Here is a 57,671-nt window from a genome sequence, read left to right as displayed (position 1 = left end):
CGACAAAAGTTAACGCAGCACCGTCCAGAAACGATCGGGCAGGCTTCGCGTATTCAGGGCATCACGCCGGCTGCCATCTCACTGCTCATGGTGCATCTCAAGCGCGGCCTCGGCCGGCGCGGACGCGGCGCAGGCAGCGACCAGGATCAGGCCAGCAGCAACCCGGTGGTTCAATGAAAGACCAAAACGAATCGCTGGCTAACTTGCTCGACCGAGGTACGACTGAACTCGAGCTTGCGCTGACTTCATTGCAGAAACAGCAGCTACTTGATTACGTTGCGCTGCTGGGCAAATGGAACGCCGTCTACAACCTGACGGCGATCCGCGATCCGAAGCAAATGCTCATTCAGCATATTCTCGATTCGCTTGCCATCGTTCCGATGCTCGTGGCGCGCCAACCAAAATCGATCTTGGATGTTGGTTCGGGCGGCGGGCTGCCGGGTATCGTGCTGGCAATCGTCTTCCCCAACGTGAAAGTGACGCTGAACGACATCGTTCAAAAGAAGACCGCCTTTCAGTCGCAAGCGAAGGTTCAGTTGGGGTTGGCGAATCTTTCCGTCGTGACGGGACGCGTCGAGAATTTGCGGCCGGGTTGCGAAGTCCCGGGGAAATTCGACGTAATTGTCTCGCGCGCGTTCGCAGACCTCGCGGATTTCGTTACACTTGCGCGTCATCTGGTTGCGGAGGACGGCCGGATTCTCGCGATGAAGGGCTTGCAACCGGACGACGAAATCGCGCGTCTGCCAGATGGCGCGACGGTGGAGCGCATCGAGCGTCTGAATGTTCCGATGCTCGATGCCGAGCGCCACTTGATCCATGTAGCCGTCGGCGCGCAGTAACACGTCGCGGGCGCTTTCGTCACGGCCGTAAACGGCAGCTGATCTTCTGACAGCGAAGAAACGAGGACATAAAACGATGGCAAAAATCTTCTGCGTCGCAAATCAGAAGGGCGGCGTTGGAAAGACCACCACGGCGGTCAATCTCGCGGCAAGTCTCGCGGGCCTTGATCAACGCGTTCTACTCATCGATCTGGACCCGCAGGGAAACGCGACGATGGGCAGTGGCGTCAATAAAGGCGCATGCGAGAAGACAATCTACGAAGTGTTAGTCGACGGGGTGACACTACGTGAGGCGGTAGTGCGACCGGAGAGCGTGGGATATCACGTTCTGCCTGCGAATCGTGAACTCGCTGGCGCGGAAGTCGAGCTTGTGGATATGGACGACCGCGAGCACATTCTTCGCTCGGCCATCGCGAAGATAGTCGATGACTATGATTTCATCTTGATCGATTGTCCGCCTGCATTGTCGCTGTTGACATTGAACGCGTTGTGCGCAGCACATGGCGTCGTCATTCCAATGCAGTGTGAATATTTCGCGTTGGAAGGCTTGTCGGATCTGGTGAGCACCATCAAGCAGATCCACGCGAACCTCAACCGCGATCTGAAAGTGATCGGACTGTTGCGTGTGATGTTCGATCCGCGCATCACCTTGCAGCAGCAAGTGTCCGAACAGTTGAAGGAACACTTTGGCGACAAGGTTTTCGATGTCGTCATTCCACGCAACGTGCGCCTTGCCGAGGCGCCAAGTTACGGCCTGCCAGGCGTGGTGTTCGACAAGTCGTCGCGTGGCGCGCAGGCGTATATCCAGTTCGGCACGGAAATGATCGAGCGCGTACGCGCGCTGTAACGCAAACCCATTCGATCTGGCGGACGACGCCAACGGAGGAATCGAAATGAGCGCTGTGATGAAGAAGAAGGGTTTGGGCCGAGGCCTGGATGCATTGCTCGGCGGCAGCGTCGACATTACCGAAGCCGTACGCGGCGAAGGCACGCCGTCAGTCCTGTCGCTCGACAAGCTGCAGGCGGGCAAGTATCAGCCGCGTACCCGAATGGACGAGGGCGCGTTGCAAGAGCTCGCCGCGAGTATTCGCGCGCAAGGCCTCATGCAGCCGATTCTCGTGCGCTCCGTCGGCCCGGATCAGTACGAAATCATCGCGGGCGAGCGACGTTTTCGCGCGGCGCGTCTGGCTGGGCTCGACGAAGTGCCGGTGCTGGTGAAGAACGTGCCCGATCAGGCTGCCGCCGCGATGGCGCTGATCGAAAACATCCAGCGGGAGGATTTGAATCCGCTGGAAGAGGCGCAGGGTATCCAGCGCCTGCTCGACGAATTCACGTTCACGCACGAGCAGGCGGCCGAAGCGGTCGGGCGATCGCGTAGCGCGGTATCGAATCTGCTGCGTCTCTTGAACCTCGCCACGCCCGTTCAGACGATGCTGCTCGCAGGCGATCTCGACATGGGCCACGCACGCGCGCTGCTCGCCGTCGATGCCGCCACGCAGATTCAGTTGGCTAATCACGTGGTGAATCGCCGCTTGTCGGTGCGTGAAACGGAGCGCCTCGTCGCCGCGACGACGAAGGAAGCGCCGGCAGTCAAGGCGCGTCCCGCGAACGATGGCGGCCGTGACACGCGCAGGCTCGAAGAAGAGTTGTCGGATCTGCTCGCGGCGAGCGTGAAGATCAAGCTGGGCGGACGAGGACGCGGCAAGGTGATGATCGATTTCGGTAACCTCGACGCGCTCGAAGGCATTCTGAGCAAACTACGCGGCAGCATTGAAGCGCCTAATTCGGCTGCGTGAGTCTTGTCGGAATACAACGTCAAGCAATCGCGGTCCGACCTCCTGACGCGCGTCTGGAGGACTGTCAGTAAAGAGCCGGTCCTCGCCATTCTCGTGCTCGCGCTCGGCGTGTTGCAAGTGGTTCATCCGCGCTCGTGGGCTTCGCTGCCAGGTCTTGTGGATTGGCAGACCGTGCTCACGCTCGCCGGCCTGCTCATCCTGACCAAAGCGATCGAATTGTCAGGATTCCTGATGTGGGCCGCGCATCGGCTGGTGCATCACATCCACGGCGAACGCGGCCTGGCGCTGCTGCTCGTCGCGCTGGCGGCGGCGCTGTCCACGGTGCTAACCAACGATGTCGCGTTGTTCGCGGTCGTGCCGCTCGCGCTATCGCTGCATCGGCTCGCGCCCTTGCCCATCAAGCGTCTCGTTATCGTGATTGCGTTGTCGGTGAACGCGGGATCGATCCTCACGCCGCTCGGCAATCCACAAAACCTTTTCCTCTGGCAGACGAGCGGCGTCTCCTTCGGCGCGTTCGTCTGGGCGTTGCTGCCGCTTTGCGCGGTCCTCATGCTCATGCTCGGCGCCGTGACTTGCGCAATGTTTCGCAACGCGCCGCTCGACCTTTCTGGCGATGCCGAAGAGCACGGCGTCGACCGTGTGTTATGCGGTGTGAGCGTGCTTGCGTTCGCTGGCTTCGTCGCACTGGCCGACGCGCATCATGCCGGGCCCGGCCTCGCCGTCCTTGCTGTCGCGTTCCTGCTTTGGCGCCGCGAAGTCGTCTTGAAGATCGACTGGCTGCTTCTGCTCATCTTCATGCTGATGTTCATTGTGCTGCGCAGCGCAGCCGCGTTGCCGGCCATCCACGGCTTCATCGCGCAGTTGGGTATCGGCACGCCGATGCGTGCGTATGCTGCGGGCGCGGTGCTGTCGCAGGCCATCAGTAACGTGCCGGCGGCCATCGTGCTCGCTGAGTTTTCGAAGGACTGGCGCGCGCTTGCGTTCGGCGTGAGCGTCGGTGGCTTTGGGGTGGCAATCGGCTCGCTCGCCAATCTCATCGCCGTGCGTCTGTCGGGCGAGAAGGGCATGTGGGGTCCGTTTCACCTCGTTTCGATCCCTTTCTGGTTTGTTGCAGCGCTTGTTGGATGGGCGCTCATCTGAGTTTCGCGACGCAATCTCACGTCGTCTGAAAATCTGCTTGCAACCGCAAGAAAAGTCTCGCTTTCGAGACCATTTTTTAAGCTTTGTCCGCTTGGCTTTTGACGCACCTAAACTATTGAATCCCCGAGGACAATCGCTTACAATCCCCCGGATTTATCAGCTAGGCCACCTAGAAAGCGCGGCGAAAGCGCAGGGTGGTTTCCGAACTGTCGGTTGATGTGTTGAAGGGGTTTGAAGACGGTGCGAGAGCAGAATCGAGCGCCGGTGGGCGGGCAAGACAGCGCTCAAAACAAACGCGGAGACATTCACGCTTCAGGAAATCAGCCCCGCAGTTCGTCTGACGACTCGTGGGACGCCGAGGCGCAAGATAACAATATCGTTCCGCTCACGCGGGGCCAGGCAGAGAAGCTGTTCGGTCCTGATGTGAGTCGTCCATCGCGGGTCACGCCTTTCAAGGTAGTGGCCGCGCAAATGGTTTTGTCCCTGGGTGCGACGCTGTTGTGGTGGCTGTTCTACAAGCCGCCGGGCGATGCTGCGCTGTCCGCCTTCCTCGGAGGCGCGATCTGCTGGCTGCCCAGTGCACTGTTCGCGGCGCGCCTGAAGGCGAAGAGCGGAGCCGAGACCATCATGAGTTGGATGATCGGCGAAGCGATGAAAATGGGAGCGACGATTGCTATGTTCGTAGCGGTCGCCTTCTGGTACAAGAGCGCGCTGTGGTTGCCTTTGCTCGTTACGTACATCGTCGCGTTGAAGACTTACTGGCTGGCCATGGCTTTGCGTTGACCTCCAGGGTAATCGCCAGCCCGAAGTCAAGTATGTAGCATCACACATGAAAGCGCGGTTATGAACGCCGCGCTCGGGCCGGACGCCCGGAGCCGCAACGCGAAGCGGTGGCTCGGATAAGCGTCTGGCGACGAAAGATTTTTGACAATTTGGGTGGCTTTAACGATATGGCAGCTAGCGAAGGAACGCACGCTCTGGACCCGTCCGAGTACATTGCGCACCACTTGCAGAATCTTTCCACGCACACACAGACGTCGATTTTCGACATCCACGTCTGGAATCTGGACACGCTGTTCTGGTCCATCGTGTGCGGTCTCCTGACCATCGTCATTCTCGGTATCGCGGCGCGCCGCGCGACGTCCGGTGTTCCCGGCCGTTTCCAGTGCGCGATCGAGATGCTCGTCGAAATGGTCGAAGATCAGTCGAAGTCGATGATCCACGGCAGCCGCCGCTTCATCGCTCCGCTCGCGCTGACCGTGTTCGTCTGGGTCGCCCTGATGAACTCGCTCGACTTCATCCCCGTGGATCTGCCAGGCCGCGTGATTGGCTGGCTGGGCCTCGAACAAGTGCTGCCGCATCATCGCATCGTGCCCACGGCCGATTTGAACGGCACGCTCGGCATCGCGCTCGGCGTGTTCGTGCTAATGATCTACTACAACCTCAAGATCAAGGGCGCAGGCGGCTTCGTGCACGAGCTGCTGTCCGCTCCGTTTGGCGCGCATCCGCTTCTGTGGATTCCGAATCTTGCGCTGAACATCATCGAGTTCGTCGCCAAGACGGTTTCGCTCGGCATGCGGCTTTTCGGCAACATGTACGCGGGTGAGCTGCTGTTCCTGCTGATCGCGCTGCTCGGCAGCATGTGGCACTTCGGCGCGGACGCCTCTGTACTTGGCTTTATCGGCCATGTGGTCGCGGGTACGGTCTGGGCGATCTTCCACATTCTGATCGTGCTGCTGCAAGCGTTCATCTTCATGATGCTGACGCTCGTGTACATCGGTCAGGCGCACGACTCTCACTAAAGAGCGTTCGCGGCAGGTCCAGAATCGCTTAGTTTTTAGTTTTCAATTTTTATAAATCCAGTTCCAAAGTCTTTAATCAAAGGAGTGAACATGAACGCTTTCATCGCCAACATCCAGGGTCTGACCGCCATCGGTATCGGCATCATCATCGGCCTGGGTGCAATCGGCGCCTGTATCGGTATCGGCCTGATGGGCGGCAAGTACATTGAAGCATGCGCCCGCCAGCCGGAACTGATGAACCCGCTCCAGACCAAGATGTTCCTGCTGGCTGGTCTGATCGACGCGGCGTTCCTGATCGGCGTTGGTGTGGCAATGCTGTTTGCGTTCGCGAACCCGCTGCTCTCGAAGCTCGCAGGCTGAGGTTCCTCGGAAGTGTGCGTCTCTTCTTGCGATGAGACGCAAGACGGAACGGGTGAGGCGCTGATCGAGCACAACGGGCCGATGAGCGCCTTTTAACCGTTTCACTCTCCGACTAAGCAACGTTTAAGGAAACACCGTGAATCTCAACGCAACCCTGTTTGCGCAAATGGTCGTGTTTCTGATCCTCGCGTGGTTCACGATGAAGTTCGTGTGGCCGCCGTTGATCAATGCCCTCGACGAGCGCTCAAAGAAGATTGCCGACGGCCTCGCCGCCGCCGACAAGGGCAAGGCGGAACTCGAAGCCGCGCACAAGCGCGTCGACCAGGAACTCGCGCAGGCTCGCACGGACGGTCAGCAACGCATCGCTGACGCCGAAAAGCGCGCCGCAGCCGTCGCCGAAGAAATCAAGGCCAACGCTCAGGCTGAAGCCGCGCGCATCGTCGCGCAAGCCAAGGCGGACGCCGAACAGCAAGTCGTCAAGGCGCGCGAGTCGCTGCGCGCCGAAGTCGCGGCCCTGGCCGTGAAGGGCGCCGAGCAAATTCTGAAGCGCGAAGTCGATCAGAAGGCTCACGCCGATCTGCTGAATCAACTCAAAACCGAGCTCTGATCATGGCCGAACTTGCAACCATCGCTCGTCCTTACGCAGAAGCGCTGTTCCGCGTAGCCGAGAGCGGCGATCTCGCGGGCTGGTCCACTTTCGTCGAGGAACTGGCTCAGGTTGCGCGTCTGCCCGAAGTGCAGTCGGTCGCCTCGAGCCCGAAGGTGAGCCGCGATCAAGTAGCGGATCTGCTGCTGTCCGCAGTGAAGTCGCCTTTGGCTCAAGGCAATGTACAGGCGAAGAATTTCGTCGGCATGCTGGTGGACAATCATCGTCTGTCGCTGCTGCCTGAAATCGCCGTGCAGTTCGACGAGCTGAAGAACGCCCGCGAAGGTGCGGCCGATGCGCTGATCGTAAGCGCGTTCCCCTTCGAAGGCGAACAATTGAACGACCTAGTCGCAAGCCTCGAACGCAAGTTCGAGCGCAAGCTGAAACCGACCGTCGAAGTCGATCAGTCGCTGATCGGCGGCGTTCGCGTGACGGTTGGCGACGAAGTGCTCGATACCTCGGTCCGCGCGCGCCTCGCCAGCATGCAGACGGCTCTGACCGCCTGACGCTTCGTTAGAAGCGAATCGCTGGCACGCAACAGAATTGACTATCAGGAGCGAATAATGCAACTCAATCCCTCTGAGATCAGCGAGCTGATCAAGAGCCGGATCCAGGGCCTTGAAGCGAGCGCGGATGTTCGCAACCAGGGCACCGTGATCTCCGTGACCGACGGTATCGTGCGTATTCACGGCCTGTCGGACGTTATGCAGGGTGAAATGCTCGAGTTTCCGGGCAACACCTTCGGCCTCGCGCTGAACCTCGAACGCGACTCCGTCGGCGCCGTTATTCTCGGCCAGTACGAGCACATCTCGGAAGGCGACATCGTCAAGACGACGGGCCGCATTCTCGAAGTGCCGGTCGGTCCGGAACTGATCGGCCGCGTGGTCGACGCGCTGGGTAACCCCATCGACGGCAAGGGTCCGGTCAACGCGAAGATGACCGACGCAATCGAAAAGATTGCTCCGGGTGTGATCTGGCGTAAGTCGGTGTCGCAGCCGGTGCAAACGGGTCTGAAGTCCATCGACTCGATGGTGCCTATCGGCCGTGGTCAGCGCGAGCTGATCATCGGCGACCGTCAGTGCGGCAAGACCGCGGTGGCTGTCGACGCGATCATCAATCAGAAGGGCAAGGACCTTTTCTGTATCTATGTCGCGATCGGCCAGAAGGCTTCGTCGATCATGAACGTGGTGCGCAAGCTCGAAGAAACCGGCGCAATGGCTTACACCATCGTCGTGGCGGCTTCGGCTTCGGAATCGGCCGCGATGCAATACCTCGCGCCGTACGCCGGTTGCACGATGGGCGAATACTTCCGCGATCGCGGCCAGGACGCGCTGATCGTTTATGACGATTTGACCAAGCAAGCATGGGCGTATCGCCAGATTTCGCTGTTGCTGCGCCGTCCGCCGGGTCGTGAAGCGTATCCGGGTGACGTGTTCTACCTGCACTCGCGTCTGCTCGAGCGTGCGGCTCGTGTTTCGGAAGACTACGTCGAGAAGTTCACCAACGGCGAAGTGAAGGGCAAGAGCGGTTCGCTGACGGCACTGCCCGTCATTGAAACGCAAGCCGGCGACGTGACCGCATTCGTTCCGACGAACGTGATCTCGATTACCGACGGCCAGATCTTCCTGGAAACCGACTTGTTCAACGCCGGTATCCGCCCTGCCATCAACGCGGGCGTTTCGGTGTCGCGCGTAGGTGGTGCGGCTCAGACCAAGGTCATCAAGAAGCTGTCGGGCGGTATTCGTACCGACTTGGCGCAGTATCGTGAACTGGCTGCGTTCGCGCAGTTCGCGTCGGACCTGGACGAAGCCACCCGCAAGCAGTTGGAGCGCGGTCGCCGCGTGACGGAACTGCTGAAGCAGCCGCAGTATCAGCCGCTTCAAGTGTGGGAACTCGCTGTGGCGCTGTTCGCGGCTAACAACGGCTACCTCGACGATCTGGAAGTTGCGCAAGTGCTGCCGTTCGAAAAGGGCCTGCGCGAATACCTGAAGACGAGCCATGCCGATCTGGTTAAGCGCATCGAAGACAATAAAGACTTGTCGAAGGACGACGACGGCGCACTGCATACCGCGCTGAAGGACTTCAAGAAGTCGGGCGCTTATTGATCGGGACTGAGGAGCAACGCGCGGTGCATCGACCGATGAACACCGCGCGGCTTCGATCAAGGAGTAAGCAATGGCTGGAATGAAGGAAATTCGCGGCAAGATCAAGAGCGTGCAGAACACGCGCAAGATCACGAAAGCGATGGAAATGGTCGCCGCATCGAAGATGCGCCGCGCCCAGGAGCGCATGCGTTCCGCCCGTCCGTATGCCGACAAGGTCCGTGCAATCGCGGCGCACATGAGCGCGGCGAACCCTGAGTATCGTCACCCGTTCATGGTGAAGAACGAAGGCGCGAAGACGGCCGGCCTGATCCTCGTCACGACCGACAAGGGTTTGTGCGGCGGCATGAACACGAACGTGCTGCGTGCGTCGTTGCAGCGCATTAAGGAGCTGGAGCAGACCGGCGTGTCCATCGAAGCGTCGGCTATCGGCGCCAAGGGTCTCGGCTTCCTGAACCGGCTGCGCGCCAAGGTCGTGTCGCAAGTCACACATCTGGGCGACACGCCGCATCTGGAAAAGCTGATCGGCGCGGTGAAGGTGCAGCTCGACTTGTATTCGGAAGGCAAGATCAACGCGGTGTACCTGGGGTACACGCGCTTCGTCAATACGATGAAGCAGGAAGCGGTGATCGAGCAATTGCTGCCGTTGACGGCCGAAGATCTGCAGCAGAAGGCAGACGAAGCCGCGATTGCGAACGACACGCCGAAGACCTCGTGGGACTACATCTACGAGCCGGACGCTCAAACCGTGGTGGACGAATTGCTCGTGCGCTACGTCGAGGCGCTGGTTTATCAGGCGGTGGCGGAAAACATGGCGTCGGAACAATCGGCGCGCATGGTCGCAATGAAGGCCGCGTCGGATAACGCGAAGACCGTGATCAACGAACTGCAGCTCGTCTACAACAAGAGCCGCCAGGCCGCGATTACGAAAGAATTGTCGGAAATCGTCGGCGGCGCCGCTGCGGTCTGATCTTGATGACCGCGTGAAAGAACACAGTATCTAAAGGAAATGCGATGAGTACTACTGCTTTGGTAGAAGGCAAGATCGTACAGTGCATCGGCGCCGTTATCGACGTGGAATTTCCGCGCTCGCACATGCCGAAGATTTACGACGCGCTCATTCTGGAAGGCACCGAGCTGACGCTGGAAGTCCAGCAGCAGTTGGGCGACGGCGTGGTCCGCACCATCTGTCTGGGTGCATCCGACGGCTTGCGCCGCGGCACGATCGTGAAGAACACGGGCAACCCCATCAGCGTGCCGGTCGGCAAGCCGACGCTTGGCCGCATCATGGACGTGCTCGGCCGTCCGATCGACGAAGCCGGTCCTATCGAATCGACCGCCACGCGTTCGATTCACCAGCTCGCGCCGAAGTTCGACGAGCTGTCGCCTTCGACCGAACTGCTCGAAACGGGCATCAAGGTTATCGACCTGATCTGCCCGTTTGCCAAGGGCGGTAAGGTTGGCCTGTTCGGCGGCGCCGGCGTGGGCAAGACCGTGAACATGATGGAACTCATCAACAACATCGCGAAAGAACACGGCGGTTATTCCGTGTTCGCCGGTGTGGGTGAGCGTACCCGCGAAGGGAACGACTTCTATCACGAAATGAAGGACTCGAACGTTCTCGACAAGGTCGCGCTGGTGTACGGCCAGATGAACGAGCCGCCGGGCAACCGTCTGCGCGTGGCGCTGACCGGCCTCACGATGGCCGAGCACTTCCGTGACGAAGGTCTCGACGTGCTGTTCTTCGTCGACAACATCTACCGTTTCACGCTGGCGGGCACGGAAGTGTCGGCACTGCTCGGCCGTATGCCGTCGGCAGTGGGCTATCAGCCGACGCTGGCTGAAGAAATGGGCAAGCTGCAAGAGCGCATCACGTCGACCAAGACTGGTTCGATCACGTCCGTTCAGGCCGTGTACGTCCCTGCGGATGACTTGACCGACCCGTCGCCGGCTACGACTTTCGGCCACTTGGACGCAACGGTCGTGTTGTCGCGTGACATTGCATCGCTGGGTATCTATCCGGCAGTGGACCCGCTCGATTCGACCTCGCGTCAGATCGACCCGAACGTGATCGGCGAAGAGCACTACTCGATCACGCGCGGCGTGCAGCAAACGCTGCAGCGTTACAAGGAATTGCGCGACATCATCGCGATTCTGGGCATGGACGAACTCGCGCCGGAAGACAAGCTCGCCGTGGCGCGCGCTCGTAAGATCCAGCGTTTCCTGTCGCAGCCGTTCCACGTTGCTGAAGTGTTCACGGGCTCGCCGGGCAAGTACGTGCCGCTGAAGGAAACCATTCGCGGCTTCAAGATGATCGTTGAAGGTGAGTGCGATCATCTGCCGGAGCAGGCGTTCTACATGGTTGGCACGATCGACGAAGCCTTCGAAAAGGCCAAGAAGATTCAGTAACGGTCGGGTGTAGACGAAGCGGGCGCGGATCTCAAAACTCCGCGCCTTCGTAATACGCTCAGGAGTCGATATGGCAACCATCAAAGTAGACGTCGTCAGCGCGGAAGAGCAGATCTTCTCGGGCCAGGCGAAGTTCGTCGCGCTGCCGGGCGAAGCAGGTGAACTCGGCATTTTGCCGGGCCACACGCCGCTCATCACGCGCATTCGTCCGGGCGCGGTGCGCATCGAAGCGGAGGACGGTTCGGAAGAGTTCGTTTTCGTCGCAGGCGGAATCCTCGAGATTCAGCCGGGCGTCGTGACCGTTCTTGCCGATACCGCCATTCGCGGCGCCGATCTGGACGAAGCAAAGGCCGAGCAAGCAAAGAAGCGCGCGGAAGAAGCGTTGCAGAACACGGGCTCGAACCTTGAATACGCGACCGCGCAAGCGGAACTCGCGTACGCAACGGCACAGCTCGCCGCCATTCAGCGTTTGCGCAAGCTTGGCTCGAAGCACTAAGCCAGCGCGCTTGTAGAGAATCGAAGAAAGCAGCCTCCGGGCTGCTTTTTTTATGGCGAGTCCGGGTTGCTTCCCGGCAAATCTGCATGACCGTTGTGCACCCCGATTGCGGGTAACACTTGATGCCAGCGCCGCTTGCCACCGTGCAAAATAGCCTTCCAAACAGCCTACGTCCTTGAGGCTGCATATCTTGCACGGTCGATAGCGGAGACCCTTCGATGGCAACTCAACCGACGCAGGCCAGCGCGCAAGTCGAACCGCGTGACGGTCTTTCCTACGTCCGCGGCGTGACCGACACGCCCTTGAGCGACGCCACCGTTTCGCGCTTTCTTCTCGATACCGCGCGCCGCTTTCCCGGGCGTCCCGCTGTCGTGTTTCGTGAGCAGAACATCCGCTGGACCTGGCGTGAGTTCGCCGACGAGATCGACGTGCTTGCGAGCGGCTTGCTTGCGCTTGGCATCGAAGCAGGCGACCGCGTCGGCATCTGGTCGCCGAATCGCGCGGAATGGCTGCTGACGCAATTTGCGACGGCGCGCATCGGCGCGGTGCTGGTGAATATCAATCCGGCTTATCGGCTTGCCGAACTCGAATACGCACTGAACAAGGTCGGCTGCAAGGCGATCGTCGCGGCGGAGCAGTTCAAGTCGTCGAAATATCTGGAGATGTTGCAGACGCTCGCGCCGGAGCTCGCCCATGCGCAACCAAACGCGCTAAACGCGGCGAAGCTGCCGGACCTGCGCGCCATCATCCGAATGGGCGAAGGCAAGACGCCCGGCATGCTCAACTTCGACGCGTTGATGGAAGAAGGCCGCGCGCTCGTCGATACCGCCAAGCTCGATGCGCTCGAAGCCAAACTCGCCGCCGACGAAGCGATCAACGTGCAGTTCACGAGCGGCACGACGGGCAATCCGAAGGGCGCGACGCTTACGCATCGGAACGTGGTGAACAACGCGCGCTATATCGCGATGGCCATGCGCCTCACCGAGAACGACTCGCTGTGCATTCCCGTGCCGCTTTACCACTGCTTCGGCATGGTGCTCGCGGTGCTGGCTTGCGTATCGACCGGCTGCGCGATGGTGTTCCCCGGCGAGGCATTCGATCCCGCCGCGACGCTCGCCGCCGTGCACGAGGAGCGTTGCACGGCGCTACACGGCGTGCCGACGATGTTTATCGCCGAACTCGATCATCCCGAGTTCGCGAATTACGACCTGAGCCGGCTGCGCACGGGCATCATGGCGGGCTCGCCGTGCCCCATCGAAACGATGAAGCGTGTGGTCTCCACCATGCATTTGAGCGAGATCACCATCGCTTACGGCATGACGGAGACAAGTCCGGTTTCGTTTCAAAGCTCGACCACCGACCCGCTCGACAAACGCACGACCACTGTCGGGCGCGTTCAGCCGCATCTGGAGGTGAAGATCATCGACCCGCTCGGCGAAATCGTGCCGGTCGGCCAGACGGGCGAACTGTGCACGCGCGGCTATTCGGTGATGAAAGGCTATTGGGGCGACAACGCAAAGACGCGCGAGGCAATCGTCGATGGCTGGATGCATACCGGCGACCTCGCGACGCTCGACGCCGAAGGGTACTGCAACATCGTCGGACGCCTGAAGGACATGCTGATTCGCGGAGGCGAAAACGTCTATCCGCGCGAGATCGAGGAATTCTTGTTCCGCCATCCGAAGGTGCAGTCGGTGCAGGTGTTCGGCGTCCCGGACGAAAAGTATGGCGAAGAGGTGTGCGCCTGGGTCGTGCTGCGTCCGGGCGAGATGGCCAGCGCCGACGAGATCCGCGACTTTTGCCAAGGACAAATCGCGCACTACAAGATTCCGCGTTACATCCGGTTCGTCGACGAATTGCCGATGACGGTGACAGGCAAGGTCCAGAAGTTTGTGATGCGCGCGCAGATGATCGACGACCTGAAGCTTGCGGAAGCCAAAACGGCGTAATTGAAACGACGAAGGGAGCGCTATTAAGCGCTCCCTTCCTGTCATGGCACGAAACGTTCGGCGGCGAAACTCGCAACTAGCGCAAACGTTTGTGCAGGCGAAAAAAAAGCGGGCCTGGAGCCCGCTAAAAACCACACGCTACGGGGTTAGCGCGAGGAGACCAAAGGTGGGATTCGATTCAACGTCAAATCGAAGAACGATCCCAACACTGATGTCCCTTTCAGAGATTCGCCCAAGGCGACCACCGGAAAACGCCGCATTTGCAACCGCGCGCCCGGACACATCCGTGTTGAAACCGTTTGAACAGATTGTGGGCGAATTGATTCTGACCCGCCGTAACAAAGTGTTTCAGGTTGTAACCCCCGTCCCATAAGGCTCTCGTTAAATTTTCGGTCGCGGATGCGTACAAAGCCGTGCAGATATTGTCAGTTATTAAGCTGATTTATTCGATACGCTAAAACTCCCGGAGTTTTTCCGGTTATATGGGCCGCTGCGTTAATCGGCATTTTCCGGGAAAATCGAACGGGCGCACGTATGAAATCGATACTCATTCGGCCTGAACCGCCAAAACTTCCCGTAAAAGACGCACTTGGAGACTCGTATGACCATTGACGCCGCTCTGCTTCGCTACTACGCCACCGTCGCCGAAGCTTTTCCGCCGCTCGGTCCCGATGCCGACGCGAAGGCAGTGCGCGAGCGCTTCAGCGAAGTGGCGAAAGCCTACGCCCCGGCGCCGGACGAAACCATTTTCGTCGAGGACATCGAGATTCCGCTTGCCGGGCGCACGCTTGCCGCGCGCATCTATAAGCCGAAGTCGGCGAACGGTCCGCTGCCGCTAATCGTCTACTTTCACGGCGGTGGCTGGGTGGTCGGCGATATCGAGACGCATGATGCGCTGGTCGCCCGCCTCGCGCGCGATTCGCAGTGCGCAGTCGCGAGCGTCGATTATCGGCTGGCGCCGGAGCATCCATTTCCCGCGCCTTGCGACGATGCCCTCGACGCGCTGATCTGGCTCGCCGAACATCGTTCTCGGCTTGGCTTCGCGACGGACCGGCTGGCTGTCGGTGGCGATAGCGCGGGTGCGCATCTCTCGGTGGTCGCGGCGCGCGGCGCGAACGAGCGCGTGGCCGGTCTCGTCAGTCTCCAGCTTCTGCTGTATCCGGTGATGCGGCGGCAATTCGAGAGCGCGAGCTGTCTTGCAAACGCGAACGGCCCCGGCCTCACCAACGACGAGATGAAGTGGTACTGGACTCAGTTCCTGTCCGGCGTGATGCCCGACGCCCATGATGTGCGCGCCTTTCCGCTCGCCGAGCCGTTCGAGCGGACGCCTGCGCCCGCGTTGATCGTCGCGGCAGCCTACGACCCGCTTTACGACGATGCCCACGAACTCAAGCGCTTCCTCGAAACCAACGGCGGCCGCGTCGAATTGATCGACGCCGCGGACATGACGCACGGCTTTGGCCGCATGCATCCGCGATCCGAAGCCGCGCTCGCCTGGCTGCGTCGGATCGGCGAGCGCGCGGGCGAGTGGTTGCGCGCCGCGCGCTGATCGTTCATTTGAGCCACTTGTCCACTACAGCCCGAAACTCGCCCGAACCGCGCGCGAGGTGCAACCACTGGTCGACGTACTGCTGCCAGACGACATCGCCGCGCGGCAGCAGATACGCCTTTTCGCCGAACTGGAAAGGTTTGTCCGGATGCACGGTGCATAGGCCTGGATTGAGCTTCTGCTGAAGCAGCGTTTCCGAGGCATCCGTGACCATGACATCTGCCTTGCCGTCCAGAATCTGCTTGAAGATCGTGACGTTGTCCGGGTACTCGATCAACTGCGAATGCGGGAAGAACTGCTTGGCAAAGCGCTCGTTCGTGCCGCCGGGATTCACGATCGTGCGCACGTTCGGCTGATCGATCTGTTCGACGGTCTGATACTTGTCCACGTCATCGCAGCGGACAATTGGCGTTTTGCCGTCCTCCATATATGGCGCGGTGAAGAAGGCGCGCTTCTGCCGGTCGAGTGACGTCGATACGCCGCCGACCGCGATATCGCACTTGTCGATGAAATCGTTCATCAGGTTCGACCACGAAGTCTTCACGTATTCCGCCTTGGCGCCAAGCGACTTCGCGAGGCTTTCCGCCAGGTCGATATCGATGCCTTCGAACTGTCCGTCCGTCCGCAGGAACGTGTACGGCTTGTAGTCGCCGGTCGTGCAGACGCGCAGCGTGTGGCGCCCGAGGATGTCGTCGAGCCGCGTGGGCGGCGTGACGGGCGGCGGAGGCGCGGGCACGGTGCCGACACTTCCCGCCTGCACCGTTTGAGCAAGTGCGGTGGTGGACATCGACCCGGCAAAGACGGCGATTGCGACACTAATGGACGTTAAAAACGCGCGTTTCATCGATTCTCCGTGTTCTATTCGTATTGGTTGCCGCCGTCGATCATAACGAGCGCGCGTGAGTCTGAACATCACTCTCAGCCGCCGATGACGCGCGCATCGTCCGGTAGAATGGACGATTCTTCGCATTCAGCATCGAGCGCCGTGGCCCACACTCTCCTGAACGACACCTTTCTGCGCGCGCTCTTGCGGCAGCCGACCGAATACACGCCGATCTGGCTAATGCGTCAAGCCGGGCGCTATCTGCCCGAGTACAACGCCACGCGCGCACGCGCAGGCAGTTTCCTCGGTCTTGCGAAGAATCCCGATTACGCCACCGAAGTGACGCTTCAGCCGCTCGAACGTTATCCGCTCGACGCGGCGATCCTCTTCTCCGACATCCTCACCATTCCCGACGCAATGGGCCTCGGGCTGAACTTCGTGCAAGGCGAAGGTCCGCGTTTTGAACGCACGGTGCGCACCGAAGACGACGTAAAGCGCTTGGCCGTGCCGGACATCGACGCCACGCTGCGCTATGTCACCGACGCTGTCAGCCAGATTCGCCGCGCGCTCACCGACGCGGAAGGCCGTCAGCGGGTACCGCTCATCGGCTTCTCGGGTAGTCCGTGGACGCTTGCGTGCTACATGGTGGAAGGCGGCGGCTCGGACGATCATCGCACCGTGAAATCGATGGCTTATTCGCGGCCCGATCTCATGCACCGCATTCTCGATGTGAACGCGCAAGCGGTTGTCGCGTATCTCAACGCCCAGATCGAAGCCGGCGCGCAGGCGGTCATGATCTTCGATACCTGGGGCGGCGCACTTGCCGACGGCGCGTATCAACGCTTCTCGCTCGACTACATCGCGAAGGTCGTTGCGGGCCTCAAGCGCGAGCACGACGGCGCGCGGGTCCCGGTTATTACGTTCACGAAGGGCGGCGGGTTGTGGCTTGAGCAGATCGCGTCAATCGGCGTGGATGCTGTCGGGCTGGACTGGACAGTGAACCTCGGCGCGGCGCGCGAGAAAGTGGGCGCTCGCGTGGCGTTGCAGGGCAATATCGATCCGAGCGTGCTGTTTGCGCCGCCCGAGGCGATTCGCGCCGAAGCGCGTGGCGTGCTGGAAAGCTTCGGCAATCATCCGGGGCACGTCTTCAATCTTGGCCACGGCATTTCGCAGTTCACGCCGCCCGAACACGTTGCCGAGCTGGTCGATGAAGTCCATTTGCACAGCCGGGCGATGCGCGCGGCCGCGTTGGTACGCTAAACAGTATGTTGCAGTGCAGCGCGATACCGTCGGGTACAGCGTTTCAGAAATCGTCGGATTTGTCTGAAACGCCCGCCCTTGGTGGAATCGAAAGATGTCAAGACAGCAGTTATACACATTTTGTACGTTGCGGCGCGCCATCAGACATATCGCCATCCGCGATCAATTAAATGTCGCTATTTGTTGCGTAAGTGCCTGTTTGCATTAATGTTTGTTGTGGTCTGCCCGAAATGTGGGCCGACGCACATAAGTGATCGGTGGCACGGTTTGCGGCAGCCCGTAATGCACTTCTCAACAAAGTTATCCACAGGCCTGTGGAAAGCATCGGAAATCTAAAAATAATCTTCGGTTTACCAGCGATTCTGATGTTTTACTTTAAGTTCGTCGCGCGAAGCCTGATGTCATTGTCGGAAAGCCCGCCGTGGCTTGCCGAAAGGCGTCGCGTGGCATGAGCGGCCTCTATGTGCGCGTCGCTATCGATCAGCCGATGTCTGTGCTGTTCGATTACGTCTATCAACTCGACGTCGAGCCTGTGGTCGGCTCGTTGGTGCAGGTGCCGTTCGGGCGGCGCGACGTCGTTGGGCTCATCTGCGAGATCGCGACCTCAACCGACGTCCCCGCCGACAAACTGCGCCACGTAACCGCCATCTGCGATGCCTGCGCGCCGCTTTCCGCCGAATGGATCGGGCTCGCGACGTTCGCGGCGGAATACTATCAACGCGGGCTCGGCGAAGTTGCGCTGCCCGCTTTGCCGCAAGCTCTACGCGACGCATCGCGCTGGAACCGCCTATTCGCGGTCGAGCCGCGTTACCGCATGCTGGCAGCCGGACGAGCCGAACTTCCGGGTGCCTTGCCCGCGCGGGCGAGCGCGTTGCGGCGGCTGGCGGAAGCGCTGGGATCGAGCGAGACGCTGGGTTTGTCCGAAGCGCGCGCCGTACATCCCAAGGCAAGCGCGACTTTCGACGAATGGCTGACGCGCGGCTGGATCGAAAGCGTTGAAGACGCATCGCCGGCGGATCACGCGCCGACGCTCGCGGCGACCGAAGCGCCGCCGCGCCTGACCAACGAGCAACGCGAAGCCGTCGATGCCATCGCGAGCGCGCAAGGCTTCGCGCCTTATCTGCTGCACGGCGTGACGGGCAGCGGCAAGACCGAGGTTTATCTGCACGCGCTTGCCGCGCTGCTCGCCAGACAAGCGGATGCGCAGGCGCTCGTGCTTGTGCCCGAAATCAACCTGACACCGCAGTTCGAGACGGCGTTCCGCAATCGTTTTTCGATGCTTGCGCCCGGTTCCATCGTCACGATGCACAGCGGTCTTGCCGAGGGCGAACGCGCCCGCAACTGGCTCGCGGCACACACGGGAAGCGCGCGCATCGTGCTTGGCACGCGCCTCGCGATCCTCGCACCGCAGCCAAAACTGGCGATGATCGTCGTCGATGAAGAGCACGACCCGGCTTACAAGCAGCAAGAAGGGTTGCGTTATTCCGCGCGCGATCTGGCCATTTATCGGGCGAAGCAGCTTGGTATTCCCGTCGTGCTCGGGTCGGCGACGCCATCGCTCGAAACCTGGTGGCAGGCGGAGCAGGGCCGCTACACGCGCCTGACGCTCAAGCGCCGCGCCGTCGCCGATGCGGCGTTGCCAAGCGTGCGGCTCATCGATCTCGAAGAGGAAAGGCAGCGCGGGCGCGCGTCCGTGGAAGGCTTGTCAGGCCCGCTCATCGCAGCGCTGAAGGCGCGTCTGGAGCGCGGCGAGCAGAGTCTCGTGTTCCTGAATCGGCGCGGCTATGCGCCGATTCTGTCGTGCGACGCCTGCGGCTGGGTCGCGGGCTGTCCGCGATGCAGCGCCTACGCCGTGCTCCACAAGCCCGAGCGCGCGTTGCGCTGTCACCATTGCGGCTGGGAATCGCGCATTCCAAAGGCATGCCCGGAATGCGGCAACATCGATATCGCGCCAATGGGACGCGGCACGCAACGCGTGGAGGAAACGCTCGCGAGCGTAGTTCCCGGCGCACGGGTGTTGCGCATCGACGCGGACAGCACGCGGCGCAAGGGCAGCGCGCAGGCGCTTTTCTCGGATGTCCATGCAGGCGAGGTCGATATTCTCGTCGGCACGCAGATGATCGCGAAGGGCCACGACTTCCGCCGTGTGACGCTCGTGGGTGTCCTGAACGCCGACACCGCGCTTTTTTCTCACGACTTTCGCGCAAGCGAACGGCTTTTCGCGCAACTGACGCAGGTGAGCGGCCGCGCGGGTCGCGCCGGACTTCCCGGCGAAGTGATGATTCAGACGCGATATCCGCGTCACGCGCTGTATCAGGCGTTATCGCGGCAGGACTACGTGGGATTCGCCAACGCGACGCTTGCGGAACGTCGCGACGCGCGTCTGCCGCCATTCGTCTATCAGGCCATGCTGCGCGCGGAAGGCCGCACGCTCGAAGCGGCGCTGGCGTTTCTCGGGCAGGCGGCGGCCGCCTTCGCGCCCTTGCCGGGCGCGGACCGCGTGACGGTCTACGATGCCGTGCCGCTGACCATCGTGAAAGTGTTCAACGTGCACCGCGCGCAATTGCTGCTCGAAAGCAGCTCGCGGGCTGCGCTTCAATTCGCCCTGCGCGCGTGGCAACCGGCGTTGCGCGCGCTGAAGGGCGTACTGCGCTGGAACGTGGAAGTGGATCCGCTGGACGTCTAATACTCGGCGCGCGTGGCGCTTCCAGATGCGGATTCGAGGTCGTCGTGCAGATCGTCCGAACGGCCTACATGCGGCGATGCGCCTCGCACAAACAAGACGACGCACACTGCGAACATCACCCAAACGCTGGCTATCACCATCCAAGTGCTCATGCTCGTTATTCTCCGAGAGCCCCGCGGTGGTCCTCCGCGGAATGTGGCGCCGACGGCGCGCATGGCGTTTATATCGGCTGCACTCGGGCAATTACTTAGGGCATGTCCCAAAATAAAAACGCCTAGGGAAACTACTAGGTGATTTCCGCCAATGTCCGTTCGGCGTTGCATCGCGCAAAGCCTTGTCCCACAAGGGTTCCAACATGGTGCAACCCTCTCGAAATTGTCGGTTGCACCTTTTATTTCAGCGGAGTACGATTCGCCAACTTTTAGGTCTACGGCCGGGTGAGCACGTCCGGCAAACGAAGGAATCATGGCGAGCACAACCCTTGGCGTCAAAGTCGACGATCTGCTGCGTTCACGGCTCAGAGATGCCGCGACCCGGCTCGAGCGCACTCCTCACTGGCTCATCAAGCAGGCGATCTTCGCCTATCTGGAGCGTATCGAGCATGGTCAGCTTCCGCCGGAACTTTCGGGCACGAACGGCTCGGGCGAACCCGGCGAGACCGTAGCCGTCGAGGGCGATGACGACAGCGCGCCGCAACCTTTCCTCGATTTCGCGCAGAACGTGCAACCGCAGTCGGTGTTGCGCGCGGCGATCACGGCGGCGTATCGTCGCCCGGAACCCGAATGCGTGCCGTTCCTGATCGGACAAGCGCGCTTGCCGGCCAGCGTTTCCGCCGATACCGAAAAGCTCGCGACCAGACTCGTCGAAGCCTTGCGCGCGAAGAGCACGGGCGGCGGCGTGGAAGGGTTGATCCACGAGTTCTCGCTGTCGAGTCAGGAAGGCGTTGCGCTGATGTGTCTCGCCGAAGCGCTGCTGCGCATTCCCGACCGCGCGACCCGCGACGCGCTCATCCGCGACAAGATCAGCAAGGGCGACTGGCGTTCGCACATGGGCCAGGCGCCGTCGCTGTTCGTGAATGCGGCGACGTGGGGCTTGATGATCACCGGCAAGCTCGTCACGACGAATAGCGAGGCCGGTTTGTCGTCGGCGTTGACGCGCATGATCGGCAAAGGCGGCGAGCCGCTGATCCGCAAGGGTGTGGACATGGCGATGCGCCTCATGGGCGAGCAGTTCGTCACCGGCGAGACCATCTCCGAAGCGCTCGCGAACAGCCGCAAGTTCGAGGCGCGCGGTTTCCGCTATTCCTACGACATGCTGGGCGAAGCAGCGACCACCGAGGAAGACGCGCAGCGTTACTACGCTTCCTACGAGCAGGCGATTCACGCTATCGGCAAGGCGGCGGGCGGGCGCGGCATCTACGAAGGCCCGGGCATCTCGATCAAGCTCTCGGCGCTGCATCCGCGTTATTCGCGTTCGCAGCAGGAACGCACCATGAGCGAACTGCTGCCGCGCGTGCGCGCGCTGGCGCTGCTCGCGCGTCGTTACGACATTGGCCTGAACATCGACGCGGAAGAAGCGGATCGCCTTGAAATCTCGCTCGATCTGCTCGAAGCGCTGTGCTTCGACCCAGCGCTCGCGGGCTGGAACGGCATCGGCTTCGTGGTGCAGGGTTATCAGAAACGCTGCCCGTTCGTGATCGATTACTTGATCGACCTGGCGCGCCGCAGCCGGCATCGGCTGATGATTCGTCTCGTGAAGGGCGCGTATTGGGATACCGAAATCAAGCGCGCGCAAGTGGACGGCCTCGAAGGCTATCCGGTTTATACGCGCAAGATTTATACGGACATCTCGTATCTTGCTTGCGCGAAAAAACTGCTGGGCGCGCCGGATGCCGTCTATCCGCAGTTCGCGACGCACAACGCGTTCACGCTGTCGGCTATCTATCACCTCGCGGGACAGAATTACTATCCCGGCCAGTACGAGTTTCAGTGCCTGCACGGCATGGGCGAACCGCTCTATGAAGAAGTCACGGGCCGCGACAAGCTGAACCGGCCATGCCGCGTGTATGCGCCGGTCGGCACGCACGAAACGCTGCTCGCGTATCTCGTGCGGCGTCTACTCGAAAACGGCGCGAACACATCGTTCGTGAATCGTATTGCCGATGAATCCATCCCCGTGAAGGAGCTCGTCGAAGACCCGATCGACGAAGCGCAGAAGATCGTGCCGCTCGGCGCGCCGCACGCGAAGATTCCGCTGCCGCGTCAGTTGTACGGGGACGAGCGGCCCAATTCGATGGGTCTGGACTTGTCGAACGAGCATCGCCTGGCGTCGCTGTCGTCGGCGTTGCTCGCGAGCGCGAATCATCAGTGGCGCGCCGAGCCGATGCTCGAAGGCGACGATCCGCACAACGGCGTCGCACGCGACATTCGCAATCCCGCCGATCTGCGCGATCTCGTCGGCACGGTGGTGGAAGCGTCGAAGGAACAAGTCGGCGCCGCGATCGCCAACGCGGTGGCCGCCGCGCCGATCTGGCAAGCGACGCCCGTCGATGACCGCGCCGACTGCCTCACGCGCGCCGCCGACTTGCTCGAAGCGCAGATGCACACGTTGATGGGCCTCGTCGTGCGCGAAGCAGGCAAGTCGCTCGCGAACGCGGTATCGGAGATTCGCGAGGCTATCGACTTCCTGCGCTATTACTCCGCACAGATTCGCGAGGAATTTTCGAACGACACGCATCGTCCGCTCGGACCGGTGGTCTGCATCAGCCCGTGGAACTTCCCGCTTGCGATTTTCATGGGTCAGGTCGCGGCGGCGCTCGCGGCTGGCAATCCGGTGCTCGCGAAGCCAGCCGAGCAAACGCCGCTGATCGCCGCGCAAGCCGTGCGCATTCTGCGCGAAGCGGGCGTGCCGCCGGGCGCCGTGCAACTGTTGCCGGGCAACGGTGAAACCGTGGGCGCAGCGCTCGTCGCCGACCCGCGCACGCGCGCCGTGATGTTCACCGGCTCGACCGAAGTCGCGCGCCTCATCAACAAGACGCTGTCCGAACGGCTCGATCCGGACGGCCGCCCGATTCCGCTCATCGCCGAAACCGGCGGCCAGAACGCGATGATCGTCGATTCCTCGGCGCTTGCGGAACAGGTCGTCGCGGACGTGATGCAGTCGTCGTTCGACTCGGCGGGTCAACGCTGCTCGGCGCTACGCGTTCTTTGTCTGCAAGACGATGTCGCGGATCGCACGCTCGAAATGCTGACCGGCGCGATGAAGCAACTCGCGGTGGGCAATCCTGACCGGCTGTCGGCGGATGTCGGTCCCGTGATCGATGCCGACGCGAAACGCGGCATCGACGCGCACGTTGCGCAGATGCGCGAGAAGGGCCGCAAGGTCGTGCAACTGCCGCTGCCGGACGGTTGCGCGCAAGGCACATTCGTGCCGCCGACGCTGATCGAACTCGACGGCATCGACGAACTCAAGCGCGAGGTCTTCGGCCCGGTGCTTCATGTGGTGCGTTACCGCCGTTCGTCTCTTGATAAACTCCTCGACCAAATTCGGTCGACCGGTTATGGACTGACGCTCGGCATCCATACGCGGATCGACGAAACCATCGCGCATGTCATCTCGCGCGCGCACGTGGGCAACATCTACGTGAACCGCAATGTGATCGGCGCGGTGGTCGGCGTGCAGCCGTTCGGCGGGGAAGGTTTGTCGGGCACGGGTCCGAAAGCGGGCGGCGCGTTGTACTTGCAGCGCTTGCTGGCCAAGCGTCCCACTGGATTGCCGAAGTCGCTGGCAAGCGCGCTCGTGGTGGACAAGGCGGCATCCGCCGATGCCCCGACCGCCGCTCTCACGGCGCTGCGCGACTGGTCCATCGGCGAACGCGATCCGCAGACCGCGGCGCGTTGCGACGGTTATCTGCAACACGTGCTCGCGGGCGCGACGGCCGTGCTGTCCGGTCCGACCGGCGAGCGCAACACGTACACGCTCGGCGCGCGCGGCACGGTGCTGTGCGTGGCGGCAACCCCGAGCGGCGCGCGGGCGCAGTTTGCCGCCGTGCTGGCAACGGGCAACAAGGCGCTGTTCGCCGGTTCGGCGGGCGAGCAGTTGGCGGCGTCGCTGCCGGCATCGCTCAAGCCGTATGCCGCGGTCAGGAAAGACGCGGCGGCGGAGTTCGACGCCGTGCTGTTCGAAGGCGACAGCGATGAACTGTTGTCGCTCGTGAAGGAAGTCGCGAAGCGCCCGGGACCGATCGTATCGGTGCAGGGCGTGGCGGCGGGAACATTCGCCGATGCTGATCATGACGGCGAAGACTATGCGCTCGAACGTCTGCTGACGGAACGCTCGGTGAGCGTGAACACGGCGGCGGCGGGCGGCAATGCGAATTTGATGACGATCGGTTGAGAAGTATCCTCTCGCGCTCGATTCAAACAAACGGCAGCAGGCACGGCGATCCCGGCGACGAGCTGCCATTCACACTGGTACTAGGAGAAGCTATGAAGCACACGATGAACAAGCTGGCAGCCGCCCTGACGCTCGCCGGCCTGTCGCTCGCGGGGACTGCGTTCGCGCAAACAGCAGAAGATGTGAAGGTCGGCTTCGCCGGGCCGATGACCGGTGCGCAGGCGCACTACGGCAAGGATTTCCAGAACGGCATCACGCTCGCGGTCGAGGACTTCAACGCCACGAAGCCGGTGATCGGCGGCAAGCCGGTTCGCATCGTGCTCGATTCGGCGGACGATCAGGCCGACCCGCGCACGGGCACGACCGTCGCGCAGAAGCTCGTCGACGACGGCATCAAGGGCATGCTCGGCCACTTCAACTCGGGCACGACCATTCCGGCATCGCGCATTTATGCGAATGCCGGCATCCCCGAAATCGCGATGGCAACCGCGCCGGAGTACACCACGCAAGGCTTCAAGACGGCCTTCCGCATGATGACGTCCGACACGCAGCAAGGCTCGGTCGCGGGCGAGTTCGCGGTGAAGACGCTGAAAGTGAAGAAGATCGCCATCGTCGATGACCGCACGGCTTACGGCCAGGGTCTCGCCGACCAGTTCGAGAAGGCAGCGAAGGCGTCGGGCGGCAACATCGTCGTGCGCGAATTCACGAACGACAAGGCTGTCGACTTCAAGGCGATTCTGACCAAGATCAAGTCGTCGAATCCTGACCTCGTGTACTACGGCGGCGCGGATTCGCAAGCCGCGCCGATGGCCAAGCAAATGAAGACGCTTGGCTTTCGTGCACCGCTGATGGCGGGCGAGATGGTCAAGACCGACACGTTCATCAAGATCGCGGGCGACGCGGCCGATGGCACGGTGGCATCGCTCGCCGGCCTGCCGATGGACCAGATGCCTGGCGGCGCGGACTACACGGCGAAGTACAAGAAGCGCTTCAACGAAGACGTAGAGACGTACTCGCCGTACGCCTACGACGGCGCAATGGCCATGTTCAACGCAATGAAGGCGGCCAACTCGACGGACCCGGCAAAGTATCTGCCGCTGCTTGCCAAGACCGACATGCAAGGCGTGACCACGAAGCATCTGGCGTACGACTCGAAGGGCGATCTGAAAAACGGCGGTATCACGCTGTATAAGGTCGTTGGCGGGAAGTGGACGACGCTGCAGAGCGTGGGTGGGAAGTAAGGTTTAGTGGCTGTTTTGGATGGCCCGGTCGTGTGCGACCGGGCCGTTTTCGTTTGGGCGGGCTAACCGGCTGAACCAGCCCTCAGCGCTTCCCCTGCTCCCGAATCTGTTCGAGCGTCGCGCCCGGCGTGCTCTGATCCGCCGGAATCCGAATCTCGATCACCGCGGGCAATCCGGAACTCACAGCGCGCTCGAACGCCGGCATGAACTGCTCCGTCGATTCGACCCGCTCGCCGTGCGCCCCGAACGCGCGCGCATAAGCCGCGAAGTCGGGGTTCGTCAGCCCCGTGCCATGGACCCGATGCGGATAGTGCCGCTCCTGATGCATGCGGATCGTGCCGAACTGCCCGTTGTTCACGACCACGAAAATCACCGGCAGCTGGTACTGCATCGCCGTGGCGAGTTCGTGGCTCGACATCATGAAGCAGCCATCGCCCGCGAACGCGATCACCGTGCGCTGCGGATACAGCGACTTCGCCGCGATGGCCGCAGGCACGCCGTAACCCATCGCACCGCTCGTCGGCGCAACTTGCGAGCGGAAGTGCCGATACGAATAATGCCGATGCAGCCAGGTCGCGTAATTGCCCGCGCCGTTGGTGAGAATCGCGTCTTCGGGCAGGCGCTCCGAAAGCGTGCGCATGATCTCGCCGAGCTGGACATCGCCGAGCATGGGGCGCGGCTTGCGCCATTCGAGATACACGGCGTGCGCCGTCTCGGCGCTGCCCGACCACGCGATCTGCGCGGGCGGTTCGAGCGCGGCGAGCATCGACGCAATCTCGGGCATGCCGGAGACGATCGGCAGATCGGCGCTATACACGCGGCCCAGTTCCTCCGCGCCCTGATGCACGTGAATCAGCGTCTGCTTCGTCTTAGGGATGTCGAGCAGCGTGTAGCCGCCCGTCGTCGATTCACCCATGCGCGGGCCGAGAACGAAGAGCACGTCCGCTTCGCGCACGCGCGCGGCCAGCGCCGGATTGATGCCGAGCCCGACATCGCCCGCGTAATTCGGATGCTCGTTATGCAGCGTGTCCTGATAGCGGAACGCGCATCCCGCCGGCAACTGCCAGCGCTCGATGAAGCGCGCGAAGTCCTGCGTCGCCTCGGCGGTCCAGCCGCTGCCGCCCGCGATCACGAATGGTGTCTTCGCGTTGGCGAGCAGTTCGCGCACGCGCTCGATCTGCGCCTGCGAGGGCGCCGCCGCGACGCGCTGATAGCGCGGCACGGGCGGCGCCGCGTCGCACGCTTCGGTCAGCATGTCTTCGGGCAACGCCAGCACGACCGGGCCGGGTCGTCCCGCCGTCGCGACATGGAACGCGTGGCTCAGATACTCCGGCACGCGGCGCGGATCGTCGATTTGCGCGACCCACTTCGCCATCTGCCCGAACATGCGCCGATAGTCGATTTCCTGAAACGCCTCGCGATCCATGTGATCCCGCGCGCATTGGCCGATCAGCAGGATCATCGGCGTCGAGTCCTGGAAAGCGGTGTGCACGCCGATGGACGCGTGCGTCGCGCCCGGCCCGCGCGTGACGATAGCCACGCCCGGACGCCCCGTCAGCTTGCCGACCGCCTCGGCCATGTTCGCCGCGCCGGCTTCGTGGCGGCAGACGATCGTCTGTATCTGGCTGGTTTCGTCGTGCAGCGAGTCCAGGACGGCGAGAAAGCTCTCGCCCGGCACGCAGAACACGCGTTCGACACCGTGATGAACGAGCGCATCGACAACCAGACGCGCGCCGGTGGTCTGGCCATGAGAAGCGGATGCCATGCGAACAAGTCTCCTTTGTCAGTGAGCATCGGTGAGCCCGGGTTTCGAGCCGCAGACCGTAGCTTACGCCGCTGGATGGGACTCTGGCTGATGCAGTCCGGCCGCCTTGGCGCGCGACGCGCCTGCCGCCGCGCGCCTCACAGCGGACAAACCGCCAAGCGACATCTCTCGTCCCGTCGCGTCGATCGTGCCAGACCGGCATTTTTTCCCGCATGACGCGCGACGCAATCCGCACGGCCGGGTTGTTTCCATCAGTCGAAATACCCCTCTTTCACGCCCTTTATCCAGCGATAGGCCCGAAGTGATCTTCGCAATAATGGCTTCACTGAAAAGCGGGCGCGGAAATAACCAAAGGGTGCTCGCCTCGCAAATATCGCTGCATCTATCCTCATCGGGGGCCAGTTTGAACATTCGTAAATTCATCGGCGCGAACAGTCGTGACGCTCTGCGCCAGGTCCGTGAAGCGCTCGGACCCGATGCCGTGGTGTTGTCCAACCGCACGCTCGACGATGGATCGGTGGAAATCGTCGGTGTCGCGGATAGCGATCTCGCTTCGATCTCGCCCGCGAAGGCCGCACGCGAACAAGCCGCCGCCGCGCCGTTCGCCAGCGCCACGCCGCGCGCCGCGCTTGCACAAGCCGCAGCCGCCGCGATGAAGCAGCAGGCCGCCGCTCCCAGCTCTCCGATGAACCCCTACGCCAGCGGCGATGTTTTCTCCTCCGTCTTCGGCAACACCGCCGACGCCGACGATTTCGACGAGCAAGCCGACGAAGAGCGCATGGAAGCACCGCGCACGATGGCCGATTCCAATCCGTGGTTGATCGAACATGCGCGCCGTATCGCGCAACAGGCTTCGGTGCCGTCGAACCGGCCGCTGACGCCGTCCGCCGCAATTGCACGCGGCATGGGCGTGCCGGTATCGGTCAAGGCAGCCGACGCACCGCGCCAGCAAGCGCCGCGTGCACAAGCCGCCGCGCAGCCGGTTGCCGCCGCGCCTGCCGCACCCGCCGCGCAAGCGCACGCAAAGATCGAAACGCCCGACTGGGCGCGTGAAGCCGCGCAAGTCGCCGCACGCCGCGCCGCACAGAAGATCAACGCAGCACCGCAACCCGCCGACGAAGCGCCGGCCGCATCGGGCAATTTCGAAGGCTTGCCGGCCAATGCCGCAGCCGTCGTGACCGAAGCCATCCGCACGCGCATGGAGCAAGTCGTCAACGAAACGGTGATGAACGAACTCTCGTCGATGCGCGAGATGATGGAAGAGCACTTCTCGGGTTTGCTGTGGGGCGACCGCCAGCGCCGCAACCCGACCAACTCGGCCTTGACCAAGCGCCTCTTCGCCGCCGGTTTCTCCGCGCAACTCGTGCGCATGGTGATCGACAACATGCCGTCGATGGAGAACGTGGAAAACGCGCTCGAATGGGTGCAGCAAGTTCTCGAATCGAATCTGCCGGTGATGCCGAGCGAAGACGCGTTGATGGAACGCGGCGGCGTGTTCGCGCTGATGGGCCCGACGGGCGTCGGCAAGACGACGACCACGGCAAAGCTCGCGGCGCGCTGCGTGATGCGCTTCGGCGCCAGCAAGGTCGCGCTCCTGACGACGGACAGCTACCGGATCGGCGCGCATGAACAACTGCGCATCTTCGGCAAGATTCTCGGCGTCTCGGTGCACGCGGTAAAGGACGGCGCCGACCTGCAACTCGCGCTCTCCGAACTGCGCAACAAACATATCGTGCTGATCGACACGATCGGCATGAGCCAGCGCGATCGCACGGTCTCCGACCAGATCGCGATGCTGTGCGGCACGGGTCAGCCGGTGCAACGCTTGTTGCTGCTGAACGCCACGAGCCACGGCGACACGCTCAACGAAGTCGTGCAGGCCTACAAGAGTGCGCCGGACCAGCCGCCGCTCGCGGGCTGCATTCTGACCAAGCTCGACGAGGCGACCAACCTCGGCAGCGTGCTCGATACGGTCATCCGCTACAAGCTGCCGGTGCATTACGTATCGACCGGTCAGAAGGTGCCGGAGAACTTGTACGTCGCAACCAAGCGTTTCCTCATCAAGAGCGCGTTCTGCATTCCGCGCGATGGCTCGCCTTTCGTGCCGCAAGACGACGATGTGCCGGCGCTTCTGTCCGCACTGTCCGCACGCGCCACGACCGAACTGCATGGAGTCCATTTTGGATAAGTTCGTGCTCGATCAGGCTGAAGGCCTGAGAAGGCTGCTGACGCGCGCCAGTTCTCGCGTGGTGGCTGTAGTGGGCGGACCGGCGGGCATCGGTTGCACGTCGGCGGTAGTGAACCTCGGCGCGGCGTTGTCCGTGCATGGCAAGGATGTGCTCGTCATCGACGAGCGGCATAACGCGGGCTCGGTCAGCCGCATGGCGGGTGTGGATGGCGCGGGCGCGCTCTCGGCGGTGATGTCCGGCCGTCGCGAACTGCAGGATGTCGCGGTGCGCACGCCGATGGGTTTTTCGCTGATCGCCGCACCGCGCGATGAACGTATCAGCCACGACGCGGCGCAAGCACGCGCGCTGCTCGACGGCCCCGCGGATATCGTGCTGATCGATGCGCAACTCGATCGTAATGGCGCGCTCTCGTCGCTCGCGGCGCAGGCGCATGACTTTCTGATAGTGACGCGGGTAGCCGCGTCGGCGATCACCGAGGCGTATGCGTGCATGAAGCGCTTGCACTACGCCCACGCGATCGGCCAGTTCCGCGTGCTGATGAATCACGTGCAGGACGCAGCCGATGCAGCGATCGCGTTCGACAACCTCTCGGGTGTCGCGAGCCGTTATCTGGCCGTTTCGCTCGTGCAGGCAGGGTATGTGTCCGAGGATGCGCGCGTCGCTCGGGCGAGGGAGCTCTCTCGGTGTGCGGTGGAAGCGTTTCCGGCTACGGCCGCGGCGCGCGACTACCGCTACATCGCAGCCGAGCTGCTGCACTGGCCGATGCGTCCCGCGCCGTTTTCGCGCGGCGACGAAGCGAGCCAGTACGACGCGCACATTCCGGTTGGCGAGTCTGGTGAAAGCGGACGGAAAGCGGCGCACCGAGCGGCGGCGTTTTCTGATCATGCAATGAGCAGCACGGCGTCGATGTGATATTGAAAGGTGAACAGGATGTATAACGCCCAAGGCAAACTCTCGCAGTCCGACGTGCTTACGAAATATGCGCCGCTCGTTCGCCGCCTCGGACTCCAGCTCGTCGCCAAGATGCCGGCGAGCGTCGATCTCGACGATCTGATCCAGGCCGGCATGATTGGCCTCCTCGATGCGGCTAGCCGCTACAAGGAAGATCAGGGCGCCCAGTTCGAAACCTACGCAAGTCAGCGTATTCGCGGCGCCATGCTCGACGAGTTGCGCGCCAATGACTGGTTGCCACGCAGCATGCGCAAGACATCGCGCGAAGTGGAGTCGGCGGTACACAAGGTGGAACAGAACCTTGGCCGTTCGGCCAGCGAGACCGAAGTCGCCGAGCACATGAAGATGCCGCTCGACGAGTATCAGTCGATGCTGCAGGACTTGCACGGCAGCCAGTTGATCTATTACGAAGACTTCGACCGCTCGGCGGACGACGAGCCGTTCCTCGACCGTTACTGCGTCGATCGTTCGGACCCGCTGTCGGCGCTTCTGGACGACAGTCTGCGCGGCGCGCTGATCGAAGCCATCGACAAGTTGCCGGAGCGCGAGAAGCTGCTCATGAGCTTGTACTACGAGAAGGGCCTCAACCTGCGCGAAATCGGCGCGGTGATGGAAGTGAGCGAGTCGCGCGTGTGCCAGTTGCATAGCCAGGCCGTGGCGCGTTTGCGTGCGAAGCTGCGGGAACAGTCGTGGACTAGCGTCGAGGCTTGAGTTCCGAGTTGTAGAGGCGCGCGAAGCCCCGAACCGGGGCCGCGCGCTTTTTGCTTTTGCCTTCGCAAAGGCGCTCGAATGCGCGCGGATGGGCTCAATGCATCTCGAAGTCGCGCGCCTCGGCGAACACCGTCTTGCCTTCGCCGAGACTCTTTGCGCGATACATCGCGCGATCCGCGGCTCTCAGCACGGCGGTGATATCGGCGTCATGCGCTTCCGCCGCGCTCGACAGCAAGCAGGCGCCGATACTCGCCGATACGCTCACTGGGCGCTCCTGCACCAGCGTGAGGTCGGCGAGCGCCGAATGGATGCCATCGGTGAGCGTGAGCACCGCGCTGCGATCGCGCATGTTGCGCGCGAGCACGACGAACTCGTCGCCGCCCAGCCGCGCGATGGTGTCGGTCTTGCGCATGCGCCGTGCAAGCAATTGCGCGAACGACTGCAACAGCACGTCGCCGACTGCGTGACCGTAGGTATCGTTCACGCCCTTGAAGCCGTCGAGGTCGATCAGTAGCAGTGCGCTGGTACTCGCGTCGGCGGCTTCGGGCGCGGACATCGCGCGATTCACGGTTTGTTCGAGCGCGTAACGGTTATAGAGGCCCGTGAGCGGGTCTGTCGATGCCTGCCGCGCCAGCACGCGATTCGCGCTGCCAAGCCTGTCGACCAGCACGCTCAGATACACCGACGCGCCCAGCACGCTCAGCGCGAGCCCGAGCGCGGCGGCGCGGTTTGCCACCCACCACGGTTGCCACAACGCCAGCGCGACGATCGCGACGAGCGCCATCGCGCACGAAATGGCGAGCGTGCGCTTGCCGTAGCGGCATCCCGAGCCGATCAGAAACCAGAACACCACCCACAGCAGCGGCAAGGCGAGCGTGCCGCAGAGAAAGAGCATGGCGCCGAGCAACGCCTGATCGAGGATAGTGGTGATGACGAGCCGGACGTTGGACAGCGCCATCATCCGGCTGACGAGCAATAGTGTGATTGCACCGTAGGACACGTAGAGCGCGATCAACCGCGTGATCAGCGACGCGTTGGCCGAAGGGTGCCGCCACGCATACACCGCATAAGCCAGCAGAACTGCCGCTCCCATCCCGATACGCAGCATGGCTTGCTCGCGTTCGGGATTCCGGTTGCCGGACCATGCGAAGGCATAGGCCCGGCGTGCCGGTTGATGCGCCTGCTCCATACTGAACCCCTGGTGGTGATTTCTTGCTGTTATGGTCTTTTGCGCGTGTCTTTGCTGTCGCGCTTTGTCTTATTGCGGCCCCGTCGCGATGTTCGTCTCCGACGACTGGTATTTTGCAACGTTTTGCCAAGCTGCTGTGAATCGTGTAAGAACGCATCTCGGACAGATGATTAACGGCGTTTTCTGCGGATGCTTCAGTGCTATGAGCGACGACTTTTCTCTCGCTGGCGAATGGCTGGCGGTCTGTAATGGCGATGACGTGCCGGCGGGTTCGACGCGAGCGTTCATCGTCGCGGATGAGCGCATCGTCGTCTGGCGCGATGCCGAAGGCGTGGCGCATGTCTGGCGTGACTACTGTCCGCATCGCGGCGCGCAACTATCGCTGGGCACGGTGACGAACGATCAGCTCGCGTGTCCGTATCACGGCTGGCGCTACGACACGCTTGGTCAGTGCGTGCTGATTCCGTCGAATCCGTCGCTTCGGCCTTCGAAACGCGCGTGCGCCACCGCGTTCGTCGCCGGGGAGAAATACGGCGTCGTGTGGATGTGCTTCGGCGAGCCCGCGCATGCGCTCGATTTCTTTCCCGAAGCCGCCATTCCGGGCGGACGGCGCATCAACCTTGCGCCGCAGACGGTGAAGTCGTCCGCGCCGCGTGTCGTCGAAAACTTCCTGGACATGGCGCACTTTTCGTTCGTGCACGTGGGCATTCTCGGCGAGGATGCGCATACCGAAGTGCCGGACTATGAAGTCGTGGAAAGCGCCGACGGACTCGAAGCGCGCCAGTGCCGTTTCTGGCAGCCGGCGGGATTGCCGGGGCAGGGCGGCGCGATGATGGATTACGTTTATCGCGTGAAGCGGCCGCTGGTTGCGAAGCTCACGAAGATGGCGTCGGGGGCAATGGGCGCACTGCATATCATGCTGGTGGCGTCGCCCGTGACGCAGACCGAGACCCGCGCGTGGCTCGTTTCCATTCACGAAGACGAGACTTCGCACAGCGACGAGGAGCTGTACGACTTCAACATGGAGATTCTGCTGCAGGACACGCCGATCGTGGAGTCGCAATGGCCGAAGCTGCTGCCGCTCGCGCTCGATGCGGAGTTGCATCAGAAGTGCGACCGGATGTCGGTGGCGTATCGGAGATGGTTGGCGGGAATGGGGTTTGGGTGGGGGACGACGAGCGCGTGGAAGAAGCGGGAACGTGCGTATTGCGCCACGCTCCCGCCATGAACCTTAGAGCAGCGCGACGCCTGCTTCGGTGACCACCTTCCAGTCAAATTCGTCGTGCCCGCAGATCTGCTCCATGGCGCCGCAGAATTCACTCGCCGTTGCGTGCAGATAACGCAGATCGTCGCCCCATTCGGGCAGAGCGCCTTGCTGTGTAGTCAGCACGACGACCATATGATCCTTGTGCGGGCTGTTCGCATGTAGCTTCAGGCTGTGCTGAACCTTTTGCGCGTCGCCCTGCGCGTCAAGGATCAACACGGCTGGAATCCGTTCCGGCGCGGTGACGGAGGTCTTGCCCGGATTGAGACCCAGGCAGCGCAGAAAAACCTCGTGATAGCGCGACAGTTGGGACTGCACCGAACCGCTCTTGTACACGATAGCCTGCGCGGTGCGGGCCAATCCGCGTCGTTGTGCGGGATTGTCGATGAGACGCGCGATTGCATCGATCCAGCTCTCGGTCGATTCCGCCTCTACGCACAACCCCGAGCAGCGGTTTGTCACCAGTTCGTTGTAGGCGGAATGATCGCTGCCGACCGTCGCCACGCCCGCCGCCGAGTATTCCAGCCACTCCATGCGTGGTGCGCCATCTATAGTTGCCGATGCCGCCAGCGGCATGAGCGCGAGATCGAGTTCGAGCTGCTGTAACGCCACGGCATGCGCGGCGTACGTCGCGGACGTGCCCGTCATGGTGACGTCTTCGTGGCCCATCCAGTCATCGGGCGGCAGCGCGCCGACGAAGACGAACTGCACAACGCCTGCAAAGCGCGCGCGAATCTCATTCAGCGCCGGTTCGATCAAGGCAAAATTGCACGGCTTCATGGCCGAACCCATTAGGCCAATACGTACCTTGCCACCATGCGTACGTACCGGACTGTAGAAGCGGTCGAAGTCGACGCTCGTCGGCAGCACATGAATATTGGCGTTGTACGCCCGCAGCGCATGCGCGAGTGCGGGCGTCGACACGACGAGTGCACTGGCGCGGCGCATGACGTACTCGGTCTTCTGCGCGGTCTGCCGGCTTAGGAAGTGCAAGGGATGATCGGCGGGAAGATCATGCATCAGTTCGTCCGTCTCGTAGACGACCGGCTTGCCCGTCGAGAACAATTGATCTAGCTGTTGCTGCGGAATCGAGATCGGAAAACGTCGCTGCATCAGAAGCATGTTGAAGGGACCGAGCACGCCTGCGTTGTCCTGAACCGGCCAGCTGAGTTCCCACTGATCGGCCAGCAATTCGAACGGTTTGGCGACGCGCACGGTGGTCGCGCGATGCGCAACGGGCTCCATCGTCAGCACGGCGATACGCGGCCTGGGCGGCTGCATTGCCGACGCGTGCGAAGATGGTGCCACGGACGCGGCGTCTCGACGCAGGTTCGCTTTGCGTGCCGCATGCTGAGTCTTCTCCAGGAACACGGGAAGCTGGGCTCGGAACACACGGCTCATGGCAAGCACGGTTGGATAAACCGTGTCCACGGTGGCAACGGCCCGTGCGAAGCCGTTCTTTTCGGTGGCCATCGCAGAGCCATTTGCGCCGAACGCGAACTGATCGGGCACTTCCTTCAGGCCGCCGTCGGGCAGGAAGATGACCGGGCAGCCGCACATCATCGCTTCAGGGCAGACGGACGAAAGCTCGTACGAGTACAACACGCGCCCGCCCTGAAGCTTCTTGGCCAGTTCGGGCAGCGTTACTGGATTCGCCATCGAAAGCAATTCGGTTCCGGCTGGAAGTAGCGAAAAGTCGATCTTGTCCAGCGGATAACGATATTGGAAGACAAAGGTCTTGTCCTTTTTGCGCGTCGGGTCGGGTCTGAACAACTCCGTATCGAGCACCGGGAGAAACAGAAAATCGACGTCGCTTTTCTTCGCGTCGCCGAGAAAATTCTCCGAGTAGTAAAAGAACAGGTCGTCTTTGCCCTCGTTGAGCGGCTTGCCGTTGATGAAGCCGATGCGGTTGAGGATGTAGCGCACGCACACTTCGGCATTGAGCGGATTGCCGGACACGACTTCCGGGTAGATCGCAATGGGCGTGCGACCCTGCGCCCGGTGCAAGGTCTGCACTTCCGGCGTGAGAAGCGGGGTGTCGAATGCTGGGTTCACCACTGGCGTGCCGGCAATATACGCCTCATAACCGTCGCGATTTAGCACGTCGCAAAGCGTGTGCATGACGACGATACCCGCCGAGGTTTCCCGATAAGCCGGGGCCATGATGTAGTACGGATGACCCTTGCGCGAAGGGGGAATGCTGGCCATGTTCATGTGGCGGAACCCTGCGTTTCTTTGTGCTTACACTTGCCCGATTCGGCGGCTTGATGGCGCCGTGGCCGACTTGAATGCCCCGGTTTGCCGAGCATGAAGTTTCGTTTGAAAGCTGCTGGTTCATTCACGCGAACAGGTGGATGTTTGGGCATTACTTCGGCGCTTTAACGGCCGGTCTCGCGCAACATAATTTGCAAACTCGTCTGACCGCGTCGGCATTCGAGACGCCGGCCAACTGGACAGGCGCGCATCCGACACAAGACCACGAGACCACGAATTTACGAGCGCCATCATGAATGCCAGCCTGCCCCACGAAGCCATCCTCGCCCTGCAGCAGCATGAACGCATCTACGTCACCCAGCCGCATCTGCCGCCTCTGGAGCAGTTTCTGCCGTATCTGGAGCAGATCTGGGAAAGCAAGGTGCTGACAAACGGTGGCCCGTTCCATCAGCAACTCGAACAGGCGCTTTGCAAGTACCTCGATGTGCCGCATCTCTCGCTCTTCAGCAACGGCACGCTCGCGCTCGTTACCGCGCTGCAGGCGCTGCGCATCACCGGTGAAGTGATCACGACGCCTTATTCGTTCGTCGCGACTGCGCACTCGTTGCTGTGGAACGGCATCAAGCCTGTTTTCGTGGATGTCGATCCGGTCACGCTGAATCTCGATCCCGCGAAAATCGAAGCGGCCATCACGAAGGAAACCACGGCCATCCTGCCCGTACATTGCTATGGCCATCCGTGCGATGTCGAAGCGATCCAGCGCATCGCCGACATGTACAACCTTAAAGTCATCTACGATGCCGCGCACGCGTTCGGCGTACGCACTGAAGCGGGCAGCATTCTGCGTGCGGGCGACCTGTCCGTGCTCAGCTTCCATGCGACCAAGGTCTTTAACACCTTCGAAGGCGGCGCGGTCATCAGCCCTGATGCGAAGACCAAGCTGCGCATCGACCGGCTGAAGAACTTCGGTTTCGTCGACGAAACCACGGTCGTGGCGCCTGGCATCAACGGCAAGATGAGCGAGGTCAATTCGGCGTTCGGCATGCTGCAGCTCCAGCATATCGACGATGCGCTCGCACGGCGGCGCGCGGTCGCATCACGGTACGCCGAGCGGCTCGAACGCGTGCGCGGCATCCGTTTGTTGCCCGTGTGCGTCGATCAGGAATCGAACAACTCGTACTTTCCGATTCTCGTGGAGAACGAATATCCGCTTTCCCGCGATGAATTGTTTGAAGCGTTCCGCGCGCAGGACATCATGGTGCGCCGCTATTTCTTCCCGCTGATTTCCGATTTTCCGATGTACCGTGGTCTGTCATCGGCGCCGCGCGCCAACCTGCCTGTCGCGGCCGATGCCGCCAGCAAGGTCATGTGCCTGCCGATCTTCCCGACGCTCACGGACGAACAGCAGGCGCGTATCGTCGCGCTTATCGAGGCGAACGCGGGGTAAGTGTCGCGCTTGTTCGAATATGAAGCCTTCCCTAAAAAGCAAACGCGGACCGTTCTTGAGCGGCCCGCGTTTTTTTTCGCATAGCGCTTGCGCGAGTCAGAATGATCACGAGATGCCGCGCCTCCATTCACTGGATAGCGCGACAGCCTACTCAGTCGTTGGCAGCGTCCATGAACGCGCGGATACGTTGCGCGATCTTTTCGGCGACGAGCCCGTGCTTTTCGAGCAGCCAGCGATAATCGCCCGCCTTGTCGAAGCTGTCCGGCAAACCGATGATGAGTTGCGGCGGGGCACGACGCAATGCCGCCTTGTATTCCGCAACCGCGCTACCCAAGCCGCCGATGATGGAATGCTCCTCCACGGTCACGATCAGCCCGGAGCGTGCGCAGGCCGTGTCCACGGCGCCCGTATCGAGTGGTTTGATCGTATGCATGTTGATGACGCCCGCCGCGATGCCCTGTTCTTCGAGCAGCTTCGCCGCTAAAAGCGACTCATGCACCATCGATCCATTCGCGATGATCGTCACGTCGGCGCCCTCGCGCAGCGTGATCGCGCGGCCGATTCTGAACTCGTAGTCTTTCGTGTACACGGGCGGATTGTTCACCGCGCCCGTCAGGCGGATATACATTGGCCCCGTGAATTGCGCGGCGGCTTCCACCGTCTTGACGATCTCCGCGCAATCGGCGGGACACACGACCGTCATGTTGGGAATCGCGCGCATCACGGCGGCGTCCTCGATGCCGTAGTGCGAGTTGCCGAGCAGGCCCATGGAAACGCCGCTGCCTATTGCCACTGCCTTCACGTTCATCTCCATGTAGCCGAGATTCATGCGGATCTGTTCGGCGGCGCGCATCGAGATGAACGGTGCGAACGACGTCGCAAAAACGTTATAGCCCTCCTTGGCGAGTCCGGCCGCCATTCCGACGAGGTTCTGCTCCGCAATGCCGACGTTTAGAAAGCGGTCCGGATAACTCTTTTTAAAGCGATCGAGCCCGGAAGAAGTACCTAGATCCGCCGACATCACCATTACATCGGGATAACGCTCGCCGAGCGCGAGAACGGCCTGACCGAACATCCCGCGCGACCCGAGGCGCGACCACTGGCGCGCGTTACTTGCGTTGATTTCCAGCATGATGCTCCCTTAAACCGCCACGCCAAAGTCCGGCGTGCAAATGGTCTGCGATTGCGGTGCTTCCCGCGCTTCCAGGTCGGCAAGCGCCAGTTCATAGCTCGCTCGCGTGAGGCGATTGTGATGCCACTCGTTGTTATGCTCCATGAACGAGATGCCCTTGCCCTTCACTGTGTTTGCGACCAGCACGCGCGGCTTGGCTCGCACGCGCGGTGCCTCGAACGCGGCGACGAGCTGGGCGATGTCGTGGCCGTCGACTTCGATGACGTCCCAGCCAAAGCTGCGCCAGCGTGCGGCGAGATCGCCGAAGTCGATGATCTGACGCGCGTCGCCGTCGCTTTGCAGCCGGTTATAGTCGACGACCGCGGTGAGGTTGTCGAGACCGAGCTGCGCCGCCGACATCGACGCTTCCCATACCGAGCCTTCGTTGCATTCGCCGTCGCCGAGCAGCACGAAAGTGCCGAACGACTTGCCGCGCTTCTTCGCGGCGAGCGCGATGCCGACCGACATCGACAAGCCTTGCCCGAGACTGCCGTTCGACGATTCGATACCGAGTTTCAGGTTCATCACCGGGTGCGCTATGAGGTCGCTGCCGTTGGTCTGGAACGTCGCGAAGGTGGCCTCGTCGATCAAGCCCGCCGCGAGCAACGCGGGAAAGTAGCCGAGCACGCCATGTCCCTTGCTAAGTATGAAGCGGTCACGCTCCGGCCAGCGCGGATCGCGAGCGTCGTAACACAGCACGCGTGCATAGAGCGTCGCCATGATCTCGACCATCGACAGGCCACCGCCCAGATGCGTACTGAGATTGCATTGGTGGCTAATGTCGAGCATCTTGCGGCGCATCAGGCGCGCCATGTTTTCGATTTCGGGGTAGTGGTTCATGTGATTTCCTGTTCAGACGATGCCGCCGTCCACCCGCAGAATCTGGCCGCTCACGAACGCGGATAACTCCGATGCGAGGAACAACGCGACATTGGCGACGTCCTGCGACTCGCCCGCTCGCTTGAGCGCTGACGATTCGACGATCCGCTCGCGCGCGGCCGGCGTCATCTGTTCAAACATGTCGGTACGGGTCGGGCCGGGCGCGATGGCATTGACGCGAATGCCCGACGCGCCAAGTTCTGTGGCCATGCTTTCGGTCGCGCGCGCGAACGCCGCCTTGCTCGTACCGTACGCGAGCGTCCCGGCATCGGCAATGAGCGCAGCCGTCGATGTCAGGTTGATGATCGAGCCTGACTTATGCCGTGCCATCAAACGCGAAAGGCCTTGGGTCAGCAGTACCTGACCAAAGAAGTTCACATCGAAAACGCGTCGCAACTCGGCCATGGTCGTCATCTGCATCAGCCCGCCGCTCGCGGTGCCGGCGTTGTTCACGAGCACGTCGACGCGCGGCGTGAGCGCCATGATCGCCTTGACGGCCGCTTTCACCGAGGCTTCGTCGGCAAGTTCGAGGGGCACGCTTTGCACCTCTACGTGGCCATCGTCGGCAAGCGACGCAAGCCAAGCGGCATGCGCAGGCGTCTGCGGGTCGCGCACGCACGCGATGACGCGCGCCCCTTGCGCGGCAAACGTGCGCACGATCGCGTCGCCGATGCCACGGTTCGCGCCCGTCACCACCGCAACTTTGTCCTTTAACAGCATGCCTTGTCCTAATGTTTCCAATGGTTCAGATGTCGCGCCAGATGGGTCCGCGCTCATAGACCGGTTCGAGAAGCGTCCAGTCGTCGTCGCCTAGCGGATTTCCCTCGGGAAACGGCGGCGCCGCGCCCGCGCCGATGCAGGCGAGCACCGTGCGATCCGTGTAGTAGGCGCGCAGCGCGTGCGTGACGAACGCCGAGAACGCGCGCACGTCGGCGAGCTTGCAGGCGTTTATCGCGGTTAGGCGCTGCGTCGCGTCGAGCGCTTCGAACGGCGCGCCGACACGTTCACGCGCGACTCGGACGAGCACGGCGAGAAAGGCGTCGGACTGCGCCGTTGCACGATGACGCAGCAAATAGCCTTCAAAATCCACTCGCGAGGCAGGCGGCAGGCCGAGGGCTGCATCGCCGGGCAGCATTGTGTCGAGTACGAGATCGATCATGACGTGATAAGGGATGCGGGTTGTGGCTCGCACGGCTTTGCGGGCGCGCGTGCATGCAACGGCGTTCCGGCAACAGCATCGAGATTCCGCGCAAGCCAGTCGGTCGCCATGAGCGTGATCGCCTGCGCGGTCGCGACCGGATTCACGCCGCCAGATGTGACGAACACGCTGCTGTCGACGACGAACAGATTCCTCACCGCGTGCGCCTGACCATTCCGGTTGACTACCGAGGTCGCCGGGTCGTCGCCCATTCGCGCGGTGCCCATCAAGTGCCAGCCAGTGTGGCGCACCGGTGCAAACGATGAAATTACCTTCGCGCCGGCCGCGGCAAATACCTGCTTGCTCATATCGATGGCATGAGTAAGCATGCGCTTCGTGTTCTCGCCAAGCCGGTAATGAACTTGCACGCCCGGCATGCCGCTCGAATCAAGATGGTCATAGTCGAGTTCGATTCGGTTCTCGACGTCGGGCAGATCTTCGGCGATCGCGGCGATGCCCACGGTGTGGTTGTAAAGCTTCGCAAAGCGCGCGTGATGGCCAGGGCCCAGAGGCAGCTGCCGCATGTAGTGGCCGGACACGGCGGTTTCGGCGGGAGGTGCGCCGCGCAGCACCTGCATGGTATAGCCCCGCGCAAAGTCGCGCTCGCGAGACGTTTCGTAGAATTGCTGGCTCAGAATGCACGCGCCGTGCGGACCGAAACTGGACTGCAAGTCTTGCTCAAATACGCCTTCGGTGTAAGCGAGCGGATGCAACATGAGGTTGCGTCCGACCAGGCCGTTGTCGTTCAAGAGTCCGTCTGGAAACGCGCTCGACTTCGAGTTTAGCAACAAGCGCGGCGTGCCGATTCCGCTTGCCGCGAGTACAACCACGCGCGCATCGATGCGCTGCTCGCGGTTCTGTTCGTCGACATATTCCACACCGTTCGCGAGTCCGCGCGCATCGAGCGTAATTTCGCGCACGCGGCAATGCATCCGCACCTCAACGCCCTGCGCGAGCGCGGCGGGCCAGTATGTGACATCGACACTTGCTTTCGCGCCTTGCGCGCAGCCGGCGTTGCACGGGCCCAGGTTGATACACGCGGCGCGGTTGCCATGCCGATGCGTGTTGATCGCCGCATACGAAGGCCACCAGTGCCAGCCGAGGTGGTTGAATGCCGCACCCATCGCGCGACCGGCGCCGCCGAGGGGAACGGGCGGCAACAGCGTCTCGTAGTCGGGGTTGGCCGGGTCCCCGACAAGTCCCGCCACGCCCATCATGCGTTCGTTTTCGGTGAAGAACGGCTGCAGCGTGGCGTAGTCGAACGGCCAGTCATCGCCGACGCCGTCGAGGCTGCGCGTGCGGAAATCGGACGGATGAAAGCGCGGGAAATGTGCCGAGTACAGGATTGTGCTGCCGCCGAAGCCGTTGTAGTTGGCAATCGCGATCGGCGACGCGGAATCGTCGATCGGATAGTCGGCCACGTTGTTGCGGATGGCCGGATTCGAGCTATACGAGCCCGCGCGCGCGAGTTCCCAATCCGTGCGAGTCGACGGATAGTCGGCAGGCCGCGTGGCACCACCCTGTTCGAGACAGACGATGCGCAGCCCGCGCTCGCGCGACAGCCGCCACGCTGCGGCTGCACCGCTCGCACCCGAGCCAATGATCACGATGTCCGCGATATCGTTCATTGTCAGGCCGGCTTCTTCGGAGTGAACTGCTCGAGGATCTCGGGAATCGCGATCAACATGTCTGCCTCGCAAGCGATGTCTCCGTCCACGCGAGCAATTCCGCGTCCTTTGCAGATTCCGCGCCGCCACGACAGCACTTCTGTTTCAATCTCGAACTTCTTGCCCGGCAGAACTTCCTTCCGATAGCGCACCGTGTGTTGCAGCGCGTGCGTCACCTTGCCCTTGAGGCCCGGCAGCGTCGTGATCGCGACGGTAAGCATCTGCGCGAGCGCTTCGAGTTGCAGCGCGCCGGGCATGTTAGGGCCGGAGGGGAAATGCACGGGGAAGTACCACTCGTTCATCGTCAGATTCTTGTAGCCGCGTGCGGACTTGCCGGGCACGACTTCATCGACGTGATCGATCATCAGGTAGGGATAACGGTTTGGTTGATACGCCTGCAACTCCATGCAGTTCAGGCTAAAGCCGTGCGGTAGGTGGTCGTAAGCGGTGTCCATCTGTTCCTCGAAATTAATGCGGGCTTAGCGCACGTCGATCACGCGCGACAGGCTGGCCACAAGGTCGTAGCCGTCCCATACGATGTTCATGTCTAGCGCACGGCCGACCGGGACGACGCGATCCACGCCGCGCAGGCGTTGAGCCGTGACGAATTCGCGCAGTCGCGCCGGCTCCAGGCCGAAATAGGTGAGCGTCTGATAGCGCTCGTTGATAATCGGCGCGAGCTTGTCAAGGGCATCGAGCGTCACCTCGTGGATCGTGCCGAAGTAACCGCGGCAGGTATCCTGATCGGCGGCGAGTTCAGTGAGCGCGACGCGATATAGCACGTTGCCGTGGCACTCCACGGCCGCGACGCGTGGGTTGCCGAGCGCGTGGCGGCACGCGTCGACGAACTTGTCCATGACCTGCACCGGGCGCGGTGAGTAGCGCGTGCGCGCATGCTCGGCGAGTGCGGGCCAAAGACGCGACTGTGCCGCGGCGGCTTCGTTGGTCGCGCCGATCCAAGCGATCAACTGCGGCGACGAGCACGCTGCCTGGTCCATCAGATACAGGTCGTTGTAGAGTCGCGCGCACAGGTCGAGCAGGCCCCCGTGATCGAGTTCGAGAACAGCGCGCGGTTCGACCGCGCAAAGCGAGTAGCGATCCGAAAACGCGACTTCGCGGGCGCGCGGACGGCCCGGCAGCGTGCGCATATGCGCGACCGTCGCGTCGCCGCCCCAGACGATACGGGCATCCGCCTGCGCCATCCAGAAGCCGTTGATCGCGTCGTCGTGGTCGTAGCGCACCAGAAGCATTGCGGAAGCGAGCGGAGCGTGCTTTTCTTGGGCGAGGCATGCCGAAATCGCGTCGATGAGCAGCCGCGCGATCTCCGTCTCTTTCGACGGCAGGCGCAACACGCAGACGTTGCCCGCGAGCAGCCCGAACGCCAGCGAGAAGGCAAAATTCACCGGCACGTTCGACGGGCAGATATGGAACGAGAGCCCGAGGCCCAGACGGACTGCGCCCTCAAAGCTCTGATCGGCGTTGCGTCGCGCCGTGGCAAGTTGCGTGAGATTCGCGCGGCGGCACCAGTAAGCGAAGCTGACGACATCCGGCATCGCGCGGGCGCGCGGATGCGTGAGCAGCGTCCGCGAGAGATCTGCAAGGAAGTCCATGCGGGGTGCATGAAAGACCGGCGTCGGAGCGTTCGACACCGCGTGCGCTTGGCCGACGATCACCGTCATGCGGCTTAGGATATCAGCGGGTATAGGTATCACTGCAACCTCGTGCTTCAGCATGCTGAATGCGCCCGTGTACCGCAAAGTAAGTGCCTTTGCGTCCGCACGGACAGTCGTCGATCCCCACGATCTCGCCTTCGTCCTCGCTCAAAAGCGAATGTCCCGGATAGCTGTGCGGCAGCGTTGACAAGAGCTGGATCAGGCCACGCCCGCCGCGTTGCAAAGGGCGGAAGTCAATTGGATCGCGTACGCGGATATCCGACCATGCAGACGCGTGCAGATGGCCATGCTCGCATTCGACGAAGATCGATCCGGTCTGCTCGACCATGCCGTAGTAGCTGTGGACTCGTGCCAAGTTCGTGATTGCGCCGACGCGCCGACGGAACGTGGCGCCATCCACGGCTTGCGACTGCAACTGCTTCCAGCCGCCGCCGTGCACCAGCACACCGCGCTCGAGCGGAAGGGTCTCGCCCGCGTCTTCCAGCGCGCGTACCAGATGCAGCCAGACGACGAACGTGAAGCCGAAGACGAGGATGTCTTCGTCGGCGTGCTTGTCGAGCCATGCGCGCACGCGCTCGAGATTCAGCGACATGTCATCGTCGAGAGCGAATTCGACGTCGCGGCCGAACATCGAAAAACCTTGAATGCCAGCGGTGCGCGCTGAAAAACGGTAGCGATTCGCGATGGTCGCACGGCAGTCGATCACGAGCATTGGAAGGCGCTTCGGTCCGATCAGATCGCCGACGATGCGCGACAGCACCTTTACCTGAAGCATCGACGTTTTCCGATCGAGAAATATCTGCGATACGTTCTGCCCGCTCGTGCCGGACGATGTCATCGTCTTCACGACTTCCGCGTGCGGCACGCTCACCAGTTGCTCGTGCTTGAAAAGGCGCACGGGCAGAAACGGCAGGTCGTCAAGCGCGTTGGGAGTGGACTCGCCGTGCGCAGTCCGCACGGAAGCGAGCTTGTCGAGCATCGCGCGATACGGCGGGCACGCTTCATAGTGCAGCGCGGTGAGGCGGCGCAATTCGGCGCCGAGCAGGGCATCCTTCTCCGACTGCGGCATGCCGTACACGGGCCACTGCAGGACGTCGCTCACGACAGGCTCGCCAGACATGCGTGATCCACCTTTCCAGCCGGCAGCCGCGGCAGCGCCGCGAGGGGCTTGACGACGATTGCCGACGCATGGACGCCGATACGCTGTGCCAGTTCCGAGCGCAGCGACTGCGCCCACGCGACGGAAGGTGCGGCCTCGGAATCGGAATGCGAGTCTGGCGCGACGGCATGAATGACGAGGTGCTCATCGGTGCCGTTCGCTGCGCATTCGAAGCCGAGTTCGGCGGCGAGTTGTTCGACGGCATCCAGCGAAACGCGAATGCCAAACACCTTCAGGAAGCGATGCAGCCGCCCTTCAATGAAGAACGCGCCGTCCTCATCGAAATGGGCGAGGTCACCCGTGCGGAGCGTGCCTCGGTTGACATCCGGCAGAGCGAAGTCGGCCGCGCACTCGGCGTATCCCATCGACACGTTCGCGCCTGCATAGATGAGTTCGCCTGTTTCGCCTGCAGTTTCTATTACGCTGCCATCTGCGCGTTCGAGCGAGAGGCGGCCGCCTGGAATCGCTTGGCCAATGCTGGCGGGCTTCAATGCCGCGTCGGCCGGCGTGAGATAAGCGATACGTGCCGTGGCTTCGGTTTGACCGTACATCGCAAAGAAACGGATCCCGCGCTTCTCGCAGATCTGCGCGACATCGCGCAACTTCTCCGGACGCATGCGCCCGCCAGCCTGCGTCAGCGTGCGCACCGACGGCATGTCGATGCGCGCGAGGCGAAGGCGCAGCAGCATGTCATAGCTATACGGCACGCCCGCGAGGCTCGTCGCCCCGTATGCGTTGAGGGTGCGCCAGAATGCGGCGTCCATCAGCGAGCGATTCGTCAGCACGACCGATGCGCCCGCGCGCAGATGGCTGTTAAGAACCGACAAGCCGTAAGAGTAGTTAAGTGGCAGCGACGTTATCGCGCGCTCGTCGGGCGTGAGTCCGAGATACTCGACGATAGACGTCGCGTTCGCGACCAGATTCGTGGCGGTGAGCCGTACGAGTTTGGGCGAGCCGGTCGAACCCGAGGTAGCAAGTAGCATCGCGAGGTCGGCATGCAACGCTGGTGTCGAGCCGTCGGTTTTCGCCTTTGTGTCGTACAGGCCGTAATCCTCCATCTCGCGCACGAGCGTCGCGCCTGGGGGAGCCCATGCGGCGTTGCGCGCGATGAGTACCTGTGCCGGACGGTAAGCGTCGTACAGTGCGCCAAGCGTACTTGCATGAATCGAGCGGCTCAAGAGAAGCGGCACGGCGCCGCGTTCGAGTGCGGCGAGATAGCACAGCACGGTCGGCAGATCATTCTCGCCGACGATAAAAACGAGCTGGCGCGCGGGCAGATCCGCTGCCAACTGTCCGATGGAAGCATGCAAGGCCTCGTAAGTGAGCATGCGACCGTCCTCGGCAATCAGGGCAGTGCGTTGCGAATATTGCCGGCTGACCAGGGGCACGTTCATACCTCGATGCCGTACTTCTTCAGCTTTTCGACGCCGATGGTGTACGAGCCGAATTCGATGATGTCCTCGGTTTCCATCATGATGTCGAACGCGTCCTCGAGCGCGGCGATCATGCCCATGTGGCCGACCGAATCCCAATCAGGCACGCACTGATACACGAACTCCGCGTTGAGCGCGTCGTGAGGGACCGCGAAGCAGTCCATAAATACCTTGTCGTAAGTATCCCTGTTAGTCATGTTCGTTACCGGTTTCACTTGAAGACCTTGCGGTCGGTGTTGGGGCGCGCGACGCGCGCGGGATTACCGAGCGCGATCACGTTGTCGGGAATGTCGCCGTAGACGACAGACCCCATGCCGATGATCGAATTTGAGCCAATGCGCGCGCCTTCCTTCACGAGTGCGCCCATGCCGATGTAGCTTGCCTGGCCAACCGTGCACGCGCCGCCAAGATTGACCATTGAGGAGACGACTGTGTAGTCGCCGATTTCGACGTCATGGCCGACGATAGCCATCGTATTGATGCTTGCGTGCGCGCCGAGTCGCGCGTCGCTCGAAATCGAGCAGAACGGCGTGATGACGACCCCTGCTCCGAGTCGCGCGCTGTCCGCGACGATGGTGCTCGTGTCCACGACAATGCCCGACTGCGTACCCGCGTCGCGGAGCTTGCGCGCCAGGACTTCGCGGCCCGCCGGCTCGCCGACCGCTATCACGAATTCGGCCGAGTCGAATTGCGCGTGCAAAGATGAATCGTCGAAGCGCAGCACCGGGGCGCCATGCCTCGTGCGCGCTTCGCAGATATCGTCGACGAACGCGATCTCGGACCACTGCCCGGTGGACGCGTTCTGGCGGCGGGCGACGTCCATCACTTCTCTGCCGAAGCCGCCTGCGCCGTAAATGAAGAGTTTGCGTGTCACGTGAATGTTTGCCGTGCGTGGCGCGCAGTCCGCAATGTGTTGGGGTGCGCGCGATTTTTCCATGACGAGAGTATCGGCGTGGCGCCGGAAATTCGAACGACTGAAGAAACGCCGAAAAGGGTGCTTATTCGGGTTTTGAGGGAAAGCGAGAGGTCGGCGCGCAGGTCGCGCGGGTTCCTGCTGGGCTTGCAGGCGCGCAACAATTACGACGCTATTGGTGCGCCCGGCTGGGATCGAACCAGCAACCCCTGCCTTCGGAGAGATAAAAACCATGTTTTTGGAGGTTCACGGCGGTTTTGGGAATTCATAAAAATCAACGGCTTAGATAATTGGTGTTCAGGCACGTATATGCTTGTTCGCTGCGCGATCGGCCCTAAATCGGCCCTACGTTATACTTCTGCCCTATTGGCAGGGACTAGGGCATGGGTCAGAGATTCAAAATCGATCGTGATTTTTTGCGCGCTATTTGTCCGAACGGGAAGTACCAAGAATTCGTGGACGCCGATGTTCGCGCTTTCGTTGTGAAGGTCACACCGAGCGGCCGAGTCAGTTACACAATTCGTTGGACTAAGCCCGATGGCTCTCGTGGGCGGCGCGTCCTTGGCTACTGGCCGGACCTGAATCCAGGCGAGGCACGCGAACTGGCGAAGAAAGCCCTTCGCGACGTGGATAAGTCTGGCGACACGACGGCGGACGTACTCGACCGCCGTCGCAGAAAAGTCGAAGCGGAGAAGATCATCGGCACGCCGACCTTGGCCGCGTTCATCAATGATCGTTACGCCGATTGGCTGATGGCAAACACGCGCGCTAGCGCTGCGACTGTCGCCCGCCTCCGACGGTCGTTTTCTGACCATCAGGACCGCCCGCTGAGCGACTTTACCGCTTGGATCATCGAAAAATGGCGTGCGGCCCGGATGAAAGCGGGCGTCGGTGCGTCCACCGTCAATCGCGACCTGTCCGCGCTTCGTGGGCTGTTTTCTCGAGCCGTCGAGTGGGGCGTGCTTGCCGAGCATCCAATGCGCACGGTGAAGGCATTGCAAGCGCCGAGCGGCAAGGTTCGATGGCTGTCAGACGACGAGGAAGCGCGTCTGCGTGCTGCGCTCGCTGCTCGTGAAGAGCGCGAGCGCGCGGAACGCGAGAGCGCTAACGCTTGGCGAACCGCACGCGGCTACGGTCTCATGCAAAACCTTCGCGAGCTTGAGTTTGTCGATTATCTGAAGCCTGCGGTGCTGCTGTCTCTTAATACAGGCCTGCGGCAAGGCGAATTGCTTAAGCTGGACTGGCGCGACGTAAATCTAGATCGCGCGTTGCTGACCGTCGTGGATGCGTCATCGAAATCGGGAAAGCAGCGCCACATTCCACTCAATGAAGAGGCGCTCGCTGTGCTGATCTCGTGGAGAAAGCAACAAACCAAGCACAGTATCGTTTTCGCAGGCGCAACTGGCGGCGTGCGCACCGATGTGAAAACCGCATGGTCGAAGCTTCTTTTAAATGCTGAAATCACAAATTTTCGATGGCACGATATGCGGCATCACTTCGCGTCGCGGTTAGTGATGGCGGGCGTCGATTTGAACACAGTCCGCGAACTTCTCGGACATGCCGACTTGACCATGACCCTGCGCTATGCCCACCTGGCACCTGAACACTTGTCGGCGGCCGTCGCCAAGCTGGATCGACACCCACAGTCTTCTTCAGAAAACAAACATGACAGACAACAAGGTTCTCAGATTCGAAAGGCGTGAAAGCCAAAAATGCACCGATGCTAGAACCGATGATTTGCTCAATGAAATCAACACGTTTGACTACGATGATTATTTCGATCGCGCGTCTGACGGCGAGTTGCATGGCGATGAGAAAAACGAGTGGGTAATGCGGATCCTCGAATTGTTCTGCCGCGATTTTTTCAGAAATGGCGGCAATCCAAGCAAAGTGCCGCCGTGGGTCATGAGCTATATCGCGCGACAGATTTTTAAAGTTCTCGACGGGGAGCAATGGGAACGCGCATTCCCTCTGCCGTGGGCACAGCCAGATCCATACGGGAATTTTACTCGCTGTGGGAAGCGCGCTTTCGACGTCTGGACGTCTGTCAGAAATGCGCTGAAGCAGAATCCTAAGGCCAAGGTAAGTCATTTGCTGCAGGCCGAAAGCGCACGTCATAACCTATCGTACGAAGCGGTTCGGGGAGACTATTACGCCATGAAAAACGGTATTGAACAGGGGATAGGCATTCCCAAGAAATTTCTAAAAATCGACGACGAGACTTAGAATATATTTCTGCTCTAAAAATAAGAAAAGAGATCGAGAATTACAGGAGTATCGGCGCTCTCTAGACTCGCTTCACGGTTGTTCATTTGAGCAACCTAGTATTAACGAAGCGAGGAAATATGGAAGCAAGTTACACAATCCCGCAGTTCTGCGCGGCATATCACTTCAGCCGCGTCTATTACTACACGCTGAAAGCGCAGGGAAACGGCCCAAAAGAATTGCGACTAGGGCGGCGCGTTGTCATCACGCGCAAGAGCGCCGAGGAGTGGGAAGCGCTAATGCTGGCTAAGCAGACTTCAGACTTGGAGGGCCAGCGGCAATGACGACCGAAAAAATGCTGGCCCGAAGGCCAGCAAAAAGCGTTTTTGGAGGATACAGCGCTGTCATCTTAGAGAAGCGTGGCCGTCGGCACCATCAGTCGCGTACGAAAATCACTGGCTTGACGAAGTCGGAATCAGTCGTCTATCCTGTGAAACGCGGGAGGAGACACCTCTCGCTCGGGATTGCAGTCTCGATCAGCAAAAGGCGGACAACCGCCGACCGGCGGTATTTTTTCGTCCGCTGCCATGCGTTCGCCTTCAATGGCCGGGCCTTGGTGGGGGAGCGCTCGCGCTCGCCGGTTTCCTTTTGCACCGGTACTGCAACCCTGCCTTGTGCCTGGCCACCCCAATTGCAGTTGGGGGCCGGGTTCGTTGAACCTGCAAAAGGAGGCCGCACCATGCGACTCGCTCTCCCCGCTCGTTCTGAGCAAACCATCCCCCTCGTCTACATCGACATCCTTCAGTGCGCCCAGCGTGCATTGCGTGAAGCCACGTTGGCCGCTTCCGACCTGGATGCACTCGACATCACCGGAAATGCGCTTCGTCAGCTGGTGGACATCGCCCGTCCGGAGGTGCGTCATGACTAAGATCACAGAAGCGATTGTTCTGCGGCACACGACGGCGGCGGGCTTGATCGACTTCTTCTTCGAGCGCTTCGATACGGCCCATGCGTCGGACAGTGAATTGGAATACCTCGCGGGCTTCACCGGCACAGTCGCTGACATGGCTGATTCGCTGTCTACACTCACTGCGGGCATTGGTATGTTGGTCAGCGCTGATAGTCGGTCGGAGAACAAGCACCTTCGTACCGAAGCACTGCAAGGCAAAGATGAACCTGTTCTGCTCTTCCACGTTGCGGCCGAGATCGAATTGATCGCTCGTATCGCTGAAATAGCGGCGGACTCCAATTGCTACTTGCAGCGACGGTTGACCGACCGTCTCAAAGTCGCACGTTCTAGTCGTAGCTGTTTCGATGAGTACTCCTCACAGGAGGCGAACCATGGCTAATCGTTACGATCTCGCCGCCAAGGCATGGCAGATTCACGATGTCCTGCAAACCCTTTCGGCCGCACTTCCAGAAGATCAAGCGGGATGCATTGTTCCCGTGCGAGGCGTCGTGCACCTGTTGATCGATCAGGCACAAGAGGTTGCCAACAAGCTATCTGACCTGGCGTGTGGGGGAGATGAAGCGCGCGATAAGAACGTAGGCGGTTCGAAGGAGGACGTATGAGTACGGTCGATCAAGACAAGATGGTGATGGAGGTTCAGAAGAACGCGACGCAACGCGTTCGTATCTCGCATCGCTGGTACAAGGGCCGTCAGTACATCGATGTTCGTCTGGTGGTTGTCGATATGGCGGGTGAGTTCGTGCCGACTCGTCAGGGCATTATGCTTCGCCCGGAATTGCTGGGGCAGGTCATTCAAGGGCTGTCGCTGGCCGCGCGGGAGGTTGCATGAGCGATCTCGTGAATGTGGAGGCTGTCTTTGCAGACGCGCTGACAGGCGCTGGCTTCAGCGCCCCTGAAATCGTCGCGGATAGCACGATTCATCGTTTTGCTGGCCCCGAAGATAAGCGGGGCAAAAAGAGCGCTTGGTATGTGCTGCACAGCAGCCGCTTCGGTTTGGGGGCATTCGGCGATTGGAAGACTGGGTACAAAGAGAATTGGTTTGGGAGAGCCGAATCGACTTTAACGGTGGAGGAGCGCAAGCAGTGGAAGCGCGAACAGCAGCAGATCCGCGCAGCCGTCGAGCAAGAGGCGAAAGCCCGTAGGGCGGAAGCCGCAGCGAAGGCCAAGCGCATTTGGGCGAAGACGCGCGAGGCCACCGACGACAACCCCTACTGCGTTGCTAAGGGTATCAAGCCATACGGCCTGAAAGAGTTTAAGGACAAGCGCACGTTGATCGTGCCTCTTCGTGACTCAAGCGGCCAGATCGTGAGCGTGCAGTTCATCCATGCCGACGGCACGAAGCGGTTCTTAACTGGCGGCGCGAAAAAAGGTTGCTACTACTCTTTCGGGCCGAAGCCTGCGGATCGCATCATCATTGCCGAGGGTTTCGCTACGGCGGCGAGCCTGTTCGAGGCGACCGGCTTGCCGGTTGCCGTTGCATTTGACTCCGGCAACCTCAAGCCCGTAGCACTGGCAGTAGAGGCTAATTTGCCGACTGGATGCAAGATCGTAATCGCAGCCGATGACGACGTTGAAACGGCGGGCAACCCAGGCATCACGGCCGCCACCGATGCGGCGAAGTCGGTGAATGGTTTGTTGGCCGTCCCCGACTTTGGTGAAAACCGACCAACGGGCGCCTCAGACTTCAATGATCTCGCACAGCATGAGGGCAATGAGGCGGTCAAATCGCGTATAGCGGGCGCAAGAGAGCTCCGTATGACGAGAAGTGTCGCGAAGCGCTCGACGCCCACGGTGAACCTCTGTTGTGCGGCGGACGTGGTTCCTGAGCCGATTCACTGGCTCTGGCCGGAGTGGCTTGCAGCCGGAAAGCTGTCGATTCTGGCGGGACAACCGGGGTGTGGCAAGACGACGATCGGCATTTCGCTGTCTGCTGCGATTTCGAACGGCGGGCAATGGCCAGACGGCACGCAATGCAAGGAGCCCGGCAACGTGCTGATCTGGACCGGAGAGGATGGGCTCGCAGATACGCTGGTGCCACGTCTTATGGCTGCGGGCGCAAATCGGCAGCGCGTGTTTTTCGTTCAGTCCGTGACCAATGCGGATGGTGAGATACAACCCTTCGATCCGAGCCGCGATGTTCCCATTCTGTCCGCGCGTATCGACTCAATCGGCGGCGCGAGCCTACTTGTCGTCGATCCGGTTATCAGCGTGGTGAGCGGCGATTCGCACAAGTCCGGTGACGTGCGCAAATCGTTGCAGCCTCTGGTTGATCTGGGAGCAACCCACAAGTGTGCAGTTCTCGGCATCACACACTTCAGCAAAGGCTCAAAAGGCTCGGCACCGATTGAGCGAATTCTTGGCTCGCAGGCATTCGGCGCGACAGCCCGGACGATCATGATTGCTGGCAGGGATGAGTCTTCGGGACGGCGCATCTTTGCCAAGTCGAAATGCAACATTGCGGGTGACAGGGGCGGCTTCGAGTATGCGGTCGAGAATCTGGACTCGTCCGAAGGGTTGGCGTCGAGCCGGATTGTCTGGGGTGAGCCCATCGACGGATCGGCCAAGGAAATCTTGCGTGAACTCGAGGCCGATGACCCCGAGGGTGAGCCGCAAGAAGAGCGGGAATCGAAGTTTGAGCGCGCCCGCTGCATGCTCTACGAATGGCTTACACCTTTCATGAGCACCAAAGAAATGAAAGCTGCGGCGCAGGCGGAAGGGATCAGCTGGCGACGGATTGAAGCAGCAAAGGCAGCAGAAGTTTGCGCAGGAAACAAGATTCGAGCCGTAAAGCAGGGTAATGCTTGGGGCTGGATTTGGGACCATTACGCGGTTAAATACGGGAATTCAACTCCGCAATCGGTGCGCTATTCAAGTGCGCAAGAAATTCAAGTCCGCAAAAGCGCTTGCGGAGTTGGGATCGTTACTCAGCAAGGGATTGCGGGCAAGTCCGCAACTCCGCAGTCACTTTCAGTAATTGCGGAGTTACCTGAAAAACAAGGCCAAGATCAAGCCAAGTCCGCACTCCCTCAAACCTTTGCGGTCTTGCGGACTTGCCCGCAAACCCATACGCAGCAAGGGATTCAACTCCGCAATCAAGTCCGCAGCGCCAGAACGATTGCGGAGTTGACCATCAGCATGGAGAAACGCGATGACGCTTTCGAGGGATGGCGAAGAATTGCCCTCGTTGAGGCGGCTTCACTTAAATCGAAGTTTGTATCGAATGACAGGATAGGGCATGAATAGCGAACAGATGTTCAACCTTTCGGAATAGATCGGAGCTTGCTGTCGCTGTAAGGATGCGTTCGAAGATGAGTTAGTCCAGACGGCGGCGCTTGAAGCGGCGTATCGGATCTTTCTACCGAGAGCCGGGAACTGACGAGTCGGGAATCGAAAACGGTATGGAGAAGCTCATTCTGCTTCGCATGCTCAACGAATTTACGAAGCGCGAGCCTACCTCTATCGCGTTGGCTTTCTGACGATGACGTCTATCGCACGCGCTGGACTTCGACATGTAAGGAGTGAGGAATGACTACTGCACGAGGCACAGCTATAAGTGCGTTCGGTCTGTTAGACACTCCAGGGTCGGAGACCCCGCGACCGTGACGCTGTTCCGCTTCAAGGCCTTTCGCCCCCATCTATTCAGTACGGATTGGGGGCGGCCAAAACGGCCCTATTCGTCGGAAGACGACTGAGCCCCAAGCACGGAAGAAACGAATTTCTCAAGATCCTGAGTCGTAAAAAAGAATCGTGCCAGTTCGCCTTTTCCAATTGCTCCGATTAGGGTTCGTTCCACCATTTCGGCGTTTTGTAATAAATTCCCAATGCTTTCACATGGTTCGCAAAATCCGCCGACGTTATCGTGCAATAGGCGGTAACTTGCTCTCCAAGCCTCATAGCCATAGTCGCCAGGCGAAACATGTTTGTGTCGAAACAGGTATGCATTTTGAGGTTCCGATCGCTTGTTGGGTCTTCGATAGCCAACATGAAAACCTCGGTTGACGAATTGGGATGATCAGATGTGTTACGCTGCTCAGCAAAAAGGGCGACAATCCGGCCGGTGAGTATATAGTCGCAACCTAAAAACCCGCGCAAGTCTTCGTGGTGATTCGCGTTCAAAAATATCTCCTTTTCGCAAATAGGATAAAAATCAAAGATCTAAACACAACAAAATCTGAGTTGCGCCGGTATTTCCGCAGAGCACTTCTGATAAGTACCCGTACTGACCATGCAAAATATTTGCACAATAAAAGGTAGGCGGAAATTGTGTGAAACGTAGCGGCAAATTGACATAAAAGAGGATAGACACTTCGTCGGGCGGATCAAAAGCTATTCCACTGGAAGATGGTCCTGAGCCTCGGGCACGCCATCGGGTGTTCGACCAGCTAACATCACTGTCAGGAGAAATCTCGGTTCCTGAAACTATGTCCTCTGATTGAACATATCTTGACGTGATGTAACGTCTATAAATTCCCTCTAGTGCCCCCAAGATATAAAGGTCGTTCGCATAGCCTTGATAAGTCCCGTTCGACAAAAATCGTTCACGGTGGTCCGTCAAGTGCTGTGCTATTGACGCGCCCAGGCTACGAAAATCCGTAGTGCCGTTGACCTGATATACAAAGAACGTTGCGTTATTTTCTCTAGCGAGGGCCCGCGCCAGCATAACTGCCTCGCCATACGTTTTGAGAGCTTCTATAAATCCACTGTCAGGCGCGCCAGTCAAATATGCCGATAAGCTGGGTTGAAAATGAGGCGGACTAATTCTTAACCCGTTGGCGAATGCGTCATCAATAGAAACAGTACTGACGACGTACACGTAGACTCCTCGCTGCAGTAGACTAAATCTCACTTCGACCATCGCTCTCTCCTAATCCGAATAGGTCATTTGTTTGCTGTAACCATTGCTTAGTGCCTCACATTTGTTGGAAATCGCCGCTGACGGTCTCGTCCGTTAAGTCCTTTCGCAAAATATCTGCACGGCAGCCGAGCTCGGCCGGCACTTGCGCTCACGCGGCGGCGAAAAAGTGGCGAAGTGGATCGCGCAAACCCGCGTCATTGCTCGATTGCCACATTCCTGTATGTCATCCGCCTTGCAAGACGACGGCCGACCATCCGCTGAAAGCCAATCAGCAGCTGTAATAATTGGACGTCTTATCGTCTCATACCGTTCTCCATATTCCGCGAGCTTTGACACGCGCTACACCTTTGACGCGAACATGACTATTTATCACTGCAACTACTCTTCCATTTAAACGCTCATGAAACGTAATTGACAAATAGTCCCTAATTGTCACTCCGAGATCGAAATTCAGACTATTTGAGCAAAGTAAAGCTGTCATTCCTTCGCTATTTAAGAGTCGCAGCGGTAAATTTTCAAGCCTGTAACTCTGGATCCTAGGAAACTCGGCAAACGAACCAGTGAATATGTAGTCTTCCAGGATGATCAAAATCCTTCTGGTTTCCGCGTGCCATTCGACACTACATCGGCGCTCGTAGGTTGTACTAATCATTGCTATTTCATAACATTGAAAGGCAAGTGGTCGTGAAGAGCATTTTAAGACGCTGCTGACTAGCCAGACGCTTCGAAGAGCGAGGCTCAAGGACGCGTTCTTACGACCTCTGTAAATGTCTGCATGTCATCGGCCGCCTTGTGTGCGACCGCACTGATAACTCGCATCAGAAATGTCTAAACGACCCATGCGCTTTCTGCGCACATTGATCGGTGTAGCAGCCTGTAACGCTAGATATAGCTACTGGGCGAGTGGCGAGAACGACGCCGGTTAGCGTGTCTTTAGAATAGTTGGGGCCTGACACGTGAATTGCCCTAACAACAAGTGGCGATTCCTCCTCAATGGTGAGAATAGAAGTCGTCTGCCCACTCTTCGGCATATTGGTATATTCCGCAATTCCGGATGCCGTGTAATTCCGGTTCATCGGCGTTATCCCAGACGGCGCTCTTAGGTTTATCAGCACCTGCTCCAAATTGGCCGACGGCCGACGATTCAAATCAGCTTCCGGCACTTGATTTATTTGCATTGCGGTGCCAATCGGATAACCGATGATATCGTCCGGTGTACTTATGCTTTTGACTGCGGCTGGCCTCCCTGACAGATTTGCATCCGGACTAGCGCCCGTCGTGCAGAGCACTGCATCACTGTCTTTCAATGACACGAACACGTCGGCCTCATCGGTCATGTCTTCAGCGCCAAGGTTGGCGCAATACCGCCGATGCAACTCGTTGAGTTCCGGCGGCCGCGAGTGCGGCTTAATCTTAAATGAACCGTCGGCAACACGCTCCATAGGGATTTTTTTCAGAACAGTTTTTGGAAGGTACCCAACCAGTACTCCGTCAATAAGCTTCGTTTTATAGGCGGGAACTTCAGCTTGTGCGGCTGAAGTAACCAATATCGCAACGATGTAAAGGACTTTAATCGCTTGATTTAATCTCATTGCAACTCCCAATGGAAAGTTTTCTCCATAGAACAGGGTCAGATTTGCGGCTGGCACTGCCCTCGAGACAGACGCATTAAACATCAGACGAGTAATGTGGCAAAGTTTACATGCCTAAGCACGGAGTTTTATAGTGGATTTAATTTGCGTAAAACTCGGTAAATTAGAATATTTAAGCGATTTTTACGATTTTCTGTGTACATTGATTTATGTTTTTTGATATATAATGTTTTTTATTGCTTTTTTAGATATATCAGGCGGCGATTGTCATACCCGTGTCACAGATTTCCACAGCGCACACGAGGCAGGAGATGGCTTCGCGTCCGCGCTCGCATCCTAAAGCGTGACCCGATCTGTGTGCGCTGTGCATCGGCAGACAGGGTTAGGGAATCGGTGATCGTTGACCACATCATCCCGTTGGCTCATGGCGGCACGGACGATGAATCGAACCTGCGCGGGTTATGCGCAGTCTGTCACGAGGCAGTGACACGCGAGCAGTTCGGGTATTGGGCTCGCAAGGCGTTCGGCGCGGACGGACTGCCGGTCGATGGAGAGTGGTCGTGACGGGTCATTGGACGAATAACGGGTGGCGGGGGTAGGTCGATTTCTGGCAGTGCTGGGGGCGGACACCGAGCGTTCCCCTTCGCGACCATAAACGTGGACAAAAAAAGTAAAAAATGGCTCAACGGGGAAGGAAATCCGCCGCATCGCTGGCAATCGCGCCAACGGTGCC

At 60.7% G+C, this 57,671-nt stretch carries 52 protein-coding genes (1 of these 52 only partly in view); 34 read left to right on the top strand and 18 right to left on the bottom strand.

The features are described from left to right. From mnmG to QCE79_RS14120, 16 genes are all read left to right on the top strand, one after another. Positions 1 to 177 carry the end of a tRNA uridine-5-carboxymethylaminomethyl(34) synthesis enzyme MnmG gene (mnmG, locus tag QCE79_RS14195; protein WP_309844959.1) on the top strand. The gene continues 1,788 nt to the left of window position 1, outside the view, so the window shows 177 of its 1,965 coding nt (coding positions 1,789–1,965); the start codon falls outside the window, past its left edge; its stop codon occupies positions 175 to 177. Next, the gene (gene rsmG / locus QCE79_RS14190; RefSeq protein ID WP_309844956.1) at positions 174 to 839 is read left to right on the top strand and encodes a 16S rRNA (guanine(527)-N(7))-methyltransferase RsmG; all 666 of its coding nucleotides are present in this window, start codon (positions 174 to 176) and stop codon (positions 837 to 839) included. The genes mnmG and rsmG overlap by 4 nt, the downstream gene beginning before the upstream one ends. 76 nt (positions 840 to 915) lie before the next feature. After that, entirely contained in the window at positions 916 to 1,686 is a 771-nt protein-coding gene (locus QCE79_RS14185; RefSeq protein WP_250526408.1) for a ParA family protein, read from the top strand. A gap of 46 nt (positions 1,687 to 1,732) precedes the next feature. Next, a complete protein-coding gene (locus QCE79_RS14180; protein WP_244826612.1) occupies positions 1,733 to 2,635 on the top strand; it encodes a ParB/RepB/Spo0J family partition protein in 903 nt (300 codons plus the stop codon). Positions 2,636 to 2,638: 3 nt separating this feature from the next. After that, positions 2,639 to 3,775: an SLC13 family permease gene (locus QCE79_RS14175; RefSeq protein ID WP_244826611.1), complete on the top strand. Its 1,137-nt coding sequence runs from the start codon at positions 2,639 to 2,641 to the stop codon at positions 3,773 to 3,775. 303 nt (positions 3,776 to 4,078) lie between these two features. Continuing rightward, positions 4,079 to 4,558, top strand: a complete 480-nt coding sequence (locus QCE79_RS14170) for an ATP synthase subunit I (protein WP_250509722.1) — start codon at positions 4,079 to 4,081, stop codon at positions 4,556 to 4,558. A 167-nt stretch (positions 4,559 to 4,725) separates the two neighbouring features. Further along, entirely contained in the window at positions 4,726 to 5,577 is an 852-nt protein-coding gene (gene atpB, locus QCE79_RS14165; protein WP_244826610.1) for a F0F1 ATP synthase subunit A, read from the top strand. A 90-nt stretch (positions 5,578 to 5,667) separates the two neighbouring features. Further along, a complete protein-coding gene (atpE, locus tag QCE79_RS14160; protein ID WP_244826609.1) occupies positions 5,668 to 5,937 on the top strand; it encodes a F0F1 ATP synthase subunit C in 270 nt (89 codons plus the stop codon). Between the two features lie 136 nt (positions 5,938 to 6,073). After that, positions 6,074 to 6,544, top strand: coding sequence for a F0F1 ATP synthase subunit B (locus QCE79_RS14155; protein ID WP_244826608.1), 471 nt, complete (start codon positions 6,074 to 6,076; stop codon positions 6,542 to 6,544). 2 nt (positions 6,545 to 6,546) lie between these two features. Then, positions 6,547 to 7,089, top strand: a complete 543-nt coding sequence (locus QCE79_RS14150) for a F0F1 ATP synthase subunit delta (protein ID WP_250466184.1) — start codon at positions 6,547 to 6,549, stop codon at positions 7,087 to 7,089. A gap of 57 nt (positions 7,090 to 7,146) precedes the next feature. Further along, complete coding sequence (atpA, locus tag QCE79_RS14145; RefSeq protein ID WP_244826606.1) at positions 7,147 to 8,688, top strand: F0F1 ATP synthase subunit alpha; 1,542 nt, start codon at positions 7,147 to 7,149, stop codon at positions 8,686 to 8,688. A gap of 70 nt (positions 8,689 to 8,758) precedes the next feature. Beyond that, entirely contained in the window at positions 8,759 to 9,655 is an 897-nt protein-coding gene (gene atpG, locus QCE79_RS14140; protein WP_244826605.1) for a F0F1 ATP synthase subunit gamma, read from the top strand. Between the two features lie 44 nt (positions 9,656 to 9,699). Then, positions 9,700 to 11,094 carry a F0F1 ATP synthase subunit beta gene (gene atpD / locus QCE79_RS14135; protein ID WP_244826604.1) on the top strand — a complete coding sequence of 465 codons (1,395 nt, stop codon included), beginning with the start codon at positions 9,700 to 9,702 and terminating at the stop codon, positions 11,092 to 11,094. A 70-nt stretch (positions 11,095 to 11,164) separates the two neighbouring features. Next, positions 11,165 to 11,590 (top strand): F0F1 ATP synthase subunit epsilon, encoded by a 426-nt coding sequence (locus QCE79_RS14130; RefSeq protein ID WP_244826603.1) that lies wholly within the window; start codon positions 11,165 to 11,167, stop codon positions 11,588 to 11,590. Positions 11,591 to 11,808: 218 nt separating this feature from the next. Then, entirely contained in the window at positions 11,809 to 13,539 is a 1,731-nt protein-coding gene (locus QCE79_RS14125; RefSeq protein ID WP_309844945.1) for an AMP-binding protein, read from the top strand. A gap of 601 nt (positions 13,540 to 14,140) precedes the next feature. After that, positions 14,141 to 15,088 carry an alpha/beta hydrolase gene (locus QCE79_RS14120; RefSeq protein WP_309844944.1) on the top strand — a complete coding sequence of 316 codons (948 nt, stop codon included), beginning with the start codon at positions 14,141 to 14,143 and terminating at the stop codon, positions 15,086 to 15,088. Positions 15,089 to 15,092: 4 nt separating this feature from the next. Here QCE79_RS14120 and QCE79_RS14115 read toward each other — a convergent pair whose 3' ends face one another. Beyond that, positions 15,093 to 15,875, bottom strand: a complete 783-nt coding sequence (locus QCE79_RS14115) for a transporter substrate-binding domain-containing protein (protein WP_404989351.1) — start codon at positions 15,873 to 15,875, stop codon at positions 15,093 to 15,095. Positions 15,876 to 16,073: 198 nt separating this feature from the next. Here QCE79_RS14115 and hemE point away from each other — a divergent pair, with 198 nt between their 5' ends. The 4 genes from hemE (at position 16,074) to QCE79_RS14095 (ending at position 25,493) form a co-directional block, all read left to right on the top strand. Continuing rightward, positions 16,074 to 17,171 (top strand): uroporphyrinogen decarboxylase, encoded by a 1,098-nt coding sequence (gene hemE, locus QCE79_RS14110; RefSeq protein WP_309844939.1) that lies wholly within the window; start codon positions 16,074 to 16,076, stop codon positions 17,169 to 17,171. A 448-nt stretch (positions 17,172 to 17,619) separates the two neighbouring features. Then, positions 17,620 to 19,857, top strand: coding sequence for a primosomal protein N' (locus tag QCE79_RS14105; protein WP_309844936.1), 2,238 nt, complete (start codon positions 17,620 to 17,622; stop codon positions 19,855 to 19,857). Between the two features lie 465 nt (positions 19,858 to 20,322). Beyond that, entirely contained in the window at positions 20,323 to 24,252 is a 3,930-nt protein-coding gene (gene putA, locus QCE79_RS14100) for a trifunctional transcriptional regulator/proline dehydrogenase/L-glutamate gamma-semialdehyde dehydrogenase (protein ID WP_250526401.1), read from the top strand. Between the two features lie 92 nt (positions 24,253 to 24,344). Continuing rightward, positions 24,345 to 25,493 carry a branched-chain amino acid ABC transporter substrate-binding protein gene (locus tag QCE79_RS14095; protein WP_244826596.1) on the top strand — a complete coding sequence of 383 codons (1,149 nt, stop codon included), beginning with the start codon at positions 24,345 to 24,347 and terminating at the stop codon, positions 25,491 to 25,493. A gap of 82 nt (positions 25,494 to 25,575) precedes the next feature. On the opposite strand, the gene QCE79_RS14090 is transcribed toward QCE79_RS14095, so the two are convergent. Then, complete coding sequence (locus QCE79_RS14090) at positions 25,576 to 27,258, bottom strand: thiamine pyrophosphate-binding protein (protein WP_309844932.1); 1,683 nt, start codon at positions 27,256 to 27,258, stop codon at positions 25,576 to 25,578. Positions 27,259 to 27,661: 403 nt separating this feature from the next. Here QCE79_RS14090 and flhF point away from each other — a divergent pair, with 403 nt between their 5' ends. The 3 genes from flhF to QCE79_RS14075 are packed head-to-tail and all read left to right on the top strand — an operon-like array spanning position 27,662 to position 31,109. Next, complete coding sequence (flhF, locus tag QCE79_RS14085; RefSeq protein ID WP_244826591.1) at positions 27,662 to 29,446, top strand: flagellar biosynthesis protein FlhF; 1,785 nt, start codon at positions 27,662 to 27,664, stop codon at positions 29,444 to 29,446. Then, positions 29,439 to 30,359 carry a MinD/ParA family protein gene (locus QCE79_RS14080; RefSeq protein WP_309844929.1) on the top strand — a complete coding sequence of 307 codons (921 nt, stop codon included), beginning with the start codon at positions 29,439 to 29,441 and terminating at the stop codon, positions 30,357 to 30,359. The genes flhF and QCE79_RS14080 overlap by 8 nt, the downstream gene beginning before the upstream one ends. An 18-nt stretch (positions 30,360 to 30,377) precedes the next feature. Continuing rightward, positions 30,378 to 31,109 carry an RNA polymerase sigma factor FliA gene (locus QCE79_RS14075; RefSeq protein ID WP_244826590.1) on the top strand — a complete coding sequence of 244 codons (732 nt, stop codon included), beginning with the start codon at positions 30,378 to 30,380 and terminating at the stop codon, positions 31,107 to 31,109. A 94-nt stretch (positions 31,110 to 31,203) separates the two neighbouring features. On the opposite strand, the gene QCE79_RS14070 is transcribed toward QCE79_RS14075, so the two are convergent. Beyond that, positions 31,204 to 32,298: a GGDEF domain-containing protein gene (locus tag QCE79_RS14070; RefSeq protein ID WP_309844925.1), complete on the bottom strand. Its 1,095-nt coding sequence runs from the start codon at positions 32,296 to 32,298 to the stop codon at positions 31,204 to 31,206. A gap of 202 nt (positions 32,299 to 32,500) precedes the next feature. Here QCE79_RS14070 and QCE79_RS14065 point away from each other — a divergent pair, with 202 nt between their 5' ends. Then, complete coding sequence (locus QCE79_RS14065) at positions 32,501 to 33,526, top strand: aromatic ring-hydroxylating dioxygenase subunit alpha (RefSeq protein WP_309844923.1); 1,026 nt, start codon at positions 32,501 to 32,503, stop codon at positions 33,524 to 33,526. A 3-nt stretch (positions 33,527 to 33,529) separates the two neighbouring features. Here QCE79_RS14065 and QCE79_RS14060 read toward each other — a convergent pair whose 3' ends face one another. Beyond that, positions 33,530 to 35,776, bottom strand: coding sequence for a glycosyltransferase (locus tag QCE79_RS14060; protein WP_309844921.1), 2,247 nt, complete (start codon positions 35,774 to 35,776; stop codon positions 33,530 to 33,532). Between the two features lie 292 nt (positions 35,777 to 36,068). Here QCE79_RS14060 and QCE79_RS14055 point away from each other — a divergent pair, with 292 nt between their 5' ends. After that, positions 36,069 to 37,223 (top strand): DegT/DnrJ/EryC1/StrS family aminotransferase, encoded by a 1,155-nt coding sequence (locus QCE79_RS14055; protein WP_309844919.1) that lies wholly within the window; start codon positions 36,069 to 36,071, stop codon positions 37,221 to 37,223. 151 nt (positions 37,224 to 37,374) lie between these two features. Here QCE79_RS14055 and QCE79_RS14050 read toward each other — a convergent pair whose 3' ends face one another. From QCE79_RS14050 to QCE79_RS14000, 11 genes are read right to left on the bottom strand one after another with little or no spacing between them, the layout of a single operon-like run. Next, positions 37,375 to 38,355: a transketolase C-terminal domain-containing protein gene (locus tag QCE79_RS14050; protein ID WP_309844917.1), complete on the bottom strand. Its 981-nt coding sequence runs from the start codon at positions 38,353 to 38,355 to the stop codon at positions 37,375 to 37,377. Between the two features lie 9 nt (positions 38,356 to 38,364). Next, positions 38,365 to 39,234 carry a transketolase gene (locus tag QCE79_RS14045; RefSeq protein ID WP_309844914.1) on the bottom strand — a complete coding sequence of 290 codons (870 nt, stop codon included), beginning with the start codon at positions 39,232 to 39,234 and terminating at the stop codon, positions 38,365 to 38,367. Between the two features lie 12 nt (positions 39,235 to 39,246). Next, positions 39,247 to 39,993, bottom strand: a complete 747-nt coding sequence (locus tag QCE79_RS14040; protein ID WP_309844911.1) for an SDR family oxidoreductase — start codon at positions 39,991 to 39,993, stop codon at positions 39,247 to 39,249. Between the two features lie 25 nt (positions 39,994 to 40,018). Then, positions 40,019 to 40,432 (bottom strand): hypothetical protein, encoded by a 414-nt coding sequence (locus QCE79_RS14035; RefSeq protein ID WP_309844909.1) that lies wholly within the window; start codon positions 40,430 to 40,432, stop codon positions 40,019 to 40,021. Continuing rightward, entirely contained in the window at positions 40,429 to 42,099 is a 1,671-nt protein-coding gene (locus QCE79_RS14030) for a GMC family oxidoreductase (protein WP_309844906.1), read from the bottom strand. Before QCE79_RS14030 ends, QCE79_RS14035 begins: the two co-directional genes overlap by 4 nt. Positions 42,100 to 42,101: 2 nt before the next feature. Continuing rightward, on the bottom strand, positions 42,102 to 42,593 hold the full coding sequence (gene fabZ / locus QCE79_RS14025) for a 3-hydroxyacyl-ACP dehydratase FabZ (RefSeq protein WP_250509661.1): 492 nt from the start codon (positions 42,591 to 42,593) through the stop codon (positions 42,102 to 42,104). A gap of 24 nt (positions 42,594 to 42,617) precedes the next feature. Further along, entirely contained in the window at positions 42,618 to 43,850 is a 1,233-nt protein-coding gene (locus QCE79_RS14020) for an acyl-CoA reductase (protein ID WP_309844902.1), read from the bottom strand. After that, positions 43,831 to 44,931, bottom strand: coding sequence for an acyl-protein synthetase (locus QCE79_RS14015; RefSeq protein ID WP_250509659.1), 1,101 nt, complete (start codon positions 44,929 to 44,931; stop codon positions 43,831 to 43,833). Before QCE79_RS14015 ends, QCE79_RS14020 begins: the two co-directional genes overlap by 20 nt. Then, the gene (locus QCE79_RS14010; RefSeq protein ID WP_309844899.1) at positions 44,910 to 46,364 is read right to left on the bottom strand and encodes an AMP-binding protein; all 1,455 of its coding nucleotides are present in this window, start codon (positions 46,362 to 46,364) and stop codon (positions 44,910 to 44,912) included. Before QCE79_RS14010 ends, QCE79_RS14015 begins: the two co-directional genes overlap by 22 nt. Further along, complete coding sequence (locus tag QCE79_RS14005) at positions 46,361 to 46,600, bottom strand: acyl carrier protein (RefSeq protein WP_309844897.1); 240 nt, start codon at positions 46,598 to 46,600, stop codon at positions 46,361 to 46,363. Before QCE79_RS14005 ends, QCE79_RS14010 begins: the two co-directional genes overlap by 4 nt. Before the next feature lie 14 nt (positions 46,601 to 46,614). Beyond that, a complete protein-coding gene (locus QCE79_RS14000) occupies positions 46,615 to 47,277 on the bottom strand; it encodes an acetyltransferase (protein WP_309844895.1) in 663 nt (220 codons plus the stop codon). Positions 47,278 to 47,699: 422 nt separating this feature from the next. Here QCE79_RS14000 and QCE79_RS13995 point away from each other — a divergent pair, with 422 nt between their 5' ends. The 8 genes from QCE79_RS13995 (at position 47,700) to QCE79_RS13960 (ending at position 53,734) form a co-directional block, all read left to right on the top strand. Further along, a complete protein-coding gene (locus tag QCE79_RS13995) occupies positions 47,700 to 49,019 on the top strand; it encodes a tyrosine-type recombinase/integrase (RefSeq protein WP_309844892.1) in 1,320 nt (439 codons plus the stop codon). Beyond that, a complete protein-coding gene (locus QCE79_RS13990; RefSeq protein ID WP_309844890.1) occupies positions 48,982 to 49,542 on the top strand; it encodes a hypothetical protein in 561 nt (186 codons plus the stop codon). Before QCE79_RS13995 ends, QCE79_RS13990 begins: the two co-directional genes overlap by 38 nt. A 119-nt stretch (positions 49,543 to 49,661) precedes the next feature. Beyond that, the gene (locus QCE79_RS13985; protein ID WP_309844888.1) at positions 49,662 to 49,865 is read left to right on the top strand and encodes a hypothetical protein; all 204 of its coding nucleotides are present in this window, start codon (positions 49,662 to 49,664) and stop codon (positions 49,863 to 49,865) included. Continuing rightward, the gene (locus QCE79_RS13980) at positions 49,862 to 50,449 is read left to right on the top strand and encodes a hypothetical protein (RefSeq protein ID WP_309844885.1); all 588 of its coding nucleotides are present in this window, start codon (positions 49,862 to 49,864) and stop codon (positions 50,447 to 50,449) included. Before QCE79_RS13985 ends, QCE79_RS13980 begins: the two co-directional genes overlap by 4 nt. Further along, positions 50,442 to 50,870, top strand: coding sequence for a hypothetical protein (locus QCE79_RS13975; protein WP_309844883.1), 429 nt, complete (start codon positions 50,442 to 50,444; stop codon positions 50,868 to 50,870). The genes QCE79_RS13980 and QCE79_RS13975 overlap by 8 nt, the downstream gene beginning before the upstream one ends. Continuing rightward, complete coding sequence (locus QCE79_RS13970; RefSeq protein ID WP_309844882.1) at positions 50,863 to 51,093, top strand: hypothetical protein; 231 nt, start codon at positions 50,863 to 50,865, stop codon at positions 51,091 to 51,093. Before QCE79_RS13975 ends, QCE79_RS13970 begins: the two co-directional genes overlap by 8 nt. Next, positions 51,090 to 51,320: a transcriptional coactivator p15/PC4 family protein gene (locus tag QCE79_RS13965; protein WP_309844881.1), complete on the top strand. Its 231-nt coding sequence runs from the start codon at positions 51,090 to 51,092 to the stop codon at positions 51,318 to 51,320. The genes QCE79_RS13970 and QCE79_RS13965 overlap by 4 nt, the downstream gene beginning before the upstream one ends. Then, entirely contained in the window at positions 51,317 to 53,734 is a 2,418-nt protein-coding gene (locus tag QCE79_RS13960) for an AAA family ATPase (protein WP_309844880.1), read from the top strand. Before QCE79_RS13965 ends, QCE79_RS13960 begins: the two co-directional genes overlap by 4 nt. A gap of 534 nt (positions 53,735 to 54,268) precedes the next feature. Here QCE79_RS13960 and QCE79_RS13955 read toward each other — a convergent pair. The 3 genes from QCE79_RS13955 to QCE79_RS13945 all read right to left on the bottom strand — a co-directional run bounded on the left by QCE79_RS13955 (position 54,269) and on the right by QCE79_RS13945 (position 56,995). After that, positions 54,269 to 54,607, bottom strand: a complete 339-nt coding sequence (locus QCE79_RS13955) for a hypothetical protein (RefSeq protein ID WP_309844879.1) — start codon at positions 54,605 to 54,607, stop codon at positions 54,269 to 54,271. A gap of 31 nt (positions 54,608 to 54,638) precedes the next feature. Beyond that, entirely contained in the window at positions 54,639 to 55,304 is a 666-nt protein-coding gene (locus QCE79_RS13950) for a hypothetical protein (protein WP_309844878.1), read from the bottom strand. A gap of 860 nt (positions 55,305 to 56,164) precedes the next feature. Next, on the bottom strand, positions 56,165 to 56,995 hold the full coding sequence (locus QCE79_RS13945) for a hypothetical protein (protein ID WP_309844877.1): 831 nt from the start codon (positions 56,993 to 56,995) through the stop codon (positions 56,165 to 56,167). Between the two features lie 138 nt (positions 56,996 to 57,133). Between QCE79_RS13945 and QCE79_RS13940 the strand changes: the two genes are divergently transcribed. Next, positions 57,134 to 57,502, top strand: a complete 369-nt coding sequence (locus QCE79_RS13940; RefSeq protein ID WP_309844874.1) for an HNH endonuclease signature motif containing protein — start codon at positions 57,134 to 57,136, stop codon at positions 57,500 to 57,502. Positions 57,503 to 57,671 lie beyond the last annotated feature (169 nt).

It is taken from the genome of Caballeronia sp. LZ003, from assembly GCF_031451465.1.
Classification (GTDB): domain Bacteria; phylum Pseudomonadota; class Gammaproteobacteria; order Burkholderiales; family Burkholderiaceae; genus Caballeronia.
This window is presented reverse-complemented; position numbering and strand designations above follow the sequence as displayed.

Coding starts and splice junctions, on each gene's coding strand:
- QCE79_RS14005 (WP_309844897.1), bottom strand. CDS start 46,600: ATGACTAACAGGGATACTTACGACAAGGTATTTATGGACTGCTTCGCG.
- QCE79_RS14120 (WP_309844944.1), top strand. CDS start 14,141: ATGACCATTGACGCCGCTCTGCTTCGCTACTACGCCACCGTCGCCGAA.
- QCE79_RS13970 (WP_309844882.1), top strand. CDS start 50,863: ATGGCTAATCGTTACGATCTCGCCGCCAAGGCATGGCAGATTCACGAT.
- QCE79_RS14065 (WP_309844923.1), top strand. CDS start 32,501: ATGAGCGACGACTTTTCTCTCGCTGGCGAATGGCTGGCGGTCTGTAAT.
- QCE79_RS14185 (WP_250526408.1), top strand. CDS start 916: ATGGCAAAAATCTTCTGCGTCGCAAATCAGAAGGGCGGCGTTGGAAAG.
- QCE79_RS14035 (WP_309844909.1), bottom strand. CDS start 40,432: ATGATCGATCTCGTACTCGACACAATGCTGCCCGGCGATGCAGCCCTC.
- atpD (WP_244826604.1), top strand. CDS start 9,700: ATGAGTACTACTGCTTTGGTAGAAGGCAAGATCGTACAGTGCATCGGC.
- QCE79_RS14095 (WP_244826596.1), top strand. CDS start 24,345: ATGAAGCACACGATGAACAAGCTGGCAGCCGCCCTGACGCTCGCCGGC.
- putA (WP_250526401.1), top strand. CDS start 20,323: ATGGCGAGCACAACCCTTGGCGTCAAAGTCGACGATCTGCTGCGTTCA.
- rsmG (WP_309844956.1), top strand. CDS start 174: ATGAAAGACCAAAACGAATCGCTGGCTAACTTGCTCGACCGAGGTACG.
- QCE79_RS13985 (WP_309844888.1), top strand. CDS start 49,662: ATGGAAGCAAGTTACACAATCCCGCAGTTCTGCGCGGCATATCACTTC.
- QCE79_RS14010 (WP_309844899.1), bottom strand. CDS start 46,364: ATGAACGTGCCCCTGGTCAGCCGGCAATATTCGCAACGCACTGCCCTG.
- QCE79_RS14180 (WP_244826612.1), top strand. CDS start 1,733: ATGAGCGCTGTGATGAAGAAGAAGGGTTTGGGCCGAGGCCTGGATGCA.
- QCE79_RS13995 (WP_309844892.1), top strand. CDS start 47,700: ATGGGTCAGAGATTCAAAATCGATCGTGATTTTTTGCGCGCTATTTGT.
- QCE79_RS14040 (WP_309844911.1), bottom strand. CDS start 39,993: ATGCTGTTAAAGGACAAAGTTGCGGTGGTGACGGGCGCGAACCGTGGC.
- QCE79_RS14070 (WP_309844925.1), bottom strand. CDS start 32,298: ATGGAGCAGGCGCATCAACCGGCACGCCGGGCCTATGCCTTCGCATGG.
- QCE79_RS14075 (WP_244826590.1), top strand. CDS start 30,378: ATGTATAACGCCCAAGGCAAACTCTCGCAGTCCGACGTGCTTACGAAA.
- QCE79_RS13975 (WP_309844883.1), top strand. CDS start 50,442: ATGACTAAGATCACAGAAGCGATTGTTCTGCGGCACACGACGGCGGCG.
- QCE79_RS13990 (WP_309844890.1), top strand. CDS start 48,982: ATGACAGACAACAAGGTTCTCAGATTCGAAAGGCGTGAAAGCCAAAAA.
- QCE79_RS14050 (WP_309844917.1), bottom strand. CDS start 38,355: ATGCTGGAAATCAACGCAAGTAACGCGCGCCAGTGGTCGCGCCTCGGG.
- QCE79_RS13980 (WP_309844885.1), top strand. CDS start 49,862: ATGACGACCGAAAAAATGCTGGCCCGAAGGCCAGCAAAAAGCGTTTTT.
- QCE79_RS14130 (WP_244826603.1), top strand. CDS start 11,165: ATGGCAACCATCAAAGTAGACGTCGTCAGCGCGGAAGAGCAGATCTTC.
- QCE79_RS14045 (WP_309844914.1), bottom strand. CDS start 39,234: ATGAACCACTACCCCGAAATCGAAAACATGGCGCGCCTGATGCGCCGC.
- QCE79_RS14105 (WP_309844936.1), top strand. CDS start 17,620: ATGAGCGGCCTCTATGTGCGCGTCGCTATCGATCAGCCGATGTCTGTG.
- QCE79_RS14060 (WP_309844921.1), bottom strand. CDS start 35,776: ATGAACATGGCCAGCATTCCCCCTTCGCGCAAGGGTCATCCGTACTAC.
- atpE (WP_244826609.1), top strand. CDS start 5,668: ATGAACGCTTTCATCGCCAACATCCAGGGTCTGACCGCCATCGGTATC.
- fabZ (WP_250509661.1), bottom strand. CDS start 42,593: ATGGACACCGCTTACGACCACCTACCGCACGGCTTTAGCCTGAACTGC.
- QCE79_RS14115 (WP_404989351.1), bottom strand. CDS start 15,875: ATGTCCACCACCGCACTTGCTCAAACGGTGCAGGCGGGAAGTGTCGGC.
- QCE79_RS14055 (WP_309844919.1), top strand. CDS start 36,069: ATGAATGCCAGCCTGCCCCACGAAGCCATCCTCGCCCTGCAGCAGCAT.
- QCE79_RS14015 (WP_250509659.1), bottom strand. CDS start 44,931: ATGTCTGGCGAGCCTGTCGTGAGCGACGTCCTGCAGTGGCCCGTGTAC.
- QCE79_RS14030 (WP_309844906.1), bottom strand. CDS start 42,099: ATGAACGATATCGCGGACATCGTGATCATTGGCTCGGGTGCGAGCGGT.
- atpB (WP_244826610.1), top strand. CDS start 4,726: ATGGCAGCTAGCGAAGGAACGCACGCTCTGGACCCGTCCGAGTACATT.
- QCE79_RS13960 (WP_309844880.1), top strand. CDS start 51,317: ATGAGCGATCTCGTGAATGTGGAGGCTGTCTTTGCAGACGCGCTGACA.
- QCE79_RS14125 (WP_309844945.1), top strand. CDS start 11,809: ATGGCAACTCAACCGACGCAGGCCAGCGCGCAAGTCGAACCGCGTGAC.
- QCE79_RS14090 (WP_309844932.1), bottom strand. CDS start 27,258: ATGGCATCCGCTTCTCATGGCCAGACCACCGGCGCGCGTCTGGTTGTC.
- QCE79_RS14150 (WP_250466184.1), top strand. CDS start 6,547: ATGGCCGAACTTGCAACCATCGCTCGTCCTTACGCAGAAGCGCTGTTC.
- atpG (WP_244826605.1), top strand. CDS start 8,759: ATGGCTGGAATGAAGGAAATTCGCGGCAAGATCAAGAGCGTGCAGAAC.
- QCE79_RS13965 (WP_309844881.1), top strand. CDS start 51,090: ATGAGTACGGTCGATCAAGACAAGATGGTGATGGAGGTTCAGAAGAAC.
- atpA (WP_244826606.1), top strand. CDS start 7,147: ATGCAACTCAATCCCTCTGAGATCAGCGAGCTGATCAAGAGCCGGATC.